This is a genomic window from Pantoea sp. SIMBA_079 (assembly GCF_046940275.1).
In the GTDB taxonomy this organism is placed as follows: Bacteria; Pseudomonadota; Gammaproteobacteria; order Enterobacterales; family Enterobacteriaceae; genus Pantoea; species Pantoea borealis.
In genome coordinates this window covers 286671-342763 of sequence record NZ_JAWRYR010000003.1, presented here as the reverse complement: position 1 = coordinate 342763, position 56093 = coordinate 286671, and the positions used below count along the sequence as shown (strand labels likewise).

At 57.4% G+C, this 56093-nt stretch carries 57 protein-coding genes and 1 other RNA gene (2 of these 58 cut by a window edge); 31 read left to right on the top strand and 27 right to left on the bottom strand.

The annotated features are described in order from the left end of the window. The 3 genes from rnr to SB719_RS07320 all read left to right on the top strand — a co-directional run. Window positions 1–1564: the 3' portion of a ribonuclease R gene (gene rnr, locus SB719_RS07330; protein ID WP_065648095.1), read on the top strand. Its footprint begins 860 nt before the window's first position; the window shows 1564 of its 2424 coding nt (coding positions 861–2424); its start codon lies off the left edge, out of view; the stop codon is at window positions 1562–1564. A 140-nt stretch (window positions 1565–1704) separates the two neighbouring features. Next, window positions 1705–2439 carry a 23S rRNA (guanosine(2251)-2'-O)-methyltransferase RlmB gene (gene rlmB / locus SB719_RS07325; protein ID WP_065648096.1) on the top strand — a complete coding sequence of 245 codons (735 nt, stop codon included), beginning with the start codon at window positions 1705–1707 and terminating at the stop codon, window positions 2437–2439. 135 nt (window positions 2440–2574) lie between these two features. Beyond that, complete coding sequence (locus SB719_RS07320) at window positions 2575–4203, top strand: isovaleryl-CoA dehydrogenase (protein ID WP_293006210.1); 1629 nt, start codon at window positions 2575–2577, stop codon at window positions 4201–4203. Here the strand turns inward: SB719_RS07320 and bsmA are convergent. Together bsmA and SB719_RS07310 are read right to left on the bottom strand one after the other, a co-directional pair. Then, a complete protein-coding gene (bsmA, locus tag SB719_RS07315) occupies window positions 4180–4506 on the bottom strand; it encodes a biofilm peroxide resistance protein BsmA (protein ID WP_139074172.1) in 327 nt (108 codons plus the stop codon). The genes SB719_RS07320 and bsmA overlap by 24 nt on opposite strands. 54 nt (window positions 4507–4560) lie before the next feature. Beyond that, window positions 4561–6492 (bottom strand): methyl-accepting chemotaxis protein, encoded by a 1932-nt coding sequence (locus SB719_RS07310; protein WP_292977335.1) that lies wholly within the window; start codon window positions 6490–6492, stop codon window positions 4561–4563. A gap of 149 nt (window positions 6493–6641) precedes the next feature. On the opposite strand from SB719_RS07310, the gene yjfP reads away from it, so the two are divergent. The 5 genes from yjfP to rplI all read left to right on the top strand — a co-directional run bounded on the left by yjfP (window position 6642) and on the right by rplI (window position 9114). Beyond that, complete coding sequence (yjfP, locus tag SB719_RS07305) at window positions 6642–7391, top strand: esterase (RefSeq protein ID WP_412159089.1); 750 nt, start codon at window positions 6642–6644, stop codon at window positions 7389–7391. Window positions 7392–7673: 282 nt separating this feature from the next. Continuing rightward, complete coding sequence (gene rpsF / locus SB719_RS07300) at window positions 7674–8069, top strand: 30S ribosomal protein S6 (RefSeq protein WP_039380603.1); 396 nt, start codon at window positions 7674–7676, stop codon at window positions 8067–8069. A 6-nt stretch (window positions 8070–8075) separates the two neighbouring features. Next, on the top strand, window positions 8076–8393 hold the full coding sequence (gene priB / locus SB719_RS07295) for a primosomal replication protein N (protein ID WP_039380601.1): 318 nt from the start codon (window positions 8076–8078) through the stop codon (window positions 8391–8393). Window positions 8394–8397: 4 nt separating this feature from the next. Next, window positions 8398–8625, top strand: coding sequence for a 30S ribosomal protein S18 (gene rpsR / locus SB719_RS07290; protein WP_000135199.1), 228 nt, complete (start codon window positions 8398–8400; stop codon window positions 8623–8625). 39 nt (window positions 8626–8664) lie between these two features. Continuing rightward, entirely contained in the window at window positions 8665–9114 is a 450-nt protein-coding gene (gene rplI / locus SB719_RS07285; RefSeq protein ID WP_065648101.1) for a 50S ribosomal protein L9, read from the top strand. Window positions 9115–9170: 56 nt separating this feature from the next. On the opposite strand, the gene SB719_RS07280 is transcribed toward rplI, so the two are convergent. Beyond that, window positions 9171–9836 carry an OapA family protein gene (locus tag SB719_RS07280; RefSeq protein WP_167350661.1) on the bottom strand — a complete coding sequence of 222 codons (666 nt, stop codon included), beginning with the start codon at window positions 9834–9836 and terminating at the stop codon, window positions 9171–9173. 185 nt (window positions 9837–10021) lie between these two features. On the opposite strand from SB719_RS07280, the gene fklB reads away from it, so the two are divergent. Then, window positions 10022–10642 carry an FKBP-type peptidyl-prolyl cis-trans isomerase gene (fklB, locus tag SB719_RS07275; RefSeq protein WP_039380595.1) on the top strand — a complete coding sequence of 207 codons (621 nt, stop codon included), beginning with the start codon at window positions 10022–10024 and terminating at the stop codon, window positions 10640–10642. A gap of 195 nt (window positions 10643–10837) precedes the next feature. Here fklB and SB719_RS07270 read toward each other — a convergent pair whose 3' ends face one another. After that, the gene (locus tag SB719_RS07270) at window positions 10838–12769 is read right to left on the bottom strand and encodes a bifunctional 2',3'-cyclic-nucleotide 2'-phosphodiesterase/3'-nucleotidase (RefSeq protein ID WP_412159099.1); all 1932 of its coding nucleotides are present in this window, start codon (window positions 12767–12769) and stop codon (window positions 10838–10840) included. A 294-nt stretch (window positions 12770–13063) separates the two neighbouring features. Here SB719_RS07270 and cysQ point away from each other — a divergent pair, with 294 nt between their 5' ends. After that, window positions 13064–13810 carry a 3'(2'),5'-bisphosphate nucleotidase CysQ gene (gene cysQ / locus SB719_RS07265; protein WP_065648103.1) on the top strand — a complete coding sequence of 249 codons (747 nt, stop codon included), beginning with the start codon at window positions 13064–13066 and terminating at the stop codon, window positions 13808–13810. A 29-nt stretch (window positions 13811–13839) separates the two neighbouring features. Here the strand turns inward: cysQ and SB719_RS07260 are convergent, their stop codons facing one another. Next, the gene (locus SB719_RS07260) at window positions 13840–14397 is read right to left on the bottom strand and encodes a YtfJ family protein (RefSeq protein ID WP_412159088.1); all 558 of its coding nucleotides are present in this window, start codon (window positions 14395–14397) and stop codon (window positions 13840–13842) included. 313 nt (window positions 14398–14710) lie between these two features. Here SB719_RS07260 and SB719_RS07255 point away from each other — a divergent pair, with 313 nt between their 5' ends. Further along, the gene (locus SB719_RS07255) at window positions 14711–14917 is read left to right on the top strand and encodes a DUF1107 domain-containing protein (RefSeq protein ID WP_039380586.1); all 207 of its coding nucleotides are present in this window, start codon (window positions 14711–14713) and stop codon (window positions 14915–14917) included. A gap of 96 nt (window positions 14918–15013) precedes the next feature. Here the strand turns inward: SB719_RS07255 and SB719_RS07250 are convergent, their stop codons facing one another. After that, a complete protein-coding gene (locus tag SB719_RS07250; RefSeq protein WP_065648105.1) occupies window positions 15014–16354 on the bottom strand; it encodes a hemolysin family protein in 1341 nt (446 codons plus the stop codon). A 451-nt stretch (window positions 16355–16805) separates the two neighbouring features. On the opposite strand from SB719_RS07250, the gene tamA reads away from it, so the two are divergent. From tamA to SB719_RS07235, 3 genes are read left to right on the top strand one after another with little or no spacing between them, the layout of a single operon-like run. After that, on the top strand, window positions 16806–18545 hold the full coding sequence (gene tamA, locus SB719_RS07245) for an autotransporter assembly complex protein TamA (RefSeq protein ID WP_065648107.1): 1740 nt from the start codon (window positions 16806–16808) through the stop codon (window positions 18543–18545). Then, on the top strand, window positions 18542–22309 hold the full coding sequence (gene tamB / locus SB719_RS07240) for an autotransporter assembly complex protein TamB (protein ID WP_412159087.1): 3768 nt from the start codon (window positions 18542–18544) through the stop codon (window positions 22307–22309). The genes tamA and tamB overlap by 4 nt, the downstream gene beginning before the upstream one ends. 2 nt (window positions 22310–22311) lie before the next feature. Continuing rightward, on the top strand, window positions 22312–22665 hold the full coding sequence (locus tag SB719_RS07235) for a gamma-glutamylcyclotransferase (RefSeq protein ID WP_304235963.1): 354 nt from the start codon (window positions 22312–22314) through the stop codon (window positions 22663–22665). 72 nt (window positions 22666–22737) lie between these two features. Here the strand turns inward: SB719_RS07235 and ppa are convergent, their stop codons facing one another. Together ppa and SB719_RS07225 are read right to left on the bottom strand one after the other, a co-directional pair. Continuing rightward, a complete protein-coding gene (ppa, locus tag SB719_RS07230) occupies window positions 22738–23268 on the bottom strand; it encodes an inorganic diphosphatase (RefSeq protein WP_065648110.1) in 531 nt (176 codons plus the stop codon). Window positions 23269–23369: 101 nt separating this feature from the next. Further along, entirely contained in the window at window positions 23370–23819 is a 450-nt protein-coding gene (locus SB719_RS07225; RefSeq protein WP_065648111.1) for a DUF441 domain-containing protein, read from the bottom strand. Window positions 23820–24079: 260 nt separating this feature from the next. Here SB719_RS07225 and SB719_RS07220 point away from each other — a divergent pair, with 260 nt between their 5' ends. Next, window positions 24080–25639 carry a methyl-accepting chemotaxis protein gene (locus SB719_RS07220; RefSeq protein ID WP_412159098.1) on the top strand — a complete coding sequence of 520 codons (1560 nt, stop codon included), beginning with the start codon at window positions 24080–24082 and terminating at the stop codon, window positions 25637–25639. A 56-nt stretch (window positions 25640–25695) separates the two neighbouring features. Here the strand turns inward: SB719_RS07220 and fbp are convergent, their stop codons facing one another. Beyond that, entirely contained in the window at window positions 25696–26703 is a 1008-nt protein-coding gene (fbp, locus tag SB719_RS07215) for a class 1 fructose-bisphosphatase (protein WP_039380574.1), read from the bottom strand. A gap of 168 nt (window positions 26704–26871) precedes the next feature. On the opposite strand from fbp, the gene mpl reads away from it, so the two are divergent. Beyond that, window positions 26872–28227 (top strand): UDP-N-acetylmuramate:L-alanyl-gamma-D-glutamyl-meso-diaminopimelate ligase, encoded by a 1356-nt coding sequence (gene mpl, locus SB719_RS07210; RefSeq protein WP_293006197.1) that lies wholly within the window; start codon window positions 26872–26874, stop codon window positions 28225–28227. Between the two features lie 55 nt (window positions 28228–28282). Here the strand turns inward: mpl and yjgA are convergent, their stop codons facing one another. After that, window positions 28283–28825, bottom strand: coding sequence for a ribosome biogenesis factor YjgA (gene yjgA, locus SB719_RS07205; protein WP_412159086.1), 543 nt, complete (start codon window positions 28823–28825; stop codon window positions 28283–28285). A 115-nt stretch (window positions 28826–28940) separates the two neighbouring features. Between yjgA and pmbA the strand changes: the two genes are divergently transcribed. From pmbA to SB719_RS07150, 11 genes are all read left to right on the top strand, one after another. Then, a complete protein-coding gene (gene pmbA, locus SB719_RS07200; RefSeq protein ID WP_065648114.1) occupies window positions 28941–30281 on the top strand; it encodes a metalloprotease PmbA in 1341 nt (446 codons plus the stop codon). 72 nt (window positions 30282–30353) lie between these two features. Then, window positions 30354–30740 carry a cytochrome b562 gene (gene cybC, locus SB719_RS07195; protein ID WP_304235968.1) on the top strand — a complete coding sequence of 129 codons (387 nt, stop codon included), beginning with the start codon at window positions 30354–30356 and terminating at the stop codon, window positions 30738–30740. A 254-nt stretch (window positions 30741–30994) separates the two neighbouring features. Further along, window positions 30995–31324 carry a glycine dehydrogenase gene (locus SB719_RS07190; protein WP_065648116.1) on the top strand — a complete coding sequence of 110 codons (330 nt, stop codon included), beginning with the start codon at window positions 30995–30997 and terminating at the stop codon, window positions 31322–31324. 17 nt (window positions 31325–31341) lie between these two features. Beyond that, window positions 31342–31698, top strand: coding sequence for an SFCGS family glycine-rich protein (locus SB719_RS07185; RefSeq protein ID WP_039380562.1), 357 nt, complete (start codon window positions 31342–31344; stop codon window positions 31696–31698). Window positions 31699–31701: 3 nt separating this feature from the next. Further along, complete coding sequence (locus SB719_RS07180) at window positions 31702–32001, top strand: DUF4312 family protein (RefSeq protein ID WP_065648117.1); 300 nt, start codon at window positions 31702–31704, stop codon at window positions 31999–32001. Window positions 32002–32078: 77 nt separating this feature from the next. Continuing rightward, window positions 32079–32855, top strand: a complete 777-nt coding sequence (locus SB719_RS07175; RefSeq protein ID WP_065648118.1) for a DUF4311 domain-containing protein — start codon at window positions 32079–32081, stop codon at window positions 32853–32855. Window positions 32856–32865: 10 nt separating this feature from the next. Continuing rightward, complete coding sequence (locus SB719_RS07170) at window positions 32866–33513, top strand: DUF4310 family protein (protein WP_065648119.1); 648 nt, start codon at window positions 32866–32868, stop codon at window positions 33511–33513. 225 nt (window positions 33514–33738) lie between these two features. Then, window positions 33739–34872, top strand: a complete 1134-nt coding sequence (locus tag SB719_RS07165) for an amidohydrolase/deacetylase family metallohydrolase (protein WP_412159085.1) — start codon at window positions 33739–33741, stop codon at window positions 34870–34872. Further along, window positions 34856–35977 carry a DgaE family pyridoxal phosphate-dependent ammonia lyase gene (locus tag SB719_RS07160; protein WP_412159084.1) on the top strand — a complete coding sequence of 374 codons (1122 nt, stop codon included), beginning with the start codon at window positions 34856–34858 and terminating at the stop codon, window positions 35975–35977. The genes SB719_RS07165 and SB719_RS07160 overlap by 17 nt, the downstream gene beginning before the upstream one ends. Next, window positions 35974–36714, top strand: coding sequence for a 2-dehydro-3-deoxy-phosphogluconate aldolase (gene dagF / locus SB719_RS07155; protein ID WP_314686726.1), 741 nt, complete (start codon window positions 35974–35976; stop codon window positions 36712–36714). Before SB719_RS07160 ends, dagF begins: the two co-directional genes overlap by 4 nt. A gap of 21 nt (window positions 36715–36735) precedes the next feature. Further along, window positions 36736–38646: a BglG family transcription antiterminator gene (locus tag SB719_RS07150; protein ID WP_314686722.1), complete on the top strand. Its 1911-nt coding sequence runs from the start codon at window positions 36736–36738 to the stop codon at window positions 38644–38646. Here the strand turns inward: SB719_RS07150 and SB719_RS07145 are convergent, their stop codons facing one another. After that, window positions 38647–39552, bottom strand: coding sequence for a LysR family transcriptional regulator (locus SB719_RS07145; RefSeq protein ID WP_412159083.1), 906 nt, complete (start codon window positions 39550–39552; stop codon window positions 38647–38649). It lies immediately after the preceding gene. A 129-nt stretch (window positions 39553–39681) separates the two neighbouring features. Here SB719_RS07145 and SB719_RS07140 point away from each other — a divergent pair, with 129 nt between their 5' ends. Beyond that, entirely contained in the window at window positions 39682–40383 is a 702-nt protein-coding gene (locus SB719_RS07140; protein ID WP_304235979.1) for a pirin family protein, read from the top strand. Between the two features lie 40 nt (window positions 40384–40423). Here SB719_RS07140 and dolP read toward each other — a convergent pair whose 3' ends face one another. Genes dolP through SB719_RS07120 form a run of 4 tightly spaced genes read right to left on the bottom strand, consistent with a single transcriptional unit; the run spans window position 40424 to window position 43993 of the window. After that, the gene (gene dolP, locus SB719_RS07135; RefSeq protein WP_065648126.1) at window positions 40424–40996 is read right to left on the bottom strand and encodes a division/outer membrane stress-associated lipid-binding lipoprotein; all 573 of its coding nucleotides are present in this window, start codon (window positions 40994–40996) and stop codon (window positions 40424–40426) included. 14 nt (window positions 40997–41010) lie between these two features. Further along, a complete protein-coding gene (gene diaA / locus SB719_RS07130) occupies window positions 41011–41598 on the bottom strand; it encodes a DnaA initiator-associating protein DiaA (RefSeq protein ID WP_039380533.1) in 588 nt (195 codons plus the stop codon). Window positions 41599–41612: 14 nt separating this feature from the next. After that, on the bottom strand, window positions 41613–42008 hold the full coding sequence (locus SB719_RS07125; protein ID WP_065648127.1) for a YraN family protein: 396 nt from the start codon (window positions 42006–42008) through the stop codon (window positions 41613–41615). After that, on the bottom strand, window positions 41966–43993 hold the full coding sequence (locus SB719_RS07120; RefSeq protein WP_412159082.1) for a penicillin-binding protein activator: 2028 nt from the start codon (window positions 43991–43993) through the stop codon (window positions 41966–41968). Before SB719_RS07120 ends, SB719_RS07125 begins: the two co-directional genes overlap by 43 nt. A 62-nt stretch (window positions 43994–44055) precedes the next feature. Here SB719_RS07120 and rsmI point away from each other — a divergent pair, with 62 nt between their 5' ends. Continuing rightward, complete coding sequence (gene rsmI, locus SB719_RS07115) at window positions 44056–44919, top strand: 16S rRNA (cytidine(1402)-2'-O)-methyltransferase (RefSeq protein WP_304235988.1); 864 nt, start codon at window positions 44056–44058, stop codon at window positions 44917–44919. Between the two features lie 33 nt (window positions 44920–44952). Continuing rightward, window positions 44953–45329, top strand: an RNA gene (gene rnpB, locus SB719_RS07110) — RNase P RNA component class A. Window positions 45330–45618: 289 nt separating this feature from the next. On the opposite strand, the gene SB719_RS07105 is transcribed toward rnpB, so the two are convergent. The 11 genes from SB719_RS07105 to SB719_RS07055 all read right to left on the bottom strand — a co-directional run bounded on the left by SB719_RS07105 (window position 45619) and on the right by SB719_RS07055 (window position 54129). Beyond that, window positions 45619–46593 carry a glutathione S-transferase family protein gene (locus SB719_RS07105; RefSeq protein ID WP_065648130.1) on the bottom strand — a complete coding sequence of 325 codons (975 nt, stop codon included), beginning with the start codon at window positions 46591–46593 and terminating at the stop codon, window positions 45619–45621. 79 nt (window positions 46594–46672) lie between these two features. Continuing rightward, on the bottom strand, window positions 46673–47083 hold the full coding sequence (locus SB719_RS07100; RefSeq protein WP_039380520.1) for a DoxX family protein: 411 nt from the start codon (window positions 47081–47083) through the stop codon (window positions 46673–46675). Between the two features lie 203 nt (window positions 47084–47286). After that, on the bottom strand, window positions 47287–47574 hold the full coding sequence (locus tag SB719_RS07095; RefSeq protein ID WP_065648131.1) for a YqjK-like family protein: 288 nt from the start codon (window positions 47572–47574) through the stop codon (window positions 47287–47289). Beyond that, window positions 47571–47969, bottom strand: a complete 399-nt coding sequence (locus SB719_RS07090; protein WP_304235798.1) for a phage holin family protein — start codon at window positions 47967–47969, stop codon at window positions 47571–47573. Before SB719_RS07090 ends, SB719_RS07095 begins: the two co-directional genes overlap by 4 nt. Before the next feature lies 1 nt (window position 47970). After that, window positions 47971–48276, bottom strand: a complete 306-nt coding sequence (locus tag SB719_RS07085) for a DUF883 family protein (protein WP_065648133.1) — start codon at window positions 48274–48276, stop codon at window positions 47971–47973. A gap of 35 nt (window positions 48277–48311) precedes the next feature. Further along, window positions 48312–48683 carry a DUF1090 domain-containing protein gene (locus SB719_RS07080; protein WP_065648134.1) on the bottom strand — a complete coding sequence of 124 codons (372 nt, stop codon included), beginning with the start codon at window positions 48681–48683 and terminating at the stop codon, window positions 48312–48314. 171 nt (window positions 48684–48854) lie between these two features. Continuing rightward, window positions 48855–49223, bottom strand: coding sequence for an EnvZ/OmpR regulon moderator MzrA (gene mzrA, locus SB719_RS07075; RefSeq protein WP_065648135.1), 369 nt, complete (start codon window positions 49221–49223; stop codon window positions 48855–48857). Continuing rightward, on the bottom strand, window positions 49223–49897 hold the full coding sequence (locus tag SB719_RS07070; protein ID WP_304235806.1) for a DedA family protein: 675 nt from the start codon (window positions 49895–49897) through the stop codon (window positions 49223–49225). Before SB719_RS07070 ends, mzrA begins: the two co-directional genes overlap by 1 nt. A 555-nt stretch (window positions 49898–50452) precedes the next feature. Next, on the bottom strand, window positions 50453–51688 hold the full coding sequence (gene sstT / locus SB719_RS07065) for a serine/threonine transporter SstT (RefSeq protein ID WP_065648137.1): 1236 nt from the start codon (window positions 51686–51688) through the stop codon (window positions 50453–50455). Between the two features lie 229 nt (window positions 51689–51917). Beyond that, entirely contained in the window at window positions 51918–52886 is a 969-nt protein-coding gene (locus SB719_RS07060) for a TerC family protein (protein WP_065648360.1), read from the bottom strand. A gap of 256 nt (window positions 52887–53142) precedes the next feature. Further along, window positions 53143–54129 (bottom strand): Gfo/Idh/MocA family protein, encoded by a 987-nt coding sequence (locus SB719_RS07055; protein ID WP_304235810.1) that lies wholly within the window; start codon window positions 54127–54129, stop codon window positions 53143–53145. A 137-nt stretch (window positions 54130–54266) separates the two neighbouring features. Between SB719_RS07055 and SB719_RS07050 the strand changes: the two genes are divergently transcribed. Continuing rightward, the gene (locus SB719_RS07050) at window positions 54267–55955 is read left to right on the top strand and encodes a chloride channel protein (protein ID WP_065648139.1); all 1689 of its coding nucleotides are present in this window, start codon (window positions 54267–54269) and stop codon (window positions 55953–55955) included. Here SB719_RS07050 and SB719_RS07045 read toward each other — a convergent pair. Further along, on the bottom strand, window positions 55952–56093 hold the end of the coding sequence (locus tag SB719_RS07045; RefSeq protein WP_304235815.1) for a M48 family metallopeptidase. 359 nt of this gene lie beyond the right edge of the window; the window shows 142 of its 501 coding nt (coding positions 360–501); its start codon lies beyond the right edge, outside the window; the stop codon is at window positions 55952–55954. The genes SB719_RS07050 and SB719_RS07045 overlap by 4 nt on opposite strands.

Sequence of the window (56093 nt, the reverse complement as noted above, 5' to 3'; positions counted from 1 at the left end):
AAAACGTGGCGGAGGCTGGCGCCTCTGGGTGGCAATCGCTGACGTGAGCTACTACGTGCGGCCGGGTACGGCGCTGGATGACGAAGCCCATCAGCGCGGTACTTCAGTCTACTTCCCGTCTCAGGTTGTGCCGATGCTGCCGGAGATCCTCTCTAATGGCCTCTGCTCGCTGAATCCGCAGGTGGACCGCCTCTGCATGGTCTGCGAGATGACCATCTCTGCCAGCGGTAAACTGACCGGCTATAAGCATTATGAAGCGGTGATGAACTCGCACGCGCGTCTGACGTATAACAAAGTCTGGAATATCCTGCAGGGCAATCCTGAGCTGCGTGAGCAGTATGCGGCGCAGGTAAGACATCTGGAAGAGCTGTACTGCATGTATGAGGTGCTGGAAACCGCACGCGAGCAGCGCGGTGGCATCTCATTTGAAACCGAAGAAGCGAAATTTATCTTCAACGCTGAGCGCCGTATCGAGCGCGTTGAGCGCACGGTGCGTAACGACGCACATAAGCTGATTGAAGAGTGCATGATCCTCGCTAACATCGCGTCTGCCCGCTTTGTGGAGAAACACCAGGAGCCGGCGCTGTTCCGCGATCACGATCGTCCGAGCGAAGACAGCATCACCAGTTTCCGTACCGTCCTGAGCGAGCTGGGACTCAGCCTGCCGGGCGGCGCAAAACCGCAGCCTGTGGATTACGCCGAACTGCTGGATCAGATCGCCGATCGTCCGGATGCTGAGATGCTGCAGACCATGCTGCTGCGCTCCATGAAACAGGCGGTGTACGATCCGGAAAACCGCGGGCACTTTGGTCTGGCACTGGCTTCTTACGCCCACTTTACGTCGCCGATCCGCCGCTACCCCGATCTGCTGCTGCACCGCGCGATTAAATATCTGCTGGCAAAAGAGCAGGGCATGGAAAACGGGATCACTACGGCAACCGGCGGCTATCACTATGATATGCAGCAGATGCTGCAGCTGGGTCAGCACTGCTCATTGACCGAGCGCCGCGCTGATGAAGCGACACGCGATGTTGCTGACTGGCTGAAGTGCGACTTCATGCAGGATCAGGTTGGCAACGTGTTCAGCGGCGTGATCTCCAGCGTGACCGGCTTCGGCTTCTTTGTGCGTCTGAGCGACCTGTTCATTGATGGCCTCGTGCATGTCTCTACGCTGGATAACGACTACTATCGCTTTGATGCCGTCGGGCAGCGTCTGATCGGTGAATCAGGCGGACGCACCTATCGTCTGGGTGATGCGGTGGAAGTGCGCGTGGAGGCGGTGCACATGGATGAGCGTAAAATCGATTTTGCCCTGATCTCCAGCAAGCGCGTGCCGCGTGGCGAAGGCAAAACCGCGCGGGAACGCGAGAAGCGCGGCGGCAAGCCGGCCACAAAGCGCCGTCGCGACGCGGGTAAAAAAGGTAACTTTGAACCGGATGCTGCTTTCCGTGGTGAAAAGAAACCGGCTGCTGCGCAGAAAAGTGAGAAAAAAGACAAAAAAGTCTCTGAAAAAACCCGTAAAATCGCCGCCGCCACGAAGGCTAAGCGGGCATCAAAGAAATAAAGCAGCGCAGCCTGATTGTCACCGGATTGTCCTGACGGGCAATCCGGGTACGATTTGCACGCTGTACCGGATGCGCCGCCGCGCGCATCCTGAACCCGGATCTCAGCGATCGCTGTTCTAACCCAATCTTGAGCAAAATAATGAGCGAAATAGTTTTTGGCATTCATGCCGTGCAGGCGCTGCTGGAGCGCGACCCCCAGCGTTTTCAGGAAGTTTTCATTCTCAAAGGGCGCGACGATCGCCGCCTGCAGCCGCTGATTGCCGCACTGGAAGCTCAGGGTATTGTGATCCAGCTGGCTAACCGTCAGTGGCTCGATGCGCAGGTAGAGGGCGGCGTGCACCAGGGCATCGTGGCCCGCATCAAACCGGGTAAAAATTATCAGGAGGGCGATCTGCCCGATCTGCTGCAGTCGCTGGAAAAACCGTTTCTGCTGATCCTCGACGGCGTAACCGATCCACACAACCTGGGCGCCTGCCTGCGCAGTGCTGACGCGGCAGGTGTTCATGCGGTCATCGTGCCGAAAGATCGTGCCGCACCGCTTAACGCCACGGCGAAAAAAGTCGCCAGCGGCGCTGCGGAAAACGTTCCGCTGATTCGTGTCACTAACCTGGCGCGCACCATGCGACTGCTTCAGGAATACAACATCTGGATCGTTGGCACCGCCGGTGAAGCCGATCATACCGTTTATCAGAGCAAAATGACCGGTCCGCTGGCGCTGGTCATGGGAGCAGAGGGCGAAGGTATGCGCCGCCTGACCCGCGAGCACTGCGATGAACTGATTAGCATCCCGATGGCAGGCAGCGTCTCTTCGCTGAACGTCTCTGTGGCGACCGGCGTTTGCCTGTTTGAGGCAGTTCGCCAGCGCCTGGCGTGATCGGCGCCGCAAATTATAAACAAGCGCTTTCCCCTCCTGTACGGCTCTCCTGAATAATTCAGACAGAGCAGGCTGCCAGCTGGTTACTCTGCCTGGCAGCCTCGTCGCTGTGATGCGTTATCATCAGGAGGCGCCATGTTCCATTCCACACATCACGTATTCAACCAGCCTCATCCTCTCTGCAACAGCAATTTGTTCACCCGCGACAGCGCGCTCTGCGACGCCGTCATGCGCGAAGGCGCGGCCTGGGACCAGGCGTGGCTGGCGTCGGTTGGTCTGCAGCTTGGCAGCGCTGAATCGCTGGAGCTGGGCCGGCTGGCCAACAGTGAACCGCCGGTACTGCAGCGCTATGATGCGCGCGGTGAACGTATTGACGAGGTGCGGTTTCATCCCGCCTGGCATCTGCTGATGCAGGGCGTCTGCGCCAGCCGTTTACATAACCTCAGCTGGCAGCCCGATGCGCCCGCTCATGCCATGGTAGCGCGCGCGGCACGCTTTATCCTGCACGCACAGGCGGAGGCGGGCTCACTCTGTCCGGTCACCATGACGCACGCCGCGCTGCCTTTGCTGCAAGCGCATCTGCCTGCCCCCTACGCCGACTGGCGCGCTGGCCTGCTGAGCGACCGCTACGATGCCCATCATCTTCCCGGCGGTCAGAAGCGCGGCCTGTTGATTGGCATGGGGATGACTGAAAAACAGGGCGGTACTGACGTGCTGAGTAATACCACGCGCGCTGAACCCCTCGGCATACGTGCGCCAGGCGAGCCCTGGCGCATTACCGGTCACAAATGGTTTTTCTCTGTACCGCAAAGTGATGCGCATTTGATTCTGGCCCACACCTCACGCGGCCTGAGCTGTTTTTTTCTGCCGCGACTGCTGCCCGACGGCACGCGTAATGCGCTGCGTATTGAGCAGCTGAAGGAGAAGCTGGGCAACCGCTCGAATGCCAGCGCTGAAGTGGAGTTTCAGGACGCCACCGGCTGGCTGATGGGCGAAGAGGGCGAAGGCGTCCGGCTGCTGTTACGCATGGGCGGCATGACACGCTTCGACTGCGCGCTCGGCAGCCACGGCCTGATGCGCCGCGCGCTGTCGGTGGCGCTGCATCATGCGCAGCAGCGGCAGGTGATGGGCAAGCAGCTCAGTGAACAGCCGCTGATGCGTCTTCAGCTGGCGCGTCAGGCGCTGCAGCTGGAGGCGCAGACTGCGTTACTGCTGCGGCTGGCCCGCGCGTGGTCAGCGCCCGCCAGTGAGACGGAGCGGCTCTATGCCCGGCTGTTTACACCGGTGGCGAAGTTTGCCATCTGCCGGGCCGGGATGCCGTTTGTGGCAGAGTGCATGGAGGTGCTGGGCGGTATTGGCTACTGTGAACAGAGTGAACTGCCGCGGCTCTATCGCGAGATGCCGGTTAACAGCATCTGGGAAGGGTCGGGCAATGTTATGTGTCTGGATATCCTGCGGGTACTGCAGCGCTACCCTGCAAGCCATGCGCTGCTGCAGCAGGAGTTTGACGCGGTGAAGGGCGCTAATCGTCATGTTGACCGCCGCTGGCGTCAGCTACGTCTGCAGCTGCGTCATCCGCATGAAGCGCAGGCGCGGGACATAGCGCAGGAACTGTTCTGGCTGGCGAGTGCGGCGATACTGCTGAAAGTAGCAGAACCGCCGCTGGCCGATGCGTGGTGCGCGCTTGCGTCTGGCAGACGCGGCGCGCGTGATCCGGATGATACGCTGAGCGCGCGTCTGCTACGGCGTGCCGGTGCTGTCTGAAGGCGCCCCGTAGAGAATGGCAGTGGCATACCACAAGCCAGGGAAGCTGGTTTCATCCAGCATCACAATCTGATAATAGACGGCCCCCGCCTGGCTGGCACGTGCGGCAATCGCGCGCTGTGCATCATCCGGTGAACCACGCGTCGATGCGCTGATGTTGCCCAGCTTCGGCAGCCCGGCGCTCTGTGCACGCGAAATTTCCTGAGGATGCGAGGCGGGTGGTGGGGGGGCCTGCGGGGTCGACTGCAGCGTTGAACAACCACACAGCACCAGACACAGCAGCAGTAACAAACGGGACATGATGGCTCCGGACGTGCAGGGAAGATAGCTAAAGTGTAAGCCATCTTCCCGCAATCATCAGTTATTAAGCCGGAACAGGCTGACCAGTGCCGTAAGGTGATGCCCTTTCTCGCTCAGATGCCGGGCGGTGCTCTCGGACTGCATCACCATATCGCTGCTCTGATGCGTCGCCTGGCCGATATGGTTCATGGCCAGGTTAACCTGACCGATACCCGCTGCCTGTTCCTGGGCTGCAATATTGATCTCATTCATCAGCGTTTTGACCTGCTCAAAATGCGTCACGATATGGCTCATATTGTCGCGCGTCTGCTCAGAGAGCGCGTGGCCCGCAGCAACCCGCTCAATGGATCGGGCGATCAGCGTATCGATCTCTTTTGCTGCGCTGGCGCTGCGCTGCGCCAGCGCCCGCACTTCGGCGGCGACGACGGCAAATCCGCGGCCATGTTCGCCCGCGCGCGCGGCTTCTACGGCTGCGTTCAGCGCCAGGATATTCGTCTGGAAGGCGATGGACTCAATCACATGCGTAATATCGGCAATGCTCTGCGACGCGACCCTGATTTCCGCCATGGTTTCCGCTGAGCGTGCCACAGTGGCGCCGCCCTGACTGACGGTACCGGCAGCCTCACTCATCAATGCCATCGCCTGGCGTACGTTAGCGGCGGTCTGCGCGACCGTGGCACCAAACTGCTCCATGCTGGCGGAGGTCTCTTCCACGCTGCTCGCCTGACGGCCAATCTGCTCGCTGATGGTGGCGCTGCCGGCTGCAATAGTATCGGTGCCGTCACTGATCTCCTGAGCCGCACCCCGCACCTGGCGCACCACTTTTTCCAGCCCGTCGCCAATGCCGTTAATGGCAGCAACCAGCTGACCGACCTCATCGCGTCGCGCTGAATCAAGATGCGCCTGCAGATTACCGGCTGCATACTCCTCAGCCAGATGGATCACCTGCTGCAGCGGGCGGGTAAGGGCGCGACGACAGTAAAACACAAAGCCGGCAGCAAACAGCAGTACCAGCGCCAGGCCGATAGCCATAAACAGATTGCGACTCTGCGTAACCGGAGCCAGCAACGCGGCACGGCTGACCTCACCGGCAATGACCCAGTCCCAGCCCGGCAGCTGCTGCCACGCCAGCAGCCGGGTTTCACCGGCGTCCTCAAAGCTGAGCAGCCCGGCGGGCTGGGTCAGCAGCTGCTGCTGTACCGTTTTGCTCCAGCGTGGCTGCTGGCCCTCAGCGTGGCGGTCAAACAGGTAGGTGCCCTGTTTGCTGCCCGGTGTACCGTTCAGCACAAAGAAGCTGCCGCTGTCACCGAGATGGCGTGCCAGCACTTTGTCGCGCATCAGCGCATACTGTGTATCGATTTTTACGCCGACAAATAAAATCGCAATGACGCTGCCGCTCTCATCACGCACCGGCTCATACTGGGTGATATAGCGATGGCCGAACAGCGTAGCCAGCCCGCGCCATGTGGTGCCCTGCTGCACGCTGCGCCAGGCAGCGCTGCTGCGATCCAGCCGGGTGCCGATGGCGCGGCTGCCATCCTCTTTTTTCAGTGACGTCGCGATGCGTACGTAATCATCACCGTCGCGCACAAAGATGGTTGTCACCGCGCCGGTGCGCTCAAGGAAGTCATCCACGGCAAGCTGGTCAAGATTGAGTGTTTTCAGACCGGCACGCAGCACAGGTGTGCTCAGCTCGCCTGTCTGAATGCGGGTGCTTTCGTCACGGCTGAAACGTTTAGGTAAAAAGCTCTGGAATAGTCGGGTGTAGTTTTCTACCTCTTCAGAGAGCGTAGCGTTAAACAGTGTGGCCATTTCACGGATGCCCTGCACCTGATTCGTCATATCATCGGTAGCGAGCTGTTCCAGCTGACGGGCGGCGTTGTGACTCAGGGTGAATGTCAGGACAAACAGCACAATGGCGACGCTGAAAGACGTCAATACAGACAGCCTGACGCCAAGACTCAGGACGCTGAGAGAAAGACGCTTCATAAAATACCTGTTTTTAAAATGGGGGAGAACGATCAACGGCAGAAGCCGGCAAAGGTTTAGGGCGAATAAGCAGCGACGTTAATCTGCTAACGTGTCAGCAGAGAACAGGTACACTCGCTATCAGATGCACGCTATTCAGGAGCGTTACCGTGATTGAACTGACAACAGAGTCTCTGGCAGGAATTGAGTGTATTCATGCCGCACCCGCTGGTCAGCGGCAGACCCCGCTGCCCGTCGTTCTGTTTTACCATGGCTTTACCTCATCAAAGGAAGTGTACAGTTACTTTGCTGTGGCGCTGGCGCAGGCAGGATTTCGCGTCATCATGCCCGATGCAGACATGCACGGAGCGCGTTATCAGGGTGACAGCGCGCTGCGGATGACGCGCTTCTGGGAGATTCTGCGACAAAATATTGATGAGCTGCCGCTGCTGGAGGCTGCGCTGCGTGGCAACAGCTGGATCGCCGGGCAGCGTTTTGCCGTGGCGGGGGCCTCAATGGGGGGGATGACGGCGCTGGGGGCCATGGCGCGCTATCCGCACATTCAGAGCGTCGGCTGCCTGATGGGATCCGGCTATTTCCGGCAACTCAGCGAGCAGCTGTTCCCGCCGCTGGTGGCGCAGACGCCTGCGCAGCAGCAGAGGCTTGCCGCGCGTCTGGCACCGCTGACCGCTTACGATCCTGCCACGCAGCTGGACCGGCTTGCCAGCCGGCCGCTGCTGCTCTGGCATGGCGAAGCGGATGAGGTAGTGCCCTTTGCTGAAACGCAGCGTCTGGCCGATGCGCTGCGCGCTGCGCAGCAGGATGGGCAGCTTACGTTCCTGTCTGAGCCGCAGATCGGGCATAAAATCACGCCCGCTGCGCTTACCGCCGTGGTGAATTTTTTTACGCGTCATCTCTGAGCGGCTGCCCGGCTGATGCTTCGTGAGGCTGTACACAGCGGGGTTGCGCGCTGAAAGTGCCTGCGTAGCACAAAAGGGCGGTTCAGCTGGCACGGCTGCAGCAAATTGGCGAAATGCCTGCTTGTGTTTGGTGCCTGACGCCAGTATGATTACGCGTCAATTTTTCAGCTGCATTCAGAGGTGTGTGTCATTTAACAATGATATGCAACCTATAACGTTCCTTGCTTCCATGGGCCGCAGCTGACCCTGACAGGAGGCTGAATAATCCGTAAGGAGCTATCGATGCGTCATTACGAAATCGTATTTATGGTCCATCCTGACCAGAGCGAACAGGTTCCGGGCATGATCGAGCGTTACACTGGTGCTATCACTGGTGCACAGGGCACGATCCACCGTCTGGAAGACTGGGGCCGCCGTCAGCTGGCTTACCCGATCAACAAACTGCACAAAGCTCACTATGTTCTGCTGAACGTAGAAGCGCCGCAGGAAGTGATCGACGAGCTGGAAACTAACTTCCGCTTCAACGACGCCGTTATCCGCAGCATGGTTATGCGCGTTAAGCACGCGGTAACTGAAGCTTCTCCGATGGTTAAAGCGAAAGACGAGCGTCGTGAGCGCCGTGAAGATTTCGCTAACGAATCGGCAGAAGAGTCAGATGCTGGGGATTCTGAAGAGTAATTCCCGATGACGGCAAATCAGCTGCGTCTGTCTGGCACGGTGTGCAAGACGCCAGTTCGAAACGTCAGTCCGTCAGGGATCCCACACTGCCAGTTCATGCTTGAGCATCGTTCTGTGCAGGAGGAGGCCGGGTTTCACCGGCAGGCCTGGTGTCAGATGCCGGTGATTATCAGCGGCAGCGCCCATCAGGCGATTACTCAACATATAACGGTCGGCACGCAACTCACGCTCACAGGTTTTATTAGCTGCCATCAGGCACGCAATGGCCAGAGCAAACTTGTGTTACATGCCGAGCAGATTGAATTGATAGATTCTGGAGACTAGCCAAATGGCACGTTATTTCCGTCGTCGCAAGTTCTGCCGTTTCACCGCGGAAGGCGTTCAAGAGATCGATTATAAAGATATCGCAACGCTGAAAAACTACATCACTGAAAGCGGCAAGATTGTTCCAAGCCGTATCACCGGTACTCGTGCTAAATACCAGCGTCAGCTGGCTCGTGCTATCAAGCGCGCGCGTTACCTGTCTCTGCTGCCGTACACTGATCGTCATCAGTAATCGGCAACTGTCCATTAACGACTTTAAGAGGATAAGGTAATGCAAGTTATTCTGCTTGATAAAGTAGCAAACCTCGGCAGCCTGGGTGATCAGGTTAACGTTAAAGCGGGCTACGCTCGTAACTTCCTGGTACCACAGGGCAAAGCTGTTCCTGCTACCAAGAAAAACGTTGAGTTCTTTGAAACTCGTCGTGCTGAACTGGAAGCTAAACTGGCTGACGTTCTGGCAGCTGCCAACGCACGTGCTGAGAAAATCAGCGGCCTGGGCACCGTTACCATCGCGTCTAAAGCAGGCGACGAAGGTAAACTGTTCGGTTCTATCGGTACCCGCGACATCGCTGATGCAGTTTCTGCAGCAGGTGTTGAGGTGTCTAAGAGCGAAGTTCGCCTGCCGAACGGCGTTCTGCGCACCACCGGTGAGCATGAAGTTGACTTCCAGGTTCATAGCGAAGTTTTCGCTAAACTGGTTGTGAATGTAGTTGCTGCATAATTTTATGCAGTGATGCGAAAACGCCGGCCTTGTGCCGGCGTTTTTGTTTGCGGCGTTTACTGAGCGCGGATAAAGCTGCCGTCGGGCTGACGGGTAAACAGCACCGGACCATTGCTGCCGTCAACGGTAAGCCCGGTTATCACACCATCGCCATTCTGGCGAATTTTCACCTGCTGACCGCTCTGCAGCGAGCTCAGCGGCGAGCCTTCCCCCTCCACACGCGCCATCGCAAATACATCATTAACCGGCAGATTATTGTCACGGAACAGCTGTGCCAGCGTCTGGCCCGAGGCTACGCTGTAGCTGCGCCAGGTGCCCTGCGCATCAATAGCCGGCTGGCTGTTTTGCGGCGCAGAAGCGCTGTTCTGGTTATCAGAAAGCTCCGCCTGCATGGGCACCTCTTTCGGCTGGCTCTCAACCGAACGCTCTACCGGATATTTTCCGTTGCTGGTTGGCCAGAGAAACGCCAGCAGGACAATCAGCAGGGCGATAACGATGCCCCGGCGATGAAGCGGCGGCAGGGGGTCCATCCAGCGTACATCATCCAGCAGGTGCCAGATGCGCTGCAGGGCAGCAGGCATGCGGGACGGGGTATCTGTGGCCATAGGTGGATCCTCCTCGCCAGCGGTTTTATGCAGTCTGGCTGGCAGCCAGCGTTGCAGCCAGGGTTTCAGCGTTCGCGTTGTGCGCGTCCGGCGACGTCGCGGGGCAATCTGGCCCATGTTATCTCTCTTGTTTTACAGTATGGGCAATGACAGCAGGAAGTGCCCGCCAGCATTGAAAAATTTGACCTGCGTATTGTTTCTGTTTCGTCGCCAAATGTCATCCCGCACCGCGTGAGATTTTACGCCAGCCGCGTGCGCTGCTATGCTGCCGGTTCACTTTTATCCGGGATTAAGGAATCAAGATGACGACCCCTTCATTTGACAGCGTCGAATCACAAGCAAGTTACGGTATCGGTTTACAGGTTGGCCAGCAGCTGCAGGAGTCTGGACTGCAGGGTCTGCAGCCTGAAGCGCTGCTGGCGGGTCTGCGCGACGCGCTGGAAGGGAACTCACCGGCGGTTCCGGTTGATGTGGTACACCGTGCGCTGCGCGAAGTCCACGAGCGTGCAGAAGGCGTGCGCCGCGAGCGTACCGAAGCGATGGCCGCCCAGGGTCAGCAGTTCCTTGAGCAGAATGCCCAGCGCGAAGGCGTCAGCACAACGGAATCAGGTCTGCAGTTTAGCGTGATCAAACAGGGCGATGGCCCGATCCCGTCACGTCAGGATCGCGTGCGCGTGCACTATACCGGTAAACTGATCGACGGCAGCGTGTTCGACAGCTCCGTTGCCCGCGGCGAGCCAGCAGAGTTTCCGGTTACCGGCGTTATCGCAGGCTGGATCGAAGCGCTGACGCTGATGCCGGTTGGCTCAAAATGGGAGCTGACCATCCCGCACAACCTCGCCTACGGTGAGCGCGGTGCCGGCGCCTCAATTCCGCCATTCAGCACCCTGGTTTTTGAAGTTGAGCTGCTGGAAATTCTGTAACAGCTTCGCCGCCAGGGGCGCATAAATGCGCCCCCTACGAGTCGATGCAGGGGCGCCATTAATGGCGCCCTGGTTGCATGCGGTGGCTGGAACCAGGGACGCACAAACACGGCAGGGGCGCATAAATGCGCCCCCAGTGGGTAGGCCGATGCAGTAGCGCCATTAATGGCGCCCTGGTTGCGTGCGGGCGCAGGGTCAGGGATGCTGTAAGTTCACCTGCCACACGGCAAAGCCCGTCTCGTCTGTGCCCACCGGCTTCATCGGATAGTCAGCGTATTGATTTATAAATTGCGTGGCTTTACTGCCCGGCGCTGTCTCAAAACGAATATCCAGCGGCGTCTCACTCTTAATGGGCGCTAAGCGCCAGTTATGGTCCGCCTGCGGCTGTACGGCACCCTGTTGCTGACTCTGGCTGCTGATATAGGCTGCCACTACGGCGCGATTCTCATCCGGCGAGGCAAAGGCGACAAACCGGTCGCCGGTGCCGGCAAACTTACCGCCCCAGGCGCGATAATTATTGGTTGCCACAAGAAACGTTGCTGCGGGATCAACCGGCTTGCCCTGCCACGTGAGCTCACGGATACGCGAGGCATTTTGATTGATCAGGGCACATTCGCTGTCGTAGCGGGCTGGCTGCGTCACATCAATCTGATAATTCACGCCATCTATCACATCAAAATTGTAGGTGCGAAAATCCCAGTTAATCAGCGACTGCGGTTTGCTGCTGTGCGGGTCAATCTGATTGAACTGCGCGGCTGAACACTCCAGCCACTCTTTTACCTGAGCGCCGCTCACTTTCATCACAACCAGCGTATTCGGATAGAGGTAAAGATCGGCGGCGTTGCGAAACGTCAGCTCACCTTTCTCAACCTCCACGTAGCTTGCAGGATCGTTTTTGCGGCCGCCTGCTTTAAACGGAGCTGCTGCCGACAGCACCGGCAGGCGTCCCAGATCGGGATCGCCCTGAATAAAGCGTTCGGTATAGGCGCGCTGCGCGTTATTCACAATCTGCACGGTGGGATCGTCCTGCACCAGCGCCAGATAGCTGTACATCACATCTGCTGCTTTGCCGATCGGTTTAGCGACAAACTCGCGCGTGGCGCGATGATCGTCTGCCAGTACCGCAACCAGCGCGGGATCCTCTGCCGCCAGCGATCGCTTCGCCGCTGTGTCATAAATCGGACGCGCAGCGGCAGTACCCTGCGTCACCTGCCACGATCCCCGATCGTTGCTCAGCACCAGATCGACCACGCCAAGATGATCGCCCCACATTCCTGGCATCACGGCGGGTATGCCGTTCAGCGTCCCCTGAGCAATATCAGCGCCTTTGATCGCAGCAAACTCTTTTGAGGGGAATACCGCATGCGCATGACCGAACATGATTGCGTTAATACCCGGCACCTGGCTCAGATACCACACGGAGTTTTCCGCCATCGCATGATACGGCTCGCTGCTCAGGCCGGAGTGGGGAATCGCAACAATAACGTCAGCCCCTTTTGCGCGCATTTCCGGTACATAACGCTTTGCTGTTTCAGTAATGTCCTCAACCCGTACTTTGCCCTGCAGATTATTACGGTCCCATACCATAATTTGCGGGGGCACAAAGCCGATATAGCCGATTTTCAATGTGTGCTGAGCGCCGCTGCGATCGGTAACCGTGGTCTCTTTAATCAGATAGGGCGTAAACAGCGGCTTACCGCTGGCTTCATCAATGATATTGGCATTCACATAGGGAAAGCGTGCACCTGCCAGCGCGCGCTGCAGATAAGGAAGGCCGTAGTTGAACTCGTGGTTGCCCAGGTTGCCGACCGCGTAATCCAGCGTGTTCAGCGCCTTATAAACCGGATGCACCTCGCCTGGCTGCAGCCCTTTTGCCGCCATATAGTCGCCAAGCGGGCTGCCCTGAATGATATCGCCATTATCGACCAGCACGCTGTTTTTGCGCTCGGCGCGCGCCTGCTGAATCAGCGTGGCGGTACGTACCAGGCCAAACTTCTCTGTGGATTTATCTTTGTAGTAATCAAAATCCATCATGTTGCTATGCAGATCGGTGGTTTCCAGAATACGCAAATCCACAGTAGCCGCCTGGGCGGTAGCGGCTGCCAGACACAGCGCCAGTAACGACATGTTCAGTCTGAACACGGCTCTCTCCTTGTTTACCAAATAGGCCTCTCAAAATAATGTAAAACCATGACAAATTATCAGTTCAATTTGTGATAGATATCGGGGTTTTGCTTTTTTCCCGCTACCGCAGGCGATTCAGCAATGCGCCATAGTTACCCTTTGCAATCTATGGTATTGATATTACGATCTATTATTGAACACGATGCCGGGCAACAGACAGGCGGGGCTTTACCTGCCAGACTTTGAAGAGCAACAGTCCGGGTCGGAACGTGCATTTCTGCGAAAATGAGGTGAAGCATGTTAGAGAAAATTTGCCAGCTGGCGCGTGACGCAGGCGATGCAATTATGCAGGTCTACGACGGCGCGCAGCCGATGAACGTGACCAGTAAAGCGGATGATTCACCCGTTACCGCGGCGGATCTGGCCGCACATGATGTGATCATGCAGGGCCTGAAGACGATCTCGCCCGATCTGCCGGTGCTGTCTGAAGAGGATCCGCCAGCATGGGCGATCCGTCAGCAGTGGCAGCGTTACTGGCTGGTTGATCCGCTGGATGGCACCAAAGAGTTTATCAAGCGTAACGGTGAATTTACCGTCAACATTGCCCTGATCGAGCAGGGCAAGCCGGTGATGGGGGTCGTTTATGCACCGGCGCTGGGCGTGCTCTATTCAGCGGCAGAGGGTAAAGCGTGGAAAGAGGAGGGGGGGCAGACCACCCGCATCCACGTGGTGGATGCCCGGCCACCGCTGGTCGTGGTCAGCCGCTCACACGCTGATAACGATCCGGAGCTGAAGGAGTACCTGGCGCATCTGGGTGAACACCAGACTACGGCTATCGGCTCATCACTGAAGTTTTGTCTGGTGGCTGAAGGTAAAGCACAGCTCTATCCGCGCTTCGGGCCTACCAATATCTGGGATACCGGTGCAGGCCATGCGGTCGCCCTGGCGGCAGGTGCACATGTGCATGACTGGCAGGGACGTACGCTTGACTATACACCGCGCGAATCCTTTCTGAATCCGGGCTTCCGCGTTTCGCTGTTTTAAGGCACCGGGAGGCATACGCCTCCCGTTCTTTACGGCTGCAGCAGAGAGTGAAGCAGCGTCATCACCTGTTTAACCTCATCCTGCGTCAGTGCGCCCTCTTTCGCGAAACGGACATGTGCCGTTTTATCCAGCACCACCACAGCCGAGCCTCCTTTTTCCAGCTGCCACGCTTTTCGCGCGCTGCCGTTACTGTCGATAATGAACTGCGACCACTGGAACTGCGCTTTATTACTTTCAATGCTGTTGCGTACAAACATACCGGTTCCCGGAATGGCATCATCGGTATCGACCAGCGTGGTGGTCTGATAGCGATCGTGCGGTAATTGTGCCGCCTTAATCGCTTCAATCAGCGCTGCATTTTGCTCTTTGGCTGAAAGCCGACCGGCGAGATGCAGGATCACCCGTACTTTGCCGCTTAGCTGAGCGCTGTTCCACGGCTGATAGCTGAATTTATCCTGCTGATACATCAGCTCGCCCCGATCGGGAATACCCACCGGCGGCACACGCTCGCCGGTTTTAAAGACGTGGGCGGCAGCCAGACCAGGCAATAGCAGCGCGATCGCAAGCAGAGAGGGGGCCAGACGCATAGAATACTCCTTAGTGATCGGACCAGTGAGTCATATTATTGTCATGGTAAGCGCGGATGATGCGCCTGTCGTAAAAACCTGGCAGCTTTGCAACCTGTGCCACAAATCTGTAACCAACAAAGGTTTATACTGGATTTTGTGAGCTGAATGACAGAGTTGTCTGTAATGATGTGTCAATTCAGTAAAAAATTCATGTTTCCGGAACCCGGATCAAAAATCCTGTTCTATATTTAGGCCTCATTTGCGCTTCATGAGTTCGTATACCCATTTGGCAACGGCGAAGCGTATTACATCTGTTCAGGAGTTAAACAGCATGAAGATCTTCCAGCGATATAATCCGCTGCAAATTGCGAAATATGTCAAAACGCTATTTAAAGGAAGGTTGTATATCAAGGATGTCGGCGCGTTTGAGTTTGATAAAGGCAAAGTCATTTTGCCACGCGTTAAAGATAAACAGCACCTTAGCGTGATGTCAGAAATTAATCGCCAGGTGCTGCGGCTGCAGGCTGAGTACAACTAAGCGTTAAAATCAGGCAGTAAAAAGGGCGCCGCGGGCGCCCTTGATGTTTCTGCTACTTTCTTTCTGAATCAGCTCTGTCCGAACCAGAACCTCTCTTTATGAAGACAGTGACGGATTTTCATCATCACTGGTTTTTACGCTCAGCGCCGGCGGGCGTTCATCAATACGCGTGACCAGCAGCTGGTCGATACGGTAACTGTCGATATCCACCACCTCAAACTTATAGCCGGAAAACTTCACGAAGTCGGTACGTTTCGGTATTTTGCGCAGCATGTACATCATAAAGCCGCCGATGGTTTCATAATTGCCGGACTGCGGGAATTCATCAATATCAAGCACGCGCATGACGTCATCAATCGGCGTGCCGCCCTCGACCAGCCAGGAATTTTCGTCGCGTGCGACAATCTGCTCTTCCAGCCCCTGGCCCACCAGGTCGCCCATCAGCGTGGTCATAACGTCATTCAGCGTGATGATACCCACCACCAGCGCATACTCATTCATGATCACGGCAAAGTCTTCGCCGGCAGTTTTAAAGCTCTCCAGCGCTTCAGAAAGCGTCAGCGTGTCGGGCACAATCAGCGCCGAGCGGATCTGAACGCCGCTGTTGAGCGCCATGCTCTGATTACCCAGCACGCGCAGCAGCAGCTCTTTGGAGTCAACGTAGCCAACGATATGATCGATATCTCCGTCACATACCAGAAACTTTGAGTGCGGATGCTGTGCGATTTTGGTTTTCAGGCTTAGCTCATCTTCATGCAGATCGAACCAGACGATGTTCTCGCGCGAGGTCATTGAAGAGGGAACGGTGCGTGACTCCAGTTCAAACACATTTTCAATCAGCTCATGCTCCTGCTTGCGCAGGACACCGGCCAGCGCACCCGCCTCTACCACCGCATAAATATCGTCAGAGGTAATATCGTCTTTGCGCACCATTGGCAGTTTGAAAATACGGAAAAAGACGTTGGCGAGGCCGTTGAACAGCCAGACCAGCGGCCGCATGACCAGCAGGCAGAAGCGCATCGGATTAATGATGCGCAGCGCGACCGCTTCCGGGGCGATCATGCCAACACGTTTCGGCGTCAGGTCAGCAAACAGGATAAAAAGACTGGTTACGATGGTAAAGGAACAGATGAAACTGAGTTTTTCTGCCAGTTCAGGCTCCACAAAGCGGTTGAACAGGCTGCTGAAAGCAGGGGAAAACGCGGCGTCACCCACGATACCGCCCAGAATCGCTACTGCGTTCAGGCCAATCTGCACCACGGTGAAGAACATACCGGGCTGCTCCTGCATCTTCAGCACGCGCTGCGCGTTGATGTTGCCTTCGTCAGCCAGCAGTTTAAGTTTGATCTTGCGGGCAGCCGCCAGCGAGATCTCTGAAAGAGAAAAAAAGGAACTGATAACGATCAGTAAAAGTATGACAAGCAGGCTATCTAGCATAAAAGGTCCGTTGAGTTAATCACTTGTCATTTTTGGCCTGGGCAGCGCGAAGAGGGGTACGTCCGGTACACACCAGTCTGACAGGGCTATCCGTGCCAAAAATGTCTGCGCCAGTTCGACAATGGAGAGTAACGTCGGGGCAGAATTGAACGCAGGCGAGGCCTGCTGGTCGGTGATTATAGCAGCAGCGCCTGTCATGCCGCCAGAGGTACGATCGGTGACATCAGATTTATCCGGCAGCAGCGCAGCGGCGCACAGAAGCACAGCATCCCGGTTGTATCACCGCCACCAATTACCGACAATAGTCACCAATTTGGCTTAGTCGTGGGTTTAACGTAGCCGTTTGCCCTAAAAGATGGCTATGCTGATGGGTAAATGGGGGAAGTGAAACCCTGCCTGACTGATTAACGCCCCTGCGGAAGGGGGGCAGGCATTGATAACAGGAGTACGCGTGCCGCGATTTCATGTTTATTGTTTGGCCAGCCTGCTGCTTGCTGCGCCTGCCGTTGAGGCAGCGAAAGTGCGACTGCAGGTAGAGGGCCTGACCGGGGATTTAGAAAAAAATGTCAGGGCGCGCCTGTCCACCATTGGCAGCGATGAAGTCTCCAGCGACGGACGCTTTCAGGCGCGGGTCTCAAATGCCATTAAAGAGGGACTGCACGCGCTCGGTTATTATGAACCGCAGATTGACTTTGAATCGCGTCCGCCCCCTCCACAGGGCGGTCGTCCGGTTCTGATTGCTCACGTCACAGCCGGCGAGCCGGTAAAAATTGGCGGCAGCACTATTGTGATCGAGGGTGAAGCGAAAGAGGATCCGGACTACCAGGCGTGGGTAAAGCAGGGCAGACCAAAAGTGGGATCGCAGCTGAACCACGGTACCTACGATAAATTCAAAAGCGGGTTCTCTAACCTGGCGCTGCGTAACGGCTATTTTGATGGCGATTTTAAAAAGAGTCAGCTTGGTGTCTCCGTTGAGCGGCGGCTGGCTTTCTGGGACATTGATTACGACAGCGGTCCGCGCTATCGCTTTGGCGACGTCAGCTTCGAAGGCTCGCAGATAGATGAGGCCTATCTCCATAATCTGGTACCGTTTAAAAAAGGCGATCCCTACAGCTCACGCGAGCTGGCTGAGCTGAACCGCCGCCTTTCTGCCACCGGCTGGTTTAACTCGGTTGTCGTGGCACCGGAGTTTGATAAAGGGCGTAAAACCAAAGTGCTGCCGCTCAGCGCCGCACTCTCGCCGCGCGTGGAAAATACCATTGAAACCGGCGTAGGCTACTCCACTGACGTCGGTCCGCGCCTGAAAGGCACCTGGCGCAAGCCTTGGGTTAACGATCGCGGCCACAGTCTTGCGGCCAGCGCCTATGTCTCCGCCCCGGAGCAGCAGCTCGATCTCAGCTATAAAGTGCCGCTGCTGAAAAGCCCGCTGGAGCAGTACTACACCTTTTCCGGCGGCCTGAAGCGCACCGATCTTAACGATACGAAATCAGATACCACAACGCTGGCCATGTCGCGTAACTGGGACAGCAGCTCCGGCTGGCAGAAAGCCGTTAACCTGCGCTGGAGCCTCGATCACTTTACCCAAGGCAACGTGACCAATACCACCATGCTGCTCTATCCGGGCGTGAGCCTGAACCGCACGCGATCGCGCGGCGGACTGATGCCCACATGGGGTGACTCACAGCGCTATTCGGTCGACGTTTCTGATACCACCTGGGGCTCCGATGTCGACTTCCTGATCCTGCAGGCGCAAAACGTCTGGATCCGCACGCTGGCGGATAAACATCGCTTTGTTGCACGCGGCAACCTGGGCTGGATTGAAACCAATAATTTTGAAAAAGTGCCGCCCGACCTGCGCTTCTTTGCCGGCGGGGATCGCAGCATCCGCGGCTATAAATACAAAAACATTTCCCCGCGCGACGAAGAGGGCAAGCTGACCGGCGCCTCGAAACTGGCCACCGGATCGCTGGAGTATCAGTACAACGTCTCCGGCAAGTGGTGGGGCGCGGTATTTATCGACTCCGGGGAAGCGGTTAATGATATTAAGCAGAGCAACTTCAAGACCGGTGCAGGCGTAGGCGTGCGCTGGTCTTCGCCGGTCGGGCCCATTAAGTTTGATATCGCCCGCCCTGTTGGCGATGACAAGGAGCACGGATTGCAATTTTATGTCGGACTGGGGCCTGAACTATGAAGCTGTGGAAAAAGGTCCTGATCGGCCTGATTATTTTTCTGGTCATCCTGCTGGGCAGCGTGGCGCTGCTGGTGGGGACCACGCCGGGTCTGCATCTGCTGCTGAAAGGTGCTGACCGCTGGGTGCCCGGCCTGTCAATTGGCAAGGTCGATGGCGGCTGGCGCAATCTGACACTCAACAACGTAAAGTATGAGATGCCGGGCGTCAGCGTGGATGCAGGGCGCTTTCATCTCGCCCTGAACCTGAACTGCCTGCTGCACTCCTCGGTCTGCGTTAACGCCCTCGCGCTGCAGGATGTCAGTGTCGTGGTCGACAGCAAAAAAATGACGCCGGCCAGTGAACCGCCGCCAGAGGAGTCGGGCAGTACGAATCTCAGTACGCCGTACCCGATTACGCTGCGTAACGTCACGCTGCACAATATCAACGTTAAAGTTGATGATACGGCGATTTCACTGCTCGACTTCAGCACCGGCCTGCAGTGGCAGGAACGGGCGCTGACGCTCTATCCTACCCGTATCCAGAACCTGCTGATTGCGCTGCCAAAAGCGGCTCAGGTGGCGAATGAAGAGGTTGTTCAGCCGAAAGTTCAGCAGCCGCAGCCGGATGAAAAACCGCTGGGCGAAACGCTGCAGGCGCTGTTTGCCAAACCGCTGCTGCCGGCGCTGCCTGACTTCCGTCTGCCGCTGGATATTACCGTTCAGTCGCTGCTCGGCGAGCAGCTGCGCATTACCGGAGATACCGATCTCACCCTCTCGCGCCTGCTGGTGAAAGCCAAAACGGCAGAGACGCATCTGCAGCTGGAAACGTTTGATATTGATTCACCGCAGGGCCAGGTCAGCGCCCGCGGTGACGCGCAGCTGGCGGGCAACTGGCCGGTTAATTTCACGCTGAACGGCGCGCTGAATATCGATCCGGTTAAGGGTGAAAAAGTGAAGCTGACGCTGGGCGGCGCGATGCGCGACGAGCTGCAGCTGGGGCTGAATCTCTCCGGACCGGTGCGTGCACAGCTTGCGGCGACAGCACAACCTGCCGTGGCTGAACTGCCGCTGTCGCTGACGCTGACCAGCCCGCAGCTGCGCTGGCCGCTGACCGGACCGGTGCAGTACCAGGCAGATAATTTCGATTATCAGTTTAAAGGAAAAGCCACCGACTATGTGATGTCGCTGCGTACGGCGGTAAAAGGCGAGGCGATCCCGCCGGCAACGATTACGCTGGATGGCAACGGCAACGAGCAGCAGTTTACGCTGGATAAACTGCGTGTCGCCGCGCTGCAGGGCAATATCGATCTCTCTGCGCTGGTGGACTGGCGTAAAGCGATCAGCTGGCGCAGCGAGCTGACGCTGGCCGGTATTAACACCGCGAAGCAGTATCCTGACTGGCCTGCGAAGCTGGACGGCAAAATCACCACGCGCGGCAGCCTTTACGGCGGCAGCTGGCAGCTGCGCGTACCGCAGCTGGAGCTTAACGGTAATGTGAAACAGAATGCGGTACGCGCAAAAGGCTCCCTGAGCGGTAACAGCTATAACCAGTGGAACATTCCGGGCCTGAATGTGGCGCTGGGCCGCAACTATCTGGATGTGAAAGGCGAACTGGGTGACACGCTGAATCTGGATGCGATTGTGGATGCCCCGCATCTCGACAACGCATTGCCGGGCCTCGGCGGCGTCGTCAAAGGCGCAATCAACGCGCGCGGCACGCTCCAGGCGCCGCAGCTGCTGGCCGATCTTACCGCCACCGGCCTGCGCTGGCAGCAGCTGTTAATCCGCCGCGCCACGCTGAAGAGCGACATCAAATCGGGTGAGCAGGTTGCCGGCAAGCTGCAGCTGCGCGTGGAACAGCTGCAGCAGGCGGCACTGAAAATCAACCTGCTGACGCTGAACGCTGACGGCAGTGAGAAGCAGCATCAGCTGAAGCTCAACGTTCAGGGTGAGCCGGTTTCAGGTCAGCTGGCGCTGAACGGCAGCTTTGATCGCCAGGCTGGTCGCTGGCAGGGCACGCTGAATAATACCCGGTTTGATACGCCGGTCGGGGAGTGGCGCCTGACGCGCGCCATGGCGATTGACTATCTCAATAGCAAGCAGAGCGCAACCATTGGTCCGCACTGCTGGCAGAACCCGAACGCGCAGCTCTGTGTACCGGAACCGATTGAAGCCGGCGCAAGCGGCCGGGCGCACGTGGTACTGAACCGCTTCGATCTGGCGATGGTAAAACCCTTTCTGACTGATGCCACCCGGCTCAGCGGTCTGTTCAGCGGAGATGTGCGCGTTAACTGGAGCGCGGACGGCGCGCTGCCAACCGGCACCGTGGCGCTGAAAGGCAGCGGCGTAAAAGTGGTGCAGGATGTGCAGGGCAATGCGCTGCCGATAGCGTTCGATACGCTGAACCTGAATGCGGCACTGCGTGACGGACGCGCGCAGCTCGACTGGCTGATCCGGATTGCTAACAATGGCCAGCTGAACGGCAATCTGCAGATCAACGATCCGCAGAACCGGCGGCAGCTGTCGGGCAATATCGGCATCAGCAACATCTCCCTGGCGATGCTGAATCCGGCACTGTCGCAGGGTGAGAAGGTGCAGGGCAGGCTTAACAGCAACCTGCGGCTGGGGGGGACGCTCCAGCGGCCGCAGGTGTTTGGCCAGCTCGGCCTGAGCGATGTCAACGCTCAGGCGAGCTTCATGCCGGTGACGCTGACGTCGGCAAACCTGAACATGATATTCAACGGCATGAGCTCTACGCTGAATGGTCTGATACAGACGCAGCAGGGCAACCTGACTCTGGGCGGAAACGCTGACTGGAGCCAGCTGGATAACTGGCGTGCGCGTGTTACGGCGCAGGGCAGCCGCATTCGCGTTACGGTGCCGCCGATGGTGCGTATGGATGTCTCACCGGATCTGGTCTTTGAGGCTACCCCTGCTGCGTTCAGCCTGGACGGTAAAGTGGATGTGCCGTGGGCGCGTATCACCGTGCAGGAGGTGCCGGCGAGCGCCACCGGCGTCTCATCGGATGAAGTGATGCTGGATGAGAATCTCAAGCCGATCGCACCGAAAACGGCGGCCATCCCGATTAACAGTAATCTGGTGATCCACGTCGGCAATGATGTGCGTCTCTCGGCATTTGGCCTGAAAGCGCGGCTCAGTGGTGACCTGAAACTGGTGCAGGATAAAACCGGGCTCGGCCTTAACGGGCAGATCAATATTCCGTCTGGCCGCTTCCACGCCTATGGACAGGATCTGATTGTTCGCAAAGGTGAACTGCAGTTTGCCGGCCCGCCGGATCAGCCGTATGTCAATCTGGAGGCGATCCGCAACCCGGACGCCACCGAAGATGATGTCACGGCGGGTCTGCGCGTCACCGGTCTGGCGGATGAGCCTAAAGTGGAGGTGTTCTCCGATCCGGCAATGTCGCAGCAGGAGGCGCTCTCTTACCTGTTACGCGGTCAGGGACTGAACAGCGACGGTGACAGTAATGCATTAACCTCTGCGCTGGTGGGTCTGGGGGTTGCACAAAGTGGGCAGGTTGTGGGTAAAATCGGTGAGACGTTTGGCGTCAGCAACCTTGCGCTTGATACCACCGGCGTAGGTGACAGCCAGCAGGTTCAGGTCAGCGGCTATGTGCTGCCGGGGCTGCAGGTGAAATATGGCGTAGGTATCTTTGACTCACTGGCAACCCTGACCCTGCGTTATCGCCTGATGCCCAAACTCTACCTGGAAGCCGTGTCTGGTCTCGATCAGGCGCTGGATTTGCTCTATCAGTTTGAGTTCTAGCAATGCGAATAATTGTCTACGGCAGTTTACGGCGCAAGCAGGGAAATAGTCACTGGATGACCAATGCGCAGTGGCTCGGTGAGCACCAGATTAAGGGGTTTGACCTCTATAATCTGGGGCTTTACCCGGGTGTGGTAGAGGGCGAAGGAACCGTCCTGGGTGAGGTATACCGCATTGATGCCAGCACGCTCGGTGAGCTGGATGCGCTGCGCTGCAAGAATGGTGAGTATAAGCGTCAGCTTATTCAGACGCCTTACGGCAGCGCCTGGCTGTACGTGTATCAGCGTTCAGTTGCGGGGCGACCGCATATTGCAAGCGGCGACTGGCTGCAACGTGATGGCGCAGCAGATGCATAAATAAAAACACCGCCTTTATGGCGGTGTTTTTTTATCGGTAACGCGCATCTTTTCCGGTTTACCCGGTTAAGATTACTTCTGCTGCGCGCGTTCGAAAGAGGTGATGATTTCAGCTTTAGCCGCTTCTGCGTTATCCCAGCCGTCAACCTTCACCCATTTGCCTTTTTCCAGATCTTTGTAGTGCTCAAAGAAGTGGGTGATCTGCGCTTTCAGCAGCTCTGGCAGGTCGTTCACATCGTTGATGTGATCGTACTCTTTGCTCAGTTTGGTATGCGGTACCGCAACCAGTTTAGCATCTTCGCCAGACTCGTCGGTCATCTTCAGGACGCCAACCGGACGGCAGCGGATCACTGAACCCGGCACCAGCGGGTAAGGGGTTGGCACCAGCACGTCAACCGGGTCACCATCCAGTGACAGCGTATTGTTGATGTAGCCGTAGTTGCACGGATAGAACATGGCGGTAGACATAAAGCGGTCTACAAACAGGGCGCCAGACTCTTTATCCACTTCATATTTGATCGGATCGGCATTTGCCGGGATCTCAATAATTACATAGATATCTTCTGGCAGATCTTTACCTGCAGGCACCTGGTTCAGACTCATCGGGCTTTCCTTCATTAGTCGTATGTTGAGTGACGGCTATTATAGCCAACTGACTCTGAAAGTATGCCCCCTTTTTGGCGTTTCAGAATGCTCCAAGCCCGCTACTTCGCCGACACAAACAGCGAAACAATGCCCGCCGCAATCAGCGGTCCTACCGGCACGCCGCGAAAGAACGCCACGCCAATCACAGTGCCAATCAGCAACCCGGCGACCACCGATGGCTGAATGCTCATAAAGCTGACGCCGCGCCCGCCGAGCCAGGCGACAAACACGCCGACCAGAATCGCTACAATGGATTGCCAGCTGGCAAATGATTTCAGCAGGGCGCTTACCGGCAGGGTACCACTCGCCAGCGGCGCCATGACGGCAACGGTCAGAATGATAATCCCCATCTGAATTCCCTGCTTCTCCACGTAAGGGAAAAACTGCGCCAGCGGCGTGAGCTTGATGGCCAGCAGGATCAGAATCGAGATCGTCACGGCGCTGTTATGAACAAAATAGCTCAGTATGGCGAGGCAGATAAGAACCAGCGTGGAAGCGTAGGGGGCCATGATTTCTCCATAAATAATCAGCAGGCTGACAATGAGCCATGCAACAGTTTGTCTGCTTTCCTTTATCAACCATCAGAAAAAATGGCGCAACCGGCTTATGCATAATTATCTCTGCTGCAGTAAAGAAAATTCGCAGCACGGGTGATCATCATTCGCCTGATCGTCAGGCAGCGGTAAAGTTTCAGCACGTCACCGCCGATAATTTCTTCGTTTAGGGTCACTGGATTCTCCCTTTTTTACTGCACACGGAAATTATCATGATTGCTCAGCTCTCGCTTCGCACCGCCTTACTTTCGTTGCTTATCTGCATGACACTGCTGCTGCTGGCCGTCAGCGGCATGGGCATTTACGCCATTAATGCCGGCAATCAGTCGCTTAATGCCATCAACCGCATTCAGGGAGTTGAACTGAATAGCCTTTACCAGAGCAATGCCGATCTGATGCGCGCGCGCGCCGGCGCCGCGCTGGCGGTACGCAAAATTGAGATTGGCCTGCTGGATGAGGGAGCCGCAGTCACGAAGCAGGCCGCCGCAGACGTCGCCAGCTCGCAGCGGCATCTGCAGGCGTTTATTGATGCCGGTACCGTAACGGCTCACGGCAAAACGCTGGCTGAGGCGATCGCCGCCGCCTATAAAGCGTATCAGCAGGGTGCGGTCGTCCCGATGATGGCTGCGCTGGAAAAGCAGTATACCGACGAATATTACCAGGTACTGGAAGGCAATGTATCGCAGCTCGCTGCCCGCTATGCCGGGGCGGTTAACGCATTCAGCCTCTATGCCGGTGAGGTCTCTGCCGCACGGCTGGCGCAGGCGGCACACAATGAGTGGCAGATGAAAATGTTGATTGGCGTTGCGGTCGCACTGACCCTGCTGCTGACCGGTCTTGCCTGGCTGCTGCTGCGCCAGGCGCTGCTGCGTCCGCTGGAGAGCGCCGTCCGGCATCTGGAGCAGGTGGCTGCAGGCGATCTGTCGCAGCAGCTGCCGGCTGCCGGTCACAATGAGATTGGCCGTCTGAATCAGGCGCTGGCTGTTATGCAGCGCGCGCTGCGCCACTCGGTAAGCCAGGTGCGCGAAGCGAGCCTGCAGATTGATACCGGCAGCCGGGAGCTGGCGGCCGGTACGGTGCACCTGTCACAGCGTACCGAAGAGTCCGCCGCTTCACTGGAGCAGACGGCGGCCAGCATGGAACAGCTTACCGCCACCGTGCGGCTCAATGCCGTTAATGCGCAGCAGGCGAATCAGCTTGCCAGCAGCGTCTCTGACACCGCCAGCCGCGGTGCTGAAGTGGTGTGCTACGTGATGGAGAAGATGCAGGAGATCACGCAGAGTTCCAATCGCATCGCGGATATCCTCAGCGTGATCGACGGCATTGCCTTTCAGACTAACATTCTGGCGCTTAACGCCTCCGTGGAAGCGGCGCGCGCTGGCGAGCAGGGCCGGGGCTTTGCCGTGGTGGCCAGTGAGGTACGTACGCTGGCAGGGCGCAGCGCCAGCGCGGCCAAAGAGATCCGGACGTTAATCAGCGAGTCGCAGACGCGGGTTAAAGAGGGCAGTGAAATGGCGACGCGCGCGGGGGCGACCATGGATGAGATCGCTGGCGAAGTGATACGCGTAACGGCGCTGATGAAAGAGATCTCCGGTGCGTCTGACGAGCAGAGCCGCGGTATTGAGCAGGTCAATATGGCGGTGACGCAGATGGACGAAGCGGCGCAGCAGAACGCGGCGCTGGTGGAGCAGGCGGGTGCCGCGACCCGCCTGCTGGAAGCGCAGTCGCAGCAGCTGCAGACCTCAATGGCGCAGTTCCGCATCACAGCCGCCTAAAAGAAAACAATAAAAAAACCCGCTCAGCGGCGGGTCTTTTTATTAATCAGTGCGACTCAGGCGCCGTGGTTATCCGGGTATTCGCGGATAAAGCGCTCAACATCATCAACCATCGCTTCGTTACCACAGAAGAACGGGCAACGCTGGTGCAGCGTCTCTGGCTGAAGGTCAAGAATACGGTTTTTACCGTCGCTGGCTTTACCGCCCGCCTGTTCGGCGAGAAACGCCATCGGGTTGCACTCATACAGCAGGCGCAGCTTGCCGTTAGGGTGGCTGGCGGTGCTTGGATAGAGGTAAATCCCGCCTTTCAGCAGGTTACGGTGGAAGTCAGCCACCAGTGAACCAATATAGCGCGAGGTATAAGGACGATGCGTATCGATATCCTCTTCCTGGCAGAACTTCAGGTATTTCTTCACGCCCTGCGGGAAGCGAATGTAGTTACCTTCGTTAATGGAATAGGTGTAACCCTTTGCCGGGTAGGTCATGCGCTCATGACTCAGGCAGAATACGCCGAGCGACGGATCATAGGTAAAGGCGTGTACGCCGACGCCGGTGGTATAAACCATCATGGTTGAGGAACCATATACCACATAACCGGCGGCCACCTGCTGATTCCCCGGCTGCATAAAGTCCGCTTCCGTGATCGGCGTACCGGGTTCACTGATGCGGTGGTAGATAGAGAAAATGGTTCCGACAGAAACGTTTACGTCGATGTTGGATGAGCCATCCAGCGGATCCATCAGCACCACATATTTGCCATCTTCTGAGCCTTCAAAAATAACAAACTCATCCTCTTCTTCCGAGGCGATACCGGCAACCACACCACGCGCTTTCAGGGCAGCTTTCAGTTTTTCATTCGCGAAGAGGTCCAGCTTCATCTGCTGTTCGCCCTGCACGTTTTCCACGCCGCTGGCACCCAGAATATCGACCAGACCCGCTTTGTTAATATCGCGGTGAATGATTTTAGCGCCCAGTTTGATGGAGGAAATCAGCGCCGTCAGTTCACCTGTGGCGTGAGGAAAGTCGTGTTGCTTCTCGACGATGAATTCGCCTAACGTTTTCATAACACATTCCCTGAATCTACGATGGAGTGGCAGCAGCTGTAACAAACTGCCAACGTATGCGTACGCAGTTTAGCCGATTGAACTTTAAAAACCATAGTCCTAATCCGTTTCTTCCCTTCAGACTCGGGGTTACACTGTGCGCCGGACTTTCAGTTAATGGATCTATTTATGCGCATTCACATCCTCGGCATTTGTGGCACTTTTATGGGCGGCCTGGCTATGCTGGCGCGTTCGCTGGGACATCAGGTAACCGGCTCGGACGCAAATGTTTACCCGCCGATGAGTACGCTGCTTGAGCAGCAAGGCATTGAATTAACTGAGGGTTATGACGCTTCGCAGCTCGACCCGGTGCCAGATATGGTGATCATCGGTAATGCCATGACGCGCGGTAATCCCTGTGTTGAAGCGGTGCTGGAGCGTAACATTCCCTACCTCTCCGGCCCTCAGTGGCTGCACGATTTTGTCCTGCGCGATCGCTGGGTGCTGGCCGTAGCCGGAACGCACGGTAAAACCACTACGGCCGGCATGGCAGCGTGGATCCTTGAGGCGTGTGGCCTGGAGCCAGGCTTTATTATTGGTGGGGTGCCGGGTAACTTCGACGTATCGGCAAAATTAGGAAAAAGTCCATTCTTTGTCATTGAAGCGGATGAATATGACAGCGCCTTCTTCGACAAGCGCTCCAAGTTTGTACACTACTGCCCGCGTACGCTGATCCTCAATAACCTTGAGTTTGATCATGCAGACATTTTCGACGACCTGCGCGCTATCCAGAAGCAGTTCCATCACCTGATTCGCATCATACCCGGCCAGGGCAAAATCCTGCTGCCGGAACATGATCATAATCTGAAGCAGGTCATGGCCATGGGCTGCTGGAGCGAGCAGGAGACAACAGGCGAACAGGGTCACTGGCAGGCGAAAAAGCTGACGCCGGACGCTGCCCGCTGGGAAGTCTGGCTGGAAGGGGAAAAGGTGGCAGAGGTGAACTGGGGGCTGGTCGGCGAACACAACATGCATAACGGCCTGATGGCGATTGCTGCCGCGCGCCATGTGGGCGTGAAACCGGCGGATGCGGGCGAAGCGCTCAGCAGCTTTATCAACGCGCGCCGCCGCCTGGAGCTGCGCGGTGAGGTCAACGGCATCAAGGTCTATGACGATTTTGCTCACCATCCCACGGCCATACACGCCACGCTGGCCGCGCTGCGCAGTAAAGTGGGCGGCAGGGCACGTATCCTCGCGGTACTGGAGCCTCGCTCTAACACCATGAAAATGGGCGTCAGTAAAAACGATCTGGCACCGTCGCTGGGCCGGGCAGATAAGGTCTTTCTGTTGCAGCCGCATCATATTCCGTGGCAGGTCTCCGATGTGGCAGACGCCTGTATTCCGCCTGCGCAGTGGAGCGCGGACGTCGATACGCTGACGGAGATGATTGCGAAAGAGGCGCAGCCAGGCGACTCAATTCTGGTGATGAGTAACGGTGGTTTTGGCGGGATCCATCAAAAACTGCTGGAGAGACTGGGACGCTAAGACCGTGGCGTCCTGCAGGACGCCTCCGGAGAGAGTGCGGCCGGCAGGCCGCCTCTTACGCTTCTGCCAGCTCGCGCAGATACTGGAAGATCTGCCGGGCTGCTTTTGGCGTTTTATTCGCCGCTTTCTCTTTCTGCGCGTTGCGGATCATGCTACGCAGCTGCTGCCGATCGGCCTGCGGATAGAGCGTGATCACCTCGGTCATCGCGTCGTCGCCCTGATCAATCAGGCGATCGCGCAGATGCTCCAGCTTGTGGAACAGCGCCACCTGCTGATTGTGACGGTTTTTCAGCTTGTCCAGCGCCTGACGGATCGGATCTTCATCGCGCTGGCGCAGCATTTTACCAATCAGCTGCAGCTGGCGACGGCGACCCTCTTTCTTAATACGCTGCGCCAGCTCAATCGCATTGCGCAGATCCTCATCGAGCGGGATCTTATTCAGGGAGTTTTTCCCCAGATCAACCAGCTCGGCACCGAGGCGTTTTAACTCTTCGGCGTCACGTTTAATTTCACTTTTGCTGACCCAGATAATTTCTTCGTCTTCTTCTTCCTGATTATCCGGTACATCATCGAGCCAGTCTTCGGGCTGCCTGGTCATCTCTTGGCTCCTTAAAAAAAGAGGCTAATCCTACCAGTTTATCGGGCGACTGCGAAATTGTTCTCTGAGTCTGATAGACTCAACAGATTCATACTTAAGATTAGACGGCAGGTCGATGAACGTATCTACTCAGGTTGCAGAACAACGTAAAGCGCTGGAACAGGCTGTCGCCCAGGCGCTGGAACTCGCTAAAGCTCACACCGATGGTGCTGAAGTGGCGGTGACAAAAACCACCGGTATCGGCGTCAGCACGCGCTATGGCGAAGTGGAAAACGTCGAATTCAACAGCGACGGTGCGCTTGGTATCACCGTCTATCATCAGAACCGCAAAGGCAGCGCCTCATCGACCGATCTCAGCCCTGATGCCATTAAAAGCACCGTGCAGGCAGCGATCGATATTGCGCGCTACACCTCACCCGATCCTTACGCTGCACCGGCAGAGCGTGAACTGCTGGCGTTTGATGCGCCCGATCTTGATCTCTACCATCCGTGGGAGATCGATGCCGATCGCGCCATTGAGCTGGCTGCGCGTGCCGAACAGGCGTCGCTGCAGGCGGATAAGCGCATCACCAATACGGAAGGTGGCAGCTTTAACAGCCACGTTGGCATCAAAGTGTTTGGCAACAGCCACGGTATGCTGCAAAGCTACTGCTCCAGCCGCCACTCGCTGTCGAGCTGTGTGATTGCTGAGCAGGATGGCGATATGGAGCGTGATTACGCCTACACCATCGGCCGCTCGATAGACGATCTGCAGAGCGCAGAGTGGGTCGGTAACGAGTGCGCCCGCCGCGTACTGGCTCGCCTTGCACCACGCAAGCTGCCGACCATGAAAGCGCCGGTGCTGTTTGCACCTGAGGTCGCCACCGGCTTGTTTGGTCACCTGGTAGGCATGATCAGCGGCAGCAGCGTCTACCGCAAATCTACGTTTCTGCTCGACTCGCTGGGTCAGCAAATTTTGCCATCCTGGCTGACGATTCAGGAGCAGCCGCATCTGCTGAAAGGGCTCGCCTCAACGCCGTTTGACAGTGAAGGCGTGCGCACCGAAGCGCGCGATATTGTCAAAGAGGGTGTGCTGCAGAACTGGCTGCTGACCAGCTATTCAGCGCGCAAGCTTGGCCTGCAGAGCACCGGTCACGCGGGCGGCATCCATAACTGGCGTATCGCCGGTCAGGGCCACAGCTTTGATGACCTCGTCAAACAGATGGGACGCGGCCTGATTGTGACTGAACTGATGGGGCAGAGCGTCAGCGCCATGACCGGCGACTACTCGCGCGGCGCGGCGGGCTTCTGGGTTGAAAACGGCGAAATTCAGTATCCTGTGAGCGAAGTCACAATTGCAGGAAACCTTAAAGAGATGTGGCGCAATATGGTTACGGTCGGTAACGACATTGAAACCCGCAGCAATATACAATGCGGATCGGTGCTGCTACCGGAGATGAAAATCGCCGGACAATAACGACATCGCTTCCAGAAAGCAGCCGGCAAGGCTGCTTTTTTTTTGCCTGAGAATAATTAAAAGGAACACATCATGCGTAAGCATTTGATTGCAATGTTGTCTCTGTCGTTACTGTTCTCCTCTGCCAGCGTGCTGGCGGCCGATCTTGAGCAGGATATGGATACGCTGAAAGAGAACCTGAGCGTAGTGAAGAAAACGGATGATGCGCAGGAGATGCATACTGCGCTCGGGAAAATGCGCCAGGCTGCACAGGATGCCAAAAAGTCCACGCCAGATAAGCTGGAAGGGCAGCCAGCGGACAGTGCACAGATCAAAGATTATCATGCCGGTCTCGACACACTGATTGCGCAGATTGATGTGATCGACAAGCTCGCTCAGGCCAGCAAGCTGGATGAGGCAAAAGCCGAAGCGAAAAAACTGGAAGAGATCCGCAACGCCAACCATAAGAAATTCCGCTAATACGCCGGGCCAGACCCTGTGCTGGCCCGCTTCGCTGCCTTTCACGTACACATTTCTCCGTAAACAGCCGCTTTTTCCTCACGCCTGATGCACGCCGCTCGCTGACATGCGCGATATGTGCTGTCTGCGATCTCACGCACCGCGCGTTGCCGCATTTCCGCTTCAGGGTGGAAAAAGTGCGTCTCCACACGGCCGGGCGGAACGCGTAGTTTGTTTTTCAACGCGAATTATCTGCCGTAAACAGGAGTAGAAGGGTGAGGAGTGATGCTGTCCCGCTGAACGCGGAAACCGTTCAGGCGCTGGCGGATCGCATATTAGGTCAAATCGCGATCCTCTATACCGCGCACCAGATTAGTCCCACACCGGTGCAGCAGCAGATGCTGAATTCGCACGTTCAGGCGATGGCCAGCCGTTCGCTAAGCGGCGAGGCGCTGCCGGAGGTAGAAGCGGAGCTGTTTGATGATATTCCGCCTGACAGCCTGCAGCTGGCGCAACAGATTGTCGATCTGTTCGGCAACCTGCCGGTGGAAGAGGCCTGGCTGCTGTCGGTGCATATTGAAGTCGCGAAAAGTAACGACGCATAAACAGAGAGGAAGTGAACATGGTGACAGTAGTGATTGGCGATCGTCTGGGTAAAGGTCAGAAAGTGGCTGCCGGAATTGAAAAAGCGGGCGGACGTGCGGTGGTGGTGCCGGGCGTGGCAGCCGATATGAAGCTGGGTGATGTGATGAAAGCGGAAAACGCTGACTTCGGCATCTCTTTCTGCGGCAGCGGTGGCGCCGGTGCCATTACCGCGCAGAACAAATATGGCTACCGGGCAAAACATGGTATGCGCTCGGTGGATGAGGGCGTAACGGCAATCAATGAAGGGGCGACCGTGCTGGGCTTTGGTTTTATGGACAAAGAGGAGCTGGGCGAACGGCTGGTACAGGCCTGGAACAAGAAGCACGGCAGCTGACGTATGAAACAGCACTATGAGACGCAGGTTATCGTGCAGGGAAAAGGCGATACCAAAGCAAAAGCCTTTGCCGATGCGCTCAGCAGCGTGCAGCAGCAGGTATTGCGCAACAGCCAGAAACTGCTGCTGCGCATTGAGCCGCTGGATGTGCGGGTGCTGCATGCCAGGGTGCGCACCCGGCGGGAAAAATTTCTGTTTTTTTTCCTGGCGCGCGAACGGCATCACTACAGCGTTGAACTGGAAATCAGCGTCAGCGTCACCGTTATCGATATGGACAGCGTGACATTTACGGCGACACCCTGACCGCACGGGTCTGAGCGTTATCCCGCCAGGGAAGCAGGCTGGCCCGGTGCAACAATGACAATAAAGGGTACAACACTATGTTTCTCATCATTTTGTTTAAGTCGTTAATTATCGGCGGGCTGGTCGGCGTCGGCGTGGGAGCCGGCGCGGCGCGCATGTTCCACGCGCCGGTCACGCAGGGCATGGGCGCGTTTCGTACCCTGGGCGAGCTTAACTCGTGCGAAGGCGATCCCGCTTCCCACTTCTCTTTTGGTCTCGGCTTCTTTTTCAACGCCTGGGCTTCTTCGGTGGCCGCTGGCTCCTTCACGCAGGATGTGGATCACCGCATTCTGCCGAACTGGGGCGCTGCGGCGCTGATGGTAAAAAACCGCAACGTAGCAGAGACGCTGCATAACCCGAAACGCATGGCGATAGCCTGCGGCATCATCGGCATGATCGTCGTGGCCTTTCTGAACAGCACCGCCTCAGCCGTACCGGCTGCATTGCAGGTGACGGCAGTTAAAGTGCTGGTACCGGCAGCTAACCTGCTGGTTAACACCGTCATGCCGGTGATTTTCTGGCTGGCAGCCATTGATGCCGGCAGGAAGTCGGGCTTCTGGGCCACGATCTTTGGCGGCCTGGCGCAGCTGATTATGGGTAACGCCGTGCCGGGGCTGGTGCTGGGGATCCTGATCGGGAAAGGGGTAGAGGAGAGCGGCTGGAACCGGGTGACGAAAGTCATGATGGCGGCCATTGTACTGCTGTTTGTGCTGAGCGGTTTCTTCCGCGGGTTTGATATGAAACTGCTGCAATCGTTCCAGCTCGGCGTTCCAGGCTGGCTTGACATGATCCACAACAGCCTGAGCGGCAAATAAGGAGCCATCCATGAACGAACATGAAAACCGCGGCTTCTGGTATGCCGACTGGTCCTTCCCGATTTTTGTTGGTCTGCTCTCATCCGGCGTATTTGCCGGTACGCATATGTACTACCTCTACGGTATCGGCGCCTTTAACGAAGTGGCATTTGTCTCGATGCTGCGGGCCGGCATGGAAACCGGCGTGTATGGTGCGGTCGCCGCGTTTGGTGCCAGCTTTCTGTTTGCCCGCATCATTGAAGGCTCGCTGGTGGGTATTCTGGACATCGGCGGGGCGATCCAGACCGGCGTCGGGCTGGGTGTACCGGCGCTGCTGCTGGGTGCCGGTATTGTGTTTCCAGTGGCGAACTTTGCGGCTTCGCTGGTAACGGGTCTGGTGATTGGGGTGGCGATTGGTTACGTCATTATTCTGGCGCGTAAATTCACCATCAACCAGAGCGACTCCACCTACGGCGCCGATGTCATGATGGGCGCAGGCAACGCCTCCGGGCGCTTTCTTGGTCCGCTGATTATCCTGTCAGCGATGGCCGCTTCTATTCCGATTGGCCTGGGTTCGCTGGCGGGTGCTCTGCTGTTCTATCTGTGGAACAAACCGATTACCGGCGGCGCGATCCTTGGCGCCATGATACTGGGCGCAATGTTCCCGATTTCGCTGTAACAGGGCGGGCGCCATGAATGGCGCCCCTACGGTAAGGCTGTAGGGGGCGCATTCATGCGCCCCTGGCCGCAAACGAATTGTTCCGCATGAGGCGCATTCATGCGCCCCTGGCCGCAAACGAATTGTTCCGCATGAGGCGCATTCATGCGCCCCTGGACACAAACGAATTGTTCTGCAGGGCACGCATTTATGCGCCCCGGGCAACACACGCAGTAAGGAGTAACCATGTTTGATCTGATTCTGCGCCGCGCACGACTGTGCGATGAGCAGCTGGTCGATATCGCCCTTCAGGACGGCAAAATCGCCGCGGTTGGCAAAGTGGAGGGCACTGCGCAGCAGGAGCGCGATCTGGCCGGGCGCTGGTATGTCAGCGCAGGCTGGATAGACAGCCACGTGCACTGCTATGCAAAATCGCCTGTCTACCACGATGAAGCGGACGCTGTCGGCGTGGCACAGGGTGTGACCACCGTGGTGGATGCCGGCAGCACCGGGGCCGACCAGATTGATGACTTCCGGCAGCTGACGCGCCACGCCACCACTGACGTCAGGGCGCTGATCAACGTTGCCCGCACCGGAATAGTTACCCAGAACGAACTGGCGGACATGCAACAGATTGATGAAGCGGCGGTGGTGCAGGCGGTCACGCGCCATCCCGGGTTTATTGTCGGTCTGAAAGCGCGCATGAGCAGCAGCGTGGTCGGGGAGAACGGCATTGCACCGCTGATCCGCGCTAAAGCGATCCAGCACGCTGCCGGCGATCTGCCGCTTATGGTACACATCGGCAACGATCCGCCGGTGCTGGAGGAGATCGCTGAGCTGCTGACCGCCGGCGATATCATCACGCACTGCTTTAACGGCAAACCGAACCGCATCCTCTCCGCGCAGGGCGAACTCAAGGCGGCGGTCAGTCAGGCGCTGGCGCGCGGTGTAACGCTCGACATCGGGCACGGCAGCGCCAGCTTCAGCTTCGCGGTTGCGCGACAGGTGATCGCCCGCGGCATTCTGCCCGATACCATCAGCTCGGATATCTACTGCCGCAATCGCCTGCACGGGCCGGTACACAGCCTCGCGCACGTGATGTCTAAATTCCTTGCGCTGGGCATGACGCTGCCGCAGGTGATCGCCTGCGTGACGACTCAGGCTGCGGCGGCGCTGCGCCTCAGCGGTAAAGGCGCACTGACGCCGGGCAGCGATGCCGATCTGACTATTTTCAGCGTGAATCAGGAGTCCCGTCCGTTTACCGATGCCGAAGGTGAGCAGGTGGCGGGAGAGCACCATTTTTTGCCGGTGGCTGTAACAGTGGCAGGCCAGTGGCATCTGACCGAAGAGGGAAAGCGTCATCATGTCTTCAGTGTATGAAAAATATCGCCTGAAACAGGTCATCAACGCGTCAGGCCGCATGACTATTCTGGGCGTCTCGACACCGGCGCCTGAGGTAGTGGACAGCGTCAGCTATGGCCTGAACCACTATTTTGAGATGAAAGATCTGGTGAATCACACCGGGGACTATATTGCCGGATTGCTGCAGGCAGAGAGCGCCGTCGTGGTCTCCTGCGCCTCAGCGGGAATTGCTCAGTGTGTGGCCGGGGTCATTGTGAAAGATAACGCCTGGCTGCTGGATAACCTGCATGCGGCACCGCTCACGGTCCCGCATGAGATCGTTGTGCCTAAAGGGCATAACGTGAACTACGGCGCGCCGGTCGGCACTATGGTGGCGCTGGGCGGCGGCCGGCTGGTGGAAGCGGGTTACAGCAACGAGTGTTCTGCCGCGCAGCTGGCGGCGGCGATCACTCCGGCTACGGCAGCGCTGCTTTACGTAAAATCGCACCACTGCGTGCAAAAAAGCCATCTCAGCGTGGCGCAGGCGGCAGAAGTCGCGCAACAGCACGGCATCCCGCTGATTGTGGATGCGGCCGCAGAAGAGGATCTGCGCGCCTACTACCAGATGGGGGCCGACCTGGTGATCTACAGCGGTGCCAAGGCGATAGAGGGGCCATCCAGCGGTCTGGTGGTAGGGCGCAGCCGCTGTGTCGAATGGGTAAAACGGCAGAGCAACGGCATCGGACGCGCGATGAAAGTGGGCAAAGAGGGAATTCTGGGTCTGACGCAGGCTATTGAGCGCTACCTGTCGCAGCCAAAGACGAGCGGCAGCGAGATGGTTCAGCACATGACGCCCTTTATTGACCAGCTTAACCAGCTGCCAGGCGTCACCGCGCGGGTGGTGTGGGACAGCGCCGGGCGCGACATCGCGCGTACAGAAATTCATTTCGATGAAGCGCTGACCGGCTGGTCAGCCGGCGATCTGGTCCAGGCGCTGAAAAGTGGTGACATCGCTATCTATTTTCGCGGCTATAAGGCGAACGAAAGCATTATCGAAGCAGACGTGCGCAGCGTCACGGCGGCGCAGCTGCAGATTATCTTTAGCCGTATCGACGCGCTGCTGGCAGAAAGGAACAACGCATGAAGCTGACCCCCGATTTTTATCAGGATCGTCTCTGTCTCAACGTGCTGGCGGGCTCAAAGCAGAACGCACGCGACATCTGGCAGGCGGCGGAGGGGCATGTGCTGGTTGGCGTACTGTCCAAAAATTACGCCAGCCACGACGCGGCGCTGGCTGACATGCGTGACTACGCTGCGCTGATCGATAATGCGCTTTCGATCGGCCTGGGGGCCGGCGATCCGCGTCAGTCTGCTATGGTGAGCGAGCTGGCGGCGGTGCTGCAGCCGCAGCACGTGAATCAGGTGTTTACCGGGGTAGCCACCAGCCGCGCGCGGCTGGGACAGTCGCAGACGGTGGTAAATGGTCTGGTCTCCCCCAGCGGAACGCCAGGCAAGGTGAAGATCTCCACCGGCCCGCTGAGCTCACTGGCGGCGGAAGCGATCGTACCGATTGACAGTGCCATCGCCATGCTGCAGGACATGGGCGGCAGCTCGGTAAAATATTTTCCGATGGGCGGTCTGAGCGCGGTGGCGGAGTATCGCGCGGTGGCAGAGGCGTGCGCCCGGCGCGATTTCTGGCTGGAGCCCACCGGCGGTATCGATCTGCATAATTTTGCAGAAATCGTGCAGATTGCGCTGGAGGCTGGCGTCAGCAAAGTGATCCCGCACGTCTACAGTTCAATTATCGACAGCGCGAGCGGCGAGACGCGCATTGACGATGTGCGTCAGCTTCTGGCAACGTGCAAGGCACTGCTGCAATAACTTCGTCACGGGTGAGGCTTTGTGAGATTTCCTAATCAGCGTCTGGCGCAGCTGTTTGCTGCGCTGCAGCATGAAACGCTGCCGCAGGATGAGCTGGCGCGGCGTTTCTCGGTCTCTACGCGCACGGTGCGCACCGATATTGCGGCGCTGAACGCGCTGCTGGAGCAACACGGCGCACAGTTTGTGCTGGCACGCGGCGCCGGCTATCAGCTGCAGGTCGGCGACGCGGCACGCTTTGACTCGCTGCAGCAGCAAAGCAGCGCGCCGCTGCGGGTGCCGCGCACCTCACAGGAGCGGGTACGCTATCTGCTCAGCCGGTTTCTCACCGCGGCCTGGTCGCTGCGGCTGGAAGATCTCTCGGAAGAGTGGTTTGTCAGTCGCGCCACGCTGCAGGGAGATATGGCGGAGGTGCGGGAGTGGCTGGGGCGCTATCATCTGCATATCGAAACCAAACCCCGCTACGGCATGAAATTGTTTGGCAGCGAGACGGCCATCCGCACCTGCCTTACCGACCTGCTGTGGCAGATTGATCAGGAGACGCCCGACAGCCCGCTGCTGAGCATTGAAGTGCTGCGCAGCGATATGCTGGCGCAGCTGCAACCGCTGCTGCAGCACTGCCTCAGCCGTTACGCTATCCGTCTCAGCGATGAGGGAGAACGCTACCTGCTGATCTACTGCGCGGTAGCGGTGCGCCGCATCAGCGAAGGTTTTCCGCTCAGCGATCCGGGCGCAGAAGAGGTGGGCGAAGAGGTGCGTGAGGCGGCGCACGCGCTGGTGCATCAGCTGCAACCACTCACCGGCAAAGCTTTATCACGGGCAGAGGAGAACTGGCTGCGCGTTAACATCGCCGCGCGCCAGATCCAGGCGCTGGAGCCGAGCACCATCAATGCAGATGATGCTGACGCACTGGTGAGCTGGCTGCTGAGTTACATCAATACCCATTATGCTTATCAGCTGCAGCACGATGAGCAGCTGCGTGCCGATCTGCTTACCCATATCAAATCGATGATCACCCGGGTGCGCTATCAGATCCATATTCCTAACCCGCTGCTGAGCAACATCAAACAGCACTATCCGCTGGCGTGGGATGTCACGCTGGCTGCCGTCAGCAGCTGGAGCAAATATACCCCTTATACGCTGAGCGAAAATGAGATTGGCTTTCTGGTGCTGCATATTGGCGTGGGGCTGGAGCGGCACTATAACGTTGGCTATCAGCGCCACCCGCGCGTGCTGCTGGTGTGCGACAGCGGAACCTCAACGCTGCGGATGATTGAGGCGCTGCTGCTGCGCAAATATCCGCAGCTGGTGGTTGCTGCCCGGCTGACGCAGCGTGACTACGCGCTGCGCGAGCGGATAGAAGAAGATTTTGTTATTTCTACGGTGCGGCTGAATGAAAAGAACCGGCCGGTGGTGGTGATGTCACCCTTTCCGACCGGGTTTCAGCTGGAGCAGCTTGGCAAACTGGTTCTGGTGGATCGCACCCGGCCGTGGATGCTGGAAAAATATTTTTCCGCGCAGCATTTTATGGTGCTGGATCAGCCCCTGACGCAGCAGGCGCTCTTTCAGCGGCTGTGCGATCGTCTGCAGGGGCAGGGATTCGTTGCAGCGGACTTTTATCCGTCCGTGGTCGAGCGTGAAGCGATTGTCAGTACTCTGCTGGGAGACGGCATTGCGTTGCCGCATGCGCTCGGCCTGCTGGCACAGAAAACCGCGGTCTATACCGTGATTGCGCCGCATGGCGTCAGCTGGGGTGATGAGACCGCCTTTGTGATCTTTCTGCTCGCCATCAGCAAGCGTGAATATGAAGAGGCGATGGCGCTGTACGATCTGTTTGTCACGTTTTTGCGTGAACGCGCCATGCCGCGCCTGCGGGAGTGTCGTGACTTTGACCATTTTAAAACGGTGGCGATAGAGTGCCTGAGCCGTCCCTGACTAGATCTGATTGCGCTTTGCCAGCAGCTTTGGAATTTCGCGCAGGCACCAGGCTTTGGCTTCACCCATGCTGTCGCGACGCCAGGCCATAATGATATCCACTTCGCGCGTATACTCAGCGCTGACCACGCGCAGCCGGCCCTCGGCAATATCTTTTTCCACCATCGGATAAGGCATGGTGGCGACGCCAAGCCCCGCCAGCAGGGCCCGCCGTTTATCATCCATGCTGCTGACCGTAAGACGCTGCTGCTTATCCAGCAGCTGAACCGTCAGCACCGGACGTTCACGCGCCGTATCAGCGACGGCAATACCGCGATATTTCACGCGCGTGACTTCCGAAAGCGGCTCTGCCTCCTGATGAATAGGGTGGTCCGGACTGGCGACATAGACGCTCATAATGGTGTAGAGCTTGCGGGTGTTGATCTCGCTGGAGGCGCGGAAATGCAGGTCAGGCGCAATCACGATATCTGCCCGGCCCTGCTCCAGCCGCTCCCACGCGCCCGCCAGCACTTCCGTGATCAGAGATATCTGCGTATTGGCTTTTTCTGACAGCTTGCTGACCAGCGGAAACAGCAGGTCAGTGGGGATCAGCGCTTCCGCTACGATAGTGAGATGCGTTTCCCAGCCGCGCGCCAGCGCTTCTGCGTCGGTGGTCAGCTTATCTGCAGCCTCCAGCAGCACGCGACCGCGCTCCAGCAGCATCCGGCCAACGTTAGTGAATTTGGTGCGATGGCCGGAGCGATCAAACAGCACCACATCCAGCTCCTCTTCCAGCTTCTGCATGGTATAGCTCAGCGCAGAGGGGACGCGTCCCAGCTCATCTGCCGCGGCGGCAAAGCTGCCGCGCCGGTCAATCGCATCCATCACCCGTAACGCTTCTAACGTTAATGCACGCTCTTTAGCCATACTGATTCTCTGTCAGTAAATTTGAATATGCCGGGCAGATTAACTGGCTAACATTCCGCCGTCCAGCCTTTTACCATAAACCGATTGAGCCTGTAGTGAGCGTTTCCTGCAGTGCACCGGAGGTATAGCATGATGACAACCCGCTGCGCGTCCGCATGTGGCCAGGCTGATTTTGGCTGGTTGCAGGCGCGCTATAGCTTCTCTTTTGGCCACTATTTCGATCCTGAACTTATGGGATACGCCGCGCTGCGCGTGCTGAATCAGGAGGTGCTGGCGCCGGGTGCCGCTTTTCAGCCCCGTACCTATCCGCAGGTTGATGTGTTAAATCTGGTGCTGCAGGGCGAGGCGGAGTATCGCGACAGTGAAGGACAGCGCCTGACCGTAAGGGCAGGTGAGGCGATGCTGCTGTCAACGCGACAGGGCGTAAGCTACAGCGAGATAAACATCAGCAAAGATCAGCCGCTGACGCGCCTGCAGCTCTGGCTGAGCGCCTGTCCGGAACGGGAAAATCCGCTGCAGCAGCAGATGACGCTGAACGGCCGGTCGCCGCTGCTGCTGGCTTCGCCAGATGGCGCAGAGCAGAGTCTGCAACTGCGGCAGGATGCCAGGGTATATCAGGTGACGTTAGCGCCGGGAGAGCAGCAGCGTGTGCAGCTGCGCGGTGCGCGCGCGTACCTGCAGTCGATTCACGGTACGCTGGATGTGCGCAGCAGCAGCGCGAATCAGCAGCGGCTGCAGTGCGGCGATGGCGCGTTTATCCGTGATGAGCAGCAGCTTATCCTGCAGGCAGAGACGCCGCTGCGTGCGCTGGTCATTGATTTACCGGCATAAAAAAGGGCGGCCAGCGCCGCCCTGAAAGAAAAGGTGCAGATTACTTCAGAATGGTAAAGGCCGTTGTTACGTGCTTCACGCCGCTGACCCGGCTGGCGATATCTGCCGCCGCCGTGGCTTCTTCCTGCGTCACCAGCCCCAGCAGGAACACTTCCCCGTTTTCTGTCGTGACTTTAACGTTAGACGATTTGACCTGATCGCTGCCCAGCAGCTGCGAGCGGATCTTGGTGGTGATCCAGGTATCGGAAGAAGAGGTGCCGAGGCTGACCTTCTCTCCGGTGCGGATCTCATTGTAGACTTCTGTTGCCCCGTCGACGCCCATGGCGATCTGTTTGGCACGGCTGGCGAGATCGGCAGACGGCGCCTGACCGGTCAGCAGCACTTTGCCCTGATAAGCGGTCACAATGACCCGCGCCTGATTTTTAATCTGTTCGTCTTTCGCCAGCGCATTAGAAACGCGCAGCTCCAGCGTGCCGTCATCAACCTGTGTACCCACGGTGCGGGGGTCGGTGGCGGTTTTAGTGGCAACGGCGGCGCCGCCGGCAACTACGGCCACGCAGCCCTGCAGCAGCATAGCGGTTAACAGCAGGGCGATAGCGTTCAATGCTTTCATGTGAGCTCCTTCAGTCATTCCTGGTGGGGAAAGAGGGTGTTATCGATCAAGTCGCACAGGCAGTTCAGCGTCAGCATATGCATCTCCTGAATGCGCGCACTGTGATGAGAGGGAATGCGGATTTCCACATCGTGTGGGCCGAGCAGGCCAGCCAGTTCGCCGCCATCATGCCCGGTGAGCGCAACGATGGTCATATCGCGCGTCACTGCAGCTTCCACTGCTTTAACGATGTCGCGGGTATTACCCCGGGTTGAGATCGCCAGCAGGACATCACCCGCCTGACCCAGCGCCCGTACCTGCTTGGCATAGATTTCATCATGCAGACGATCGTTACCGATCGCGGTGAGCATAACGTTATCCGCGCTTAGCGCCAGGGCTGGCAGGCTGGGACGTTCGGTTTCAAACCGGTTAATCATGCTGGCCGCAAAGTGCTGCGCATTGGCCGCAGACGCACCGTTGCCACAGCTGAGAATTTTATGGCCATTCAGCAGCGACTGCACCAGCGTCATCGCGGCGCGGGAAATGGCATCCGGCAGCGCTTCGGCTGCGGCAATCTGCGTCTGAATGCTTTCAGTAAAACATGCTTTAATTCTGTCCTGCACAAGACCACCTGGTTCTATTCATCGGCATTAAAAGCAGCGGGCAGCCACGTCAGTTCGCGCCCGGTAATGGCAATGATGTCAAAACGGCAATTTACCGTCTCAAAACTGCCGCCGCGCGTCAGCAGCCAGAGCGCTGCTGCCCGCAGCAGCTTCTGTTGTTTCTGGCGCGTTACGCTGGCGGCTGCTCCGCCATAGCGCGCATCGCGCCGGTAGCGCACTTCCACAAATACCCAGCAGTCGGCATCGCGCATAATCAGGTCAAGTTCGCCTCCGCGAAAGCGGACGTTACTGGCGACCCACTTCAGCCCGGCGCGCTCCAGATAGTGACGCGCCTGCTGCTCATGCTCCGCGCCGAGACGCTGGCGGTTTACTGTACCGGAACGACCTGTCCCTGACGATACTGGTTCCATGCCAGCTTCCTGTTAATGACACAATCCGTGTCGGCGCTCAGCTTACCGGTATTGCCATCAATGGCAAAACCCGATACCTGCCGCATCTGGTTAAACTGCGTTGCCAGCGTCCAGGCATCGATGCCCATGGCATAGAGGCGCACCAGCGAATAGTCATTGTTGAACGCTTTCGCTGCCTGCTGCATCAGGCCGGGATTTGCGCCGGAGAGCAGCGGAATATCGCTATACTGCAGGCCTTCCATCTCCAGGCGGAAATCGGGACCCGCACCGGCCTGCGCGCTGCGTGAGCTGGCATAAAGCGCCGTGCTGTTGCGGCTGCTGGTACGCATAGCGATCATCGGTTTGATCAGCTGCAGTTCATTCTGGCTGGCAACGATATACACTGCGTCCACGCTGCCGCCACTGCTTTCAGCTGCCGGTGCCGGCGTGGTGCTCTGCGGCGCCGGAATCGTCAGACCTGCGACGGCAACGCTTTGCGGCTGCTCCATTTGTACCGTCAGCGGCGTACCGCTCAGCGCGATACCGGCTCCGCTGTTAATGCCCTGTTTAAGTTCCGCTACGCCGCCAAAGCGCTGCTGCAGTACCGTTGCGCCGCCCAGCTGCTGCCACTCTTCTGCAAACGCTTTTCCGACCCGGTCGCCATAGCTGCTGCGCGGCAGCAGCAGCAGCGGCTGGCGCTTGCCCTGTTCATAGATATGGTGCGCTGCATCGCGCGCTTCGTCTTCAGGAGAAAGCGCAAAATAGCAGATATTCGGATGGTTCTGGATCTGTTCCGGCTCGTTTAACGCCAGGACGTTGAGCGGCGTCTGGCTGTTTGCCACCTCTTCCACATGATTTTTCAGCAGCGGGCCAACCACCAGCGTGGCGCCATCCTGCTGCGCCTGCTGCATCACCTGCGCGATCGGCTGGCTGCTGGTATCGTACACTTTAATCTGTGCGCTGCTGGCTGCCGGCTGTGAAGCCGGTGCGGCAGGCTGCTGCTGCACACTCTCCTGCGGCGGCATGCTGGCGGCCGCCGGACTGACCACGCTATTGGCCGTCCCGGTATCCGTTGTCGCTTCAGGCGCAGGCTGGGCAGTGGCGTTTTCCGGCGTGCTGCTCTGCGCGGGGGCAGCGTTCAGCACACCATTTCTGGCATCGTTGAAGCCTTTCTGAATTGCGCCCGCAAATACCTGCGCCTGACCGTTCAGCGGCAGCAGCAGGGCGATGGTACTGGTGGAAGCCTGACTGAAGTTTTTAACCTGGCTGAGCTGCGTTGGCAGCGTTTTTGCCGCCGGATTTTGCGGGTAGCGGGTCTGCCAGTCGCTGATGGCCGTTTTCAGCATCTGCGGATCCTGGCTGCTGGCATGCCAGGTATTGAGCAGATCGAGCCAGCCCTGCAGCGTATTTTCATCGGCATTGATAACAACGCTGTTAAGCTGATCCTGCGTCAGCTGGGTCAGCGCCTGCCAGGTTGCGTCGATATTGCTCTGATGTTCATCGCCCTTTAAGAGCGGCTCCTGCGCAATATAGGCGCGCAGCAGCGCCAGCGATGGCCGGTTCTGTGCCGCTGCAATCTGCAGCGCGTAGTAGCGTACCTGCTGATCGGAAGAGAGATCGGCCACTTTGACCGGGCTTAGCTGCTGCTGAGCACCACTGTAATTTTGCTGCGCAATCTGCAGCTGTGCGCGCAGCAGCTGCAGCTCCTGCTGCTGTACATCAGAGAGCTGCTGCGGCAGCTGGCCAAGCTGTGTCTGTGCCTGAGGATACTTTCCTTCCTTCAACAGGGCACGGATGGCAAGTAATTGCCAGTCGGTCTTGCTATCATCGCTGCTTTGCTGTGCCTGCTGCAGATAATAGTCAGAGCGTCCGGTTGCGGGGCCCTGAATATTGACGTTAGAGGTTTGCTGCGGACCCTGGCCGCTACAGGCGGCCAGAATCAGCCCGGCGAGAAGAACAGGTACAAAGCGTCCTGCTTTACGACGTACGACTTTTGAAGGAAGCATACTGTATCCAGTGATGTTTTTTTCTTGATGCTCAATATTAAATCGGCAATTCGGATGAGACAATGAAACAACTCGATCGGGCAGAGATTTCTGCCAGTACGCTCTATATCGTTCCTACCCCGATCGGTAACCTGGGTGATATCACACAGCGTGCGCTGACGGTGCTGGCGGGCGTCGATCTCGTTGCAGCGGAAGATACACGTCATACCGGGCTGTTGCTACAACATTTCGCCATCAATGCGCGGCTGTTCGCACTTCACGATCATAACGAACAGCAGAAAGCTGACGTGCTGCTGGCGAAGCTGCAGGCGGGGCAGAGTATAGCTCTGGTTTCCGATGCCGGCACGCCGCTGATCAACGATCCTGGCTATCATCTGGTGCGTCGCTGCCGCGAAGCGGGCGTACGCGTTGTGCCGCTGCCCGGCGCCTGTGCGGCCATTGCCGCATTAAGCGCGGCGGGATTACCCTCCGATCGCTTCTGTTATGAAGGATTCCTGCCTGCGAAAAGCAAAGGACGCTGTGATGCACTGCGTGCGCTGAGTGAAGAGCCGCGTACGCTGGTGTTTTATGAGTCAACGCATCGCCTGCTGGATACGCTGCAGGATATGGAAACGGTATGGGGCGCGGCGCGCTATGTGGTGCTGGCGCGCGAGCTGACTAAAACCTGGGAGTCACTGTATGGCGCGCCGGTGGGAGAGCTGCTCGCCTGGGTGCGGGAGGATGAGAACCGGCGCAAGGGCGAGATGGTGCTGATTGTCGAGGGGCATAAGGCTGACGAGGAGGCGCTGCCAGCTGAGGCGCTACGGACGCTGGCGCTGCTGCAGGCAGAGCTGCCGCTGAAGAAAGCTGCCGCGCTGACCGCTGAAATTCACGGCGTGAAAAAAAATGCGCTGTATAAATATGCGCTGGCGCAGCAAGAGGAGTGACAAATGCGTCCAGATCGCCTATTATCCTGCGCCGAAGCTGACCAGACAGTCGCCGCTTTGTCGTCGTCCCTTTCGGGGGAGACAGGCAGAGGGGAGGAAAGTCCGGGCTCCACAGGGCAGGGTGCCAGGTAACGCCTGGGGGGCGCAAGCCTACGACCAGTGCAACAGAGAGCAAACCGCCGATGGCCCGGAAACGGGATCAGGTAAGGGTGAAAGGGTGCGGTAAGAGCGCACCGCGCGGCTGGCAACAGTCCGTGGCACGGTAAACTCCACCCGGAGCAAGGCCAAATAGGGGTTCACATGGTACGGCCCGTACTGAACCCGGGTAGGCTGCTTGAGCCAGTGAGCGATTGCTGGCCTAGATGAATGACTGTCCACGACAGAACCCGGCTTATCGGTCAGTTTCGACCTTTCAAATGAAAAGCCCCGCTTCGGCGGGGCTTTTTGTTTTCTGAGCCGCGAGTGCAGGTATCTGCGTTGCTCTCTGCGGCCAGGGGCGCATGAATTCAGCCAGGGATGCATAAAAGCACCCCCTACGGTTAATTACAGAGGCGCCATTAATGGCGCCCGTTTCGCATACGGGTAATCGGTTCGAGGTTGTATGCGGCCAGGGGCGCATGAATTCAGCCAGGGACGCATGAATGCGTCCCCTACGGTTAATTGTAGGGGCGCCATTAATGGCGCCCGTTTTGCACGCGATTAACCGCGGCCGTGCGGTTCATCCCAGTCAAATGCCGGACCGAGTGAAATCACGCCGTTTGGGTTAATGGTTTTATGGCTGCAGTAATAGTGATGACGGATCTGCGGCAGGTTCACCGTCTCTGCAATACCGGGCATCTGGTAAATATCGCGCAGAAAGCCATTCAGATTGCGATAGTCACTTATACGGTGTCTGTCGCACTTGAAGTGCGTGACGTAAACCGGATCAAAGCGCACCAGGGTTGTCCACAGGCGCAAATCGGCTTCAGTCAGGCGATCGCCGGTCAGATAGCGATGCTGTCCCAGAATCTGCTCCAGCCGCGCCAGCGAATGAAACAGAGCGGTAACGGCTTCATCGTAAGCGGCCTGAGAGGTAGCAAAACCGCTCTTATAGACGCCATTATTGACCGTATCGTAGATCCAGCCGTTGAGTTCGTCGATCTTATCGCGCAGATCGGCAGGATAGTAGTCACCGGCCCGCGCGCCCTGTGCATCAAATGCGCTGTTAAGCATGCGGATAATGTCGGCTGACTCATTGCTGACAATGGTATGCTGCTGCTTATCCCACAGCACCGGCACGGTAACACGACCGCTGTAGTGCGGGTCGGCATGAAGATAGAGCTGGTAGAGAAACTCATGCTGATACAGCGTGTCGCCGGTGGCATCCGGGAAGCTGTCATCAAACGTCCAGCCATTTTCCAGCATCAGCGGATGAACCACAGAAACCGATATCATCTCTTCCAGCCCTTTAAGCTTACGCATCAGCAGCGTGCGATGCGCCCACGGGCAGGCAAGTGAAACGTACAGGTGGTAGCGATCGCGCTCTGCCGCAAAGCCAGGCTTACCGTCAGGGCCGGCGCTGCCATCGGGCGTGATCCAGTTACGCCACGCTGATTCTGACCGTTTGAAACGGCCTCCGGTTGACGTTGTATCGTACCAGGTGTCGTGCCAGACACCCTCAATCAGCTGTCCCATATGCCCTCCATAGAAAAAAGGGGCGAGGATGATCCTCTGCCCCTGTATTCAGTATATCTGCTGTAAGCGACCTGCGCGCTTAACGGGCGGCGGCCGGTGCCATGCGCTGGCGGATCAGGCGGTCAATACTCCAGGCACCCGGTCCCACCAGGCCCAGAACCAGGAAACCACCGGCAATGCTGAGGTTTTTCATAAACATCAGCTGGTTCACGCCTTCTGCAAAGTTGCTGTGAAACAGAAACGCGGTCAGCAGCGTAAAGCCTGCGGTAAACAGTGCGGTAAAGCGCGTCAGGAAACCAAACAGAATGGCCAGGCCGCCGCCCAGTTCCAGCAGGATCACCAGCGGCAGCATAAAGCCCGGCACGCCCATTGCCTGCATATACTGCTCGGTGCCGGCATAAGCGGTAATTTTGCCCCAGCCGGCCGTAATAAACAGAATAGTCATCAGTACACGCGCGGCTAACAGTCCTGCATCTTCGAATTTTTTCATCATCTACTCCAGCGTAATTTTGTGGCAGGTTGAAAACCTGTCCGTTAATTTCCCGCTGCAACGCAGATAAACGTTCACCGGGCTGATGGAGAGAGATAATAATCGCGGTGCGAAAGGGTTGTAAGCAAGATAAACTGTCGAAGTTGTTCAGGAATTCTGACGAAAAAAAACCGGACCTGCTGGTCCGGTTTTTTATAGAGCGGTTAGCGCCCAGGCATGGATGACTTGATCATACGCCAGGTGCTCCACAGGCCGAAGCCGCGTTTAGCGATGCGCAGCAGCCGGTTAGGGCTGCGCACTGACCAGATAGCCAGCGCGCTGCTGCCTATTGCCAAATAGCGACGACAGCTGACCAGCGTCAGCCAGCCGCGATCGTAACGGGCTGTATTTTCCAGCCAGTCACGTCCCGCTGCGCTCAAATCGAGACGCTGCTGCTGAACCGTATTAAGGAGTTCATGAATGCGGGCTTCGCGTTCATGGCGACTGCTCATGAGCGGTCCTCCTCCAGTAATTTACGATCGGAATCAAGCTCTTTACGGGTATGGCGCAGCAGCGTCGACTGACGCGATTTGCGCAGCGTCCACAAGCCAAAAATCAGCGCAAGCACAAACAGTACGCCTGTGGTCGCCCCGATTGCCATCAGCCGGTATTGTGCATCAACTGCCCAGATGATCAGAACCATCAGGCTCATCAGCCCAAATGCCGTAAACAGCATGGTCAGGCCAATCATGATCAGCATCTGGATCAGATTGGCTTTCTCTTCTTCCAGCTCAACAACGGCCAGCCGGACACGCGTCTCGACCATACTGACCAGCGTAGTCACCACGCGCTGACCGATGTTAAAGACCCCTTTGCCCGGGCCGTGGCTTTGCTGAGAATCGTTCATATCAACGACGCGAAATCAGAATGCCAATCAGCACGCCCACGGCTGCGCCAACGCCAACGCCGTGCCACGGATTCTCACGCACATAATCTTCCGCTTTCTCTGCGGCTTCGCGCGTGGTTTTGGCGATACGCTCACCGGAGTCGCCCAGGCGCTCACGTGAGCTTTCCAGCGCGCCGCGCGCTTTATGACGCAGGCGATCCAGTTCACTGCGTGATTTGTCTGTTGAGCTGCTTAATACTTCTTCCAGGGTGTCGGCCAGATTTTTCAGCTCAGCGCGCAGATGTTCAGATGTGGTGTCTTTAGCCATGAGAGTTCTCCATTACTTTAATTATTTACGTCCGATTAGTAAGGCTCTGCAGCAAGCTTTTTCAGCTCCTGCCGTGCCTCATCCAGCTTGCGTTCACGTTTTTCAATTTTGTCTTTGTCGTCCCTGTCGGCACGCGCTTTCTGCAGTTCCTGTTCGCGCTCGGCTACCTTGTTCTGCTGCGACTTCAGACGCTCTGAGTGCGCTGACTTCAGCTGCCGGTCGCTGCAGCTGGCGCGAACTTCTGTCAGCGCACGCTCCAGGCCGTTGACCCGGCGCTGATTATCGTGCGCTTTTGCCATGGCAATCTCATGCCGGATATCGCGCTCTTTTTGCTGACACAGAGACTCTGCTGCCAGCAGAGAGCCAGAGCAGGAGACAAGCATGGCGCCCAGAAGAAGTTGTTTCATCACGTTCGCACCTTCCCTTGTTGATGAACCGTCGCCTGCCAGACAGGAGCGTATCCCGGCGTTACGTCGGCTTGTGCTACCGTTAAGCATAGTCAGCCAGGGCAAAAATTCAAAAAAGACGGAGAGATAGCAGAGAAAAAGTATCGTCTGACGGCAGGTCAGACGATCGGATTAACTGTAGGTCGGAGGATTGGTATCGTGCGGCTGCTGTGAGGCCTGCGGATCTGCAGCCACAACAAAGCCTTGTGGTAATAAACGGCGTAATACTTTCTGCGCTGCCAGGCTCTGTTCTTCATCTTCAAAGTGGATTACCAGCGCATCTCCTGCTGGCGTGATACTTTTAATGCGCACGCCCTGGGCGGATAGCTGCTGATAAAGATAAAAGCCATCCGGCAGGTTGGTCCCGCTATGGGCCACGCGAATTTGTACCACGGTTTCATGCTGCCAGAGTAGCGGAGCCGCACCTGCCGCGAGCAGCAGCAGTATGCCGCCGCACAGCCACGGCAGCAGTGGTCGGGTAAAGAGACGTCCTGTTTTCATTACTGCGCTTTCCCGTTTTGTCCTGCCTGACGCTTACGCCACAGCACCACCAGCGAGCCGATCAGGCCAATGACCAGCAGCGCCAGCGGCAGCATCATCAGAAAAAACATCAGCTCATCTTCGTAACGGCGAAACAGCGGCGTTTTGCCCAGTGCAAAGCCGAGGACGGTCAGAATCAGCACCCACAGGAAGCCACTCATCCAGTTAAAGAACTGAAAGCGCGCATTACTCAGGCCAGATAATCCGGCAATCGTGGGCAGCAGCGTTCGCACAAACGCGATAAAGCGCCCAATCAGCAGGGCAGAGAGACCGTGACGATGGAACAGGCTGTGGGCGCGCTGATGATATTGTGCCGGCAGGTGTGACAGCCATTTCTGTACGGTTGGGGTGTTTCCCAGCCATCGTCCCTGGATATAACTTACCCAGCAGCCGAGGCTGGCACCTGTGGTCAGAACCAGCAGCGTCAGGGGGAAAGTCATTGTGCCTTTAGCAATCAGCACGCCGACAAGGATCAGCAGACTATCACCGGGCAGGAAGGCGGCAGGGAGCAAGCCATTTTCAAGGAACAGAATAATGAACAGCAGGCCATAGATTGCCCACACCAGAGTGGGGTCAGAGAGCATCTCATAATCCTGCTGCCACAGGGCATGCAGCAGTGCTTTCAAAATATCCATCAATCTTTCCCGAACATCATTGTTAAACGAGCCCATCAGGGGCTAAAGCGCAGGCAGAGGTGAGTTATACATTTTGGGTATGCCACCTGAGCAGAGGTCCGTATCCATGCGGCTATAAGTGTTAAATCAGCGACTTTTGGATGGCCTTGTCGCAAAAGGTAAAAAAAGGGCGATAACTGTAACAAATACTTCCCAATTGAGACAGTGCAATATATCCGTTGTAGTGGAGTTTTACCCTTTGCAGCCAGGAGTAAAAGGAGCTTTACACGAGCTGACACTATTGCAGATTATCTGACCTCGCCTGCTGGTTCAGAACAGGCAGATAGGGTCATTTTTACGTTGTTCAGCCTGATTAACCGGTTTCCGGCAAACAAGTTGCAATTACAGGCAGAGGCCGCGTTATGTATGTCACCGCTGCACCGCCACCGCTTAGTATTTTCCAGATATGGCAACATTGCCAGTTTACGGCGGCAGTTTGTTGGGTGCGGCAGAAGTGAGTGAAGGCAACACGAGGGCGGAAAGCGTGCGGCGCACATCGTGCGCCGCAGAGGAGAGTCAGGTCGCGGTGCCAGGCTGACGTTCCGCTTCTGCCTGGCAGACAGCCGCAGTAAACAGAATATCGGTTGAAGAGTTAAGGGCCGTTTCCGCTGAGTCCTGCAGGACGCCGATAATAAATCCAACCGCCACAACCTGCATTGCCAGGTCGTTAGGGATGCCGAACATATTACAGGCCACGGGGATTAACAGCAGCGAACCACCCGCTACCCCGGAGGCGCCGCAGGCGCACAGCGTGGCGACCAGGCTCAGCAGAATGGCTGTCGGGACATCGACATCGATACCGAGCGTATGTACTGCAGCCAGAGTCAGAACGGTAATGGTAATGGACGCCCCCGCCATACTGATAGTTGCACCCAGCGGAATGGACACGGAGTAAGTGTCTTCATCAAGGTTAAGCCGTTTTGCCAGCGCCATGTTAACCGGGATATTGGCGGCTGAACTGCGGGTAAAGAAAGCCGTCACGCCGCTTTCGCGGATACAGGTAAACACCAGTGGATAGGGATTACGCCGGATTTTCTGATACACCAGCAGCGGATTTACGATCAGCGCCATAAACAGCATGCAGCCAATCAGCAGGACCAGCAGGCTGCCATATTCCCATAGTGCGCCAAAGCCGGTTGAGGCCAGAATAGAGGCAACAAGGCCGAAGATACCCAGTGGTGCGCAGCGGATCACACAGCGCACAACCCAGGTTGCCGCGTGTGAAGCGTCATTTAAGAAATCTTTGGTACCCGGACTGGCGTGACGGAACGCCAGGCCAAGACCCAGCGCCCAGACCAGTATGCCGATGTAGTTCGCGTTCATCAGCGCATCAAACGGATTAGCCACCATGCTCATCAGAAGGCCATGCAGCACCTCAGTGATACCGGAAGGTGGCGTAATGGTGGTGTCGCCGGCCACGAGTGACAGCGTCTGCGGAAAAAGGTGGCTGAAAATCACCGCGACCATCGCGGCAAACAGGGTGCTGAGCAGATAAAGCATAATGATGGGACGGATATTGGTTTTCTGTCCCTGCTGATGGTTCGCAATGGACGCGATAACCAGCACCAGAACCAGCAGCGGCGCGACGGCTTTCAGTGCCCGGACAAAGAGTTCACCCAGCAGGCCGGCGGCTAACGCGGCATCGCGGGACAGCCACGCCAGCGCCACGCCGGCCACCAGGCCTATCATGATTTGTTTGACCAGGCTGCCTTTAAACAGCACGCCTGCCACTCTGGAAAGGTTATTTTGCATATCGTGATCTTTTACTATCGGTCATGAGTGTGGTGCGCGTTTATTCCGCGCCAGAGGGTTTGCCGGGCGGAGTATAAGGAAAAGTGCTGGTGAGAAAAGCGATAATTCCGGCTTTGCGTGCGGGATCGATTTTTTAATCTGCTAAACAGAAGAAGTGTGACAGGGATAAAAAAGGGAAAGTTACACTGCGGCAAAATAAAGCAGGGGCGATTTACGCCCCTGCAGAAGATTATGGTGAGATACGCCGGCGGTCATTTCGACGGTTAACCCAGGCATTAATCAGCAGCGTTCCCCCGAGAATAACGCCCACCACGCTGAGTGAGACAGCGACCGGAATGTGATAAAACTCGACGATCAGCATCTTAATACCGATAAACACCAGTACCACGGCCAGACCATATTTCAGCATAGAGAAGCGCTCCGCCACGTTTGACAGCAGGAAATACATGGCGCGCAGGCCCAGGATGGCAAACAGGTTAGAGGTCAGCACAATAAAGGGATCGGTGGTTACCGCAAAAATAGCCGGAATACTGTCAACAGCAAAAATCACATCGCTAAGCTCGACCATGATCAGAACCAGCAGCAGCGGGGTGGCAAACAGTACGCCGTTACGGCGAATAAAAAACTTCTCACCCTCCAGCGAATCGGTCATGCGCAGATGCTGACGCAGCCAGCGTACCACCGGTTTATCACCTACAGCCGTGTCATCCTCACGTGCAAGCGCCATCTTAATGCCGGTGAACAGCAGAAAGGCACCAAAAATATAGAGGATCCAGCTGAACTGCATGACCAGCCAGCTGCCGGCGAAAATCATGATGGTACGCAAGACAATAGCGCCCAGCACGCCGTAGATCAGTACGCGCCGCTGCAGCTGGGGCGGTATAGCAAAGTAGCTGAACAGCATCAGCCAGACAAAGACGTTATCCACCGCCAGCGCTTTTTCCAGTACGTACCCGGTCAGAAAAGCGAGCGTCTGCGTAGTGGCGACCTCGCGGCCGGCGTGCGTATCGAGATACCACCAGAAAGCGGCAGCAAACAGCAGTGAAACGGACACCCAGATCAGTGACCAGATAGCCGCCTGTCTGAACGACATGGTTTGTGCGCCGCGCCGGCCCTGCAGCAGCAGATCGATCGCCAGCATAATCAGCACAACAACGGTAAAACTGCCCCAGAGTAACGGTGTGCCTATCGATTGCATAATGGTGTCCTGTGCGAAAGTTAAAAAAAACGGCTCCGTCAGAAGACGTAAGCCGCTTTCATTACGCTGCAAGCGCACCTCGCCTTCCGGCAAGGTCTCACTTACAACACAGAATCACTTCCGGGTTGTCTGACGACCGGATGCGCTACACATCGTAATGACGATCAATCAGCTGACAAGTTACTCCCCTTTGCTTAGGAAAAAATAGCGCAGCCGCAGGACGATGCAATGCAGGACCAGACATATTTAGCAATATTTACACTTCATGGCGATCGGCAGGAAACACCACGCCGGTTTGCTGGCGGATGGTGGTCAGCAGTTCTGCTGTCAGCCGTGAGATCGCGAGGGCAGGGTGCGCGATCTGCTGCGTTTCTACCAGGCTGGCAAACACTTCGGCTTCATAGCGCATCGTATTGCTGTGCTGCGGCTGCGTCAGATCCTGCCCGGTACCGCTGCGTGGCAGTAGCCGCAACTGCTGACACTCCGCCAGCTTCTCAATAAGCAGCGAACCCGCTTCCCCCTGAATTTCACTCGGAATAGCGGAGTTGCTGACTTTGGAATGCAGCAGGGTGACATCAAAATCGCCATAGTGGAGGATCACCGTTCCGTGCGCATCTGTGCCGCTGGGCAGCAGCGTGGCTTCAGCCGTTACGCGGCGGGGGGCACCCCACAGCGTGACGGCAGCGGCCAGGCAGTAATAGCCAATATCCATAATTGAGCCATTGGACCAGCGCGGGTCAAACGTATTCGGGTTTTCGCCCGCAAGATAGCGCGGATAACGGGAAGAGTACTGACAGTAGCTGAACAGCGCCTTGCGCAGCGTGCCCAGCTGCGGCAGAGCGCGCTGCAGCTGATGAAAGTTAGGCAGGCTGGCGGTTTTGAATGCTTCAAACAGCACAACCTGATGCTGCTGTGCACAGGCGATCATCGCGTCGGCTTCACGCAGCGTGGAGGCCAGCGGTTTCTCGCAGATCACATGCTTGCCGTGAGACATGAACAGCAGCGCCTGTTCGCAATGCAGTGCATTCGGGCTCGCAATATAAACCGCGTCGATATCGCGGCACGCCGCCATCGCTTCAGGCGAGGTAAACGTCAGCGGGCAGGCGTAATCAGCGGCAAAGGCATCTGCCTGCTGCTGGCTGCGGGAGTACACTGCGCTGAGCGTGAATCTGCCGCTCGTATGTGCGGCGTCAATAAACTGACGGGTAATCCAGTTGGTGCCAACAATGGCAAAGCGAATCACAGGCCTGCTCTCCTGATAAAAGAAAGCCGCAGGGTAGCATGCTGCGGCAGGAAACTATCCGGCAGCATTTGATCCTGCGATCCGCATTCCAATATAGTGAGCCCTTAAGTCTGAAAGCCTGCGAACGGGAGAGCCGGGTGAGCGGAAGCAAACATGCACTAAACTGGACCACGCTGCTGATTGCCATTCCTGTGGGGCTGATGGCCTCGCTGGTGACGCTGGCGTTTCGCGGCATCATCGACATGATTAACCAGCTGCTGTTTAACAGTGACCATGAGATCACCGTGGCGATGCACGTCTGGCCGTGGATCTTCTGGCCGCTGCTGGTGGGGGCGGGCGGCGTGCTGGCGGGCTGGTTTCTGCGCTATGCCGTTGCCATTGAGCAGCAGGAGACGGTAAAAACGGACTATCTGGAAGTGATTAATGCCAGGCTGGACGCCGTGCCGACGCGTACTTCTCTGTTTCGTGCACTCTCTTCAATCGCCAGTATTGGCAGCGGCGCCTCAATCGGTAAAGAGGGACCGATGGTACAGCTCTCAGCGCTCAGCGGCAGTCTGCTGGGGCGCTGGCTGCCGGCATCGCTTAACCTGCGCAACAGCGATATTGTCGCGATGGCGGCGGCGGCAGGCCTCTCCTCGGTGTACCACGCACCGCTTGCCTCGGCGATCTTTGTTGCGGAAATTGCTTTTGGTATTTCAGCCCTGCAGCGACTGATCCCGCTGATTGTGTCCTCTGCGGTCGCGGTGATGACCATGTGGGCGCTGGGTTTTCGCAATGCGCTTTATCCGCTTGCCGATACGCTGTTTCAGATGGATGTGACCAGTCTGCTGGTGACGGTACTGATTGGTCTGGTGGCGGGCGTTGCCGGCTGGCTGTTGATCGCGCTGATTGGTCGCAGCCGGCGACTGTTCAGCCGCGTGCGATCGCTGCCGCTGCGGCTTGGTGCGGGCGGGGTAGCCGTGGGGTTACTGGCGCTGATCTCTACGGATATTCTCGGTAACGGGTATGAAGTGATCGTAAAGATCATTGAGGGCCATTACGTCATCACCGGATTACTGCTGCTGCTTTTACTCAAAACGCTGGCCACAACGCTTTCCGTAGGCTCAAACGCCGTAGGCGGACTGTTCACCCCTTCGCTGCTGATCGGCGCACTGCTCGGGGTGATTCTGGCGCAGAGTGCGGCGGCGCTGCAGCTGCCGACGGGAGATACGCTGCTTTATGCAGCAATAGGCATGGCCGCCGTGCTGGCCGCGGTGAGTCAGGCTCCGCTGATGGCCATGCTGATGGTGCTGGAGATGACGCTTAACAGCAGCCTGCTGTTTCCGCTGATGATCGCTTCCGTGCTGGCTTCGATGGTGGTCTATCGCCTGCAGTCCGCCAGTACCTATCCGGTGGTCAGTCACCACCTGAGCCGTTCTGAAGCCTGGTACGATTTTGACCATATGCGTGTCGATCAGCTGATTATTCCTGGCGCAGCGCTGCAGCCCGAAGAGTCGGTCGGACAGGCGCTGGCGGTCAGCTCGCTGAAGCGTGAACGCTATGTTTACGTACTGAATCAGGCGGAGCAGTTCCTGGGCGTGGTCTCTATTCACGATATCTCGCGCAAGGTACTGGCGCAGGAGATCACCCTGGATTCGCCGGTCAGTACCGTCATGGATAACAACTTCCCCTGCATTTTTCAGGGGCAGAGCATGCGCGAAGGGTGGGAGGCGTTTTCACGCGTGACGCTTGAGCGGCTGCCGGTGCTAAACAACCCGCAGGAGCGTCGTTTTATGGGCGCCCTGACAAAAACCAGTCTGATCCAGAAAGCGCAGGAGTTTCTTTAAGCCGCGTTGCCGCGCATGGCCTGATCGGTCATCCACAGGCGCGCGTCAAACTCCAGCTGATGATAGTCAGGCTCCATATGGCAGCAGAGCTGATAGAACGCTTTGCTGTGCTCTTTCTCTTTGAGGTGGGCGAGTTCG

What these genes read in the sequence shown, in the direction of transcription:
- rlmB (WP_065648096.1), top strand. Translation starts at nt 1,705, where the DNA reads ATGAGCGAAATAGTTTTTGGCATTCATGCCGTGCAGGCGCTGCTGGAG.
- SB719_RS07320 (WP_293006210.1), top strand. Translation starts at nt 2,575, where the DNA reads ATGTTCCATTCCACACATCACGTATTCAACCAGCCTCATCCTCTCTGC.
- SB719_RS07310 (WP_292977335.1), bottom strand. Translation starts at nt 6,492, where the DNA reads ATGAAGCGTCTTTCTCTCAGCGTCCTGAGTCTTGGCGTCAGGCTGTCT.
- rpsF (WP_039380603.1), top strand. Translation starts at nt 7,674, where the DNA reads ATGCGTCATTACGAAATCGTATTTATGGTCCATCCTGACCAGAGCGAA.
- priB (WP_039380601.1), top strand. Translation starts at nt 8,076, where the DNA reads ATGACGGCAAATCAGCTGCGTCTGTCTGGCACGGTGTGCAAGACGCCA.
- rpsR (WP_000135199.1), top strand. Translation starts at nt 8,398, where the DNA reads ATGGCACGTTATTTCCGTCGTCGCAAGTTCTGCCGTTTCACCGCGGAA.
- rplI (WP_065648101.1), top strand. Translation starts at nt 8,665, where the DNA reads ATGCAAGTTATTCTGCTTGATAAAGTAGCAAACCTCGGCAGCCTGGGT.
- SB719_RS07280 (WP_167350661.1), bottom strand. Translation starts at nt 9,836, where the DNA reads ATGGGCCAGATTGCCCCGCGACGTCGCCGGACGCGCACAACGCGAACG.
- fklB (WP_039380595.1), top strand. Translation starts at nt 10,022, where the DNA reads ATGACGACCCCTTCATTTGACAGCGTCGAATCACAAGCAAGTTACGGT.
- SB719_RS07270 (WP_412159099.1), bottom strand. Translation starts at nt 12,769, where the DNA reads ATGTCGTTACTGGCGCTGTGTCTGGCAGCCGCTACCGCCCAGGCGGCT.
- cysQ (WP_065648103.1), top strand. Translation starts at nt 13,064, where the DNA reads ATGTTAGAGAAAATTTGCCAGCTGGCGCGTGACGCAGGCGATGCAATT.
- SB719_RS07260 (WP_412159088.1), bottom strand. Translation starts at nt 14,397, where the DNA reads ATGCGTCTGGCCCCCTCTCTGCTTGCGATCGCGCTGCTATTGCCTGGT.
- SB719_RS07255 (WP_039380586.1), top strand. Translation starts at nt 14,711, where the DNA reads ATGAAGATCTTCCAGCGATATAATCCGCTGCAAATTGCGAAATATGTC.
- SB719_RS07250 (WP_065648105.1), bottom strand. Translation starts at nt 16,354, where the DNA reads ATGCTAGATAGCCTGCTTGTCATACTTTTACTGATCGTTATCAGTTCC.
- tamB (WP_412159087.1), top strand. Translation starts at nt 18,542, where the DNA reads ATGAAGCTGTGGAAAAAGGTCCTGATCGGCCTGATTATTTTTCTGGTC.
- SB719_RS07235 (WP_304235963.1), top strand. Translation starts at nt 22,312, where the DNA reads ATGCGAATAATTGTCTACGGCAGTTTACGGCGCAAGCAGGGAAATAGT.
- ppa (WP_065648110.1), bottom strand. Translation starts at nt 23,268, where the DNA reads ATGAGTCTGAACCAGGTGCCTGCAGGTAAAGATCTGCCAGAAGATATC.
- SB719_RS07225 (WP_065648111.1), bottom strand. Translation starts at nt 23,819, where the DNA reads ATGGCCCCCTACGCTTCCACGCTGGTTCTTATCTGCCTCGCCATACTG.
- fbp (WP_039380574.1), bottom strand. Translation starts at nt 26,703, where the DNA reads ATGAAAACGTTAGGCGAATTCATCGTCGAGAAGCAACACGACTTTCCT.
- mpl (WP_293006197.1), top strand. Translation starts at nt 26,872, where the DNA reads ATGCGCATTCACATCCTCGGCATTTGTGGCACTTTTATGGGCGGCCTG.
- yjgA (WP_412159086.1), bottom strand. Translation starts at nt 28,825, where the DNA reads ATGACCAGGCAGCCCGAAGACTGGCTCGATGATGTACCGGATAATCAG.
- pmbA (WP_065648114.1), top strand. Translation starts at nt 28,941, where the DNA reads ATGAACGTATCTACTCAGGTTGCAGAACAACGTAAAGCGCTGGAACAG.
- cybC (WP_304235968.1), top strand. Translation starts at nt 30,354, where the DNA reads ATGCGTAAGCATTTGATTGCAATGTTGTCTCTGTCGTTACTGTTCTCC.
- SB719_RS07185 (WP_039380562.1), top strand. Translation starts at nt 31,342, where the DNA reads ATGGTGACAGTAGTGATTGGCGATCGTCTGGGTAAAGGTCAGAAAGTG.
- SB719_RS07180 (WP_065648117.1), top strand. Translation starts at nt 31,702, where the DNA reads ATGAAACAGCACTATGAGACGCAGGTTATCGTGCAGGGAAAAGGCGAT.
- SB719_RS07175 (WP_065648118.1), top strand. Translation starts at nt 32,079, where the DNA reads ATGTTTCTCATCATTTTGTTTAAGTCGTTAATTATCGGCGGGCTGGTC.
- SB719_RS07170 (WP_065648119.1), top strand. Translation starts at nt 32,866, where the DNA reads ATGAACGAACATGAAAACCGCGGCTTCTGGTATGCCGACTGGTCCTTC.
- SB719_RS07165 (WP_412159085.1), top strand. Translation starts at nt 33,739, where the DNA reads ATGTTTGATCTGATTCTGCGCCGCGCACGACTGTGCGATGAGCAGCTG.
- SB719_RS07160 (WP_412159084.1), top strand. Translation starts at nt 34,856, where the DNA reads ATGTCTTCAGTGTATGAAAAATATCGCCTGAAACAGGTCATCAACGCG.
- dagF (WP_314686726.1), top strand. Translation starts at nt 35,974, where the DNA reads ATGAAGCTGACCCCCGATTTTTATCAGGATCGTCTCTGTCTCAACGTG.
- SB719_RS07145 (WP_412159083.1), bottom strand. Translation starts at nt 39,552, where the DNA reads ATGGCTAAAGAGCGTGCATTAACGTTAGAAGCGTTACGGGTGATGGAT.
- SB719_RS07140 (WP_304235979.1), top strand. Translation starts at nt 39,682, where the DNA reads ATGATGACAACCCGCTGCGCGTCCGCATGTGGCCAGGCTGATTTTGGC.
- dolP (WP_065648126.1), bottom strand. Translation starts at nt 40,996, where the DNA reads ATGAAAGCATTGAACGCTATCGCCCTGCTGTTAACCGCTATGCTGCTG.
- SB719_RS07125 (WP_065648127.1), bottom strand. Translation starts at nt 42,008, where the DNA reads ATGGAACCAGTATCGTCAGGGACAGGTCGTTCCGGTACAGTAAACCGC.
- SB719_RS07120 (WP_412159082.1), bottom strand. Translation starts at nt 43,993, where the DNA reads ATGCTTCCTTCAAAAGTCGTACGTCGTAAAGCAGGACGCTTTGTACCT.
- rsmI (WP_304235988.1), top strand. Translation starts at nt 44,056, where the DNA reads ATGAAACAACTCGATCGGGCAGAGATTTCTGCCAGTACGCTCTATATC.
- SB719_RS07105 (WP_065648130.1), bottom strand. Translation starts at nt 46,593, where the DNA reads ATGGGACAGCTGATTGAGGGTGTCTGGCACGACACCTGGTACGATACA.
- SB719_RS07100 (WP_039380520.1), bottom strand. Translation starts at nt 47,083, where the DNA reads ATGAAAAAATTCGAAGATGCAGGACTGTTAGCCGCGCGTGTACTGATG.
- SB719_RS07095 (WP_065648131.1), bottom strand. Translation starts at nt 47,574, where the DNA reads ATGAGCAGTCGCCATGAACGCGAAGCCCGCATTCATGAACTCCTTAAT.
- SB719_RS07090 (WP_304235798.1), bottom strand. Translation starts at nt 47,969, where the DNA reads ATGAACGATTCTCAGCAAAGCCACGGCCCGGGCAAAGGGGTCTTTAAC.
- SB719_RS07085 (WP_065648133.1), bottom strand. Translation starts at nt 48,276, where the DNA reads ATGGCTAAAGACACCACATCTGAACATCTGCGCGCTGAGCTGAAAAAT.
- SB719_RS07080 (WP_065648134.1), bottom strand. Translation starts at nt 48,683, where the DNA reads ATGAAACAACTTCTTCTGGGCGCCATGCTTGTCTCCTGCTCTGGCTCT.
- mzrA (WP_065648135.1), bottom strand. Translation starts at nt 49,223, where the DNA reads ATGAAAACAGGACGTCTCTTTACCCGACCACTGCTGCCGTGGCTGTGC.
- SB719_RS07070 (WP_304235806.1), bottom strand. Translation starts at nt 49,897, where the DNA reads ATGGATATTTTGAAAGCACTGCTGCATGCCCTGTGGCAGCAGGATTAT.
- sstT (WP_065648137.1), bottom strand. Translation starts at nt 51,688, where the DNA reads ATGCAAAATAACCTTTCCAGAGTGGCAGGCGTGCTGTTTAAAGGCAGC.
- SB719_RS07060 (WP_065648360.1), bottom strand. Translation starts at nt 52,886, where the DNA reads ATGCAATCGATAGGCACACCGTTACTCTGGGGCAGTTTTACCGTTGTT.